The organism is Stenotrophomonas maltophilia, from assembly GCF_004920835.1.
GTDB lineage: Bacteria > Pseudomonadota > Gammaproteobacteria > Xanthomonadales > Xanthomonadaceae > Stenotrophomonas > Stenotrophomonas maltophilia_AQ.
Window position 1 is genome coordinate 113,397 of record NZ_QFHO01000005.1, and the last position, 57,052, is coordinate 170,448.

Here is a 57,052-nt window from a genome sequence, read left to right on the forward strand (position 1 = left end):
AGGTCGCCTCGCAGCAGCGCCTGGTCGAGGCTGCCGAGCAGGCCAACCGCCTGTCGCAGGCACGCTATGACGCCGGCCTGGACAGCTTCGTGACCCTGCTCGACGCACGTCGTACCGCCTACAACGCGCAGCAGACGCAGCTGCAGGCGCAGCTGGCCCAGCAATCCAACCGCATCACCCTGTACAAGGTGCTGGGCGGCGGCTGGCACGAGCGCGGATAAGCAGCGCTTCTGGTAGGTGCCAACCTTGTTTGGCACGGATGCGTCAGCGCAGGCGGCCGGCATTGTGCCAACCAAGGTTGGCACCTACCAGAGCAGGTAGCGCTACCTTCAGACCGCTTCATCATCCCGGCGCACGCCATGGCAGGCGCGCACGCGCGCCAGCGCGTCACCGGCCTCGCGGGCCATCTGCTCGTACTCGGCGCGGATCTCCTCCAGGCGCTCTTCATCCAGTTCTTCCAGGTCCAGAAGCTCGTTGTTGGCTTCGGCTGTCGCCCGGATCAGCTCGTCCAGCTTGATCTGCATCGCCGCGGTATCGGCGTTCTGCGTGTGCTGGATCAGGAACACCATCAGGAAGGTGATGATCGTGGTGCCGGTGTTGATCACCAGCTGCCAGGTGTCGTTGAAGCCAAACACGGGCCCGCTGATGCCCCATATCACCACGATCATCACCGCAGCCAGGAAGGTCCACGGCGAACCGGTGGCGGCCGCAGCCTTCTTGGCGATCGTATTGAACAGGTTTCTTGCTTTCATCGTCGTCGTCCCACTCAGGTGACGAGGATGATCGGCAGTGGCCCGTGCAGGGGCCGTGCAGCCGTAGTTCGGCTCAGGCGCGCAGGCGCGGAGCGTCCTGCAGCCGCACCGGGCTGGTCTGGTAGACATGCTGCCAGCAGCGGTCTACGAACTCGCGGGCCTGGGACTCGCTCAGCCTCGGCATGATCTGCAGCGCGTACTGGGTCTGGAACATCTCGTCGCGCTGGGCATTGCTTGCGCGCGGTTGGGTGATCAGCGAATCGCAGGCGAACTTGATCCACGGCACGTAGGAACCGAACGAGTTGTGCGGCAGTGCGCCGTCGGCATGCTGGCGGCGCCAGTGATCAAGCTCGGCATCGACATTGATGACCGGGGGAATGGTGGGGACTTCAGCGTGCATGTCGATCCAATCGGTTGAGGTGGATGGGAGTGGGGGTTCATCGCAGTGTGGCGTATGCGCCGGTGCATGCCGCGTCAGCGCGGCGTGCAGCCGGTGTTGCCATCGAGCAGCTGCGCGCGGGTCACGGCACCGAGGTCTTCGGCGATGTCGGCCATGGCATTGCACAGCCGCACATGATCACGCGGATGGGCGCGGATCACTTCCTGCTGCAGTCCCTGGTAAACGGTCCAGAACGGCGCGGTGCGTCGATGCAACGCGAACTGCTGCGTCAATCGGTCGCGGATGCCGGCAAGGGCCGGGTCTGATGCAGGGCGTAGGGCGAGCGCGCACATGGCTGGCTCCGCCGGGGAAAGGGGCCCCGGTCATTCCACCCTAGGTGCGATGGCGGGCTCGGGTGTTACCGGCGCGTGTGCATGCCAGGCAACTGACTGTGCACTGGTTCACGGTGATGGCTGCAAACGCTGCCGGCACAAGGATGTGCCGGCACTGAAGCGTTCATTAAGCGGGTTCAACAGGAGGCTGCGCGGTGTTCATTCACCGATGTCTTCGTTCCAGATCTCCGGGTGCTGCGCAATGAAGCCGCCCAGCAGGTCCACGCATTCCTGGCTGTCCAGGTCGATCACCTTGACGCCGTTTTCGCGCAGCCAGTCGATGCCGCCCTGGAAGGTGCGCGATTCGCCGACCACCACGGTGCCGATGTTGAACTGGCGCACCAGGCCCGAGCAGTACCAGCACGGCGCCAGGGTGGTGACCATGATGGTGTCCTGATAACGGCGCTGGCGGCCGGCCTTGCGGAAGGCATCGGTCTCGCCATGCACTGACGGGTCGCCTTCCTGCACGCGGCGGTTGTGGCCGCAGCCGAGCAGACGGCCGTCGTTGTGGTACAGCGCCGCGCCGATCGGCACGCCACCCTCGGCCAGGCCCTGGCGGGCTTCGGCGATGGCGGTCTGCAGCAGGGCCTGGTAGTCGGGCGTGGTGATCATGCGGGGCTCCGGTAAGTCATGGCCCGCCATGATACGGGCAGGGGGTGCCGATGGCCCCCGGCGGTGCGATAATCGGGGCATGAGCGAATCCCCCTACAAATCCGGTACCACCCATTTCGGGTTCCGCGACGTCGCCGCCAAGGACAAGCAGAAGCTGGTCGGCCAGGTGTTCACGTCGGTCGCGCGCAACTACGACCTGATGAACGACCTGATGAGCATGGGCGTGCACCGGGCGTGGAAGCGCTACTACGTCGCCACTGCGCAGGTGAAGCCGGGTGACCGCGTGCTCGATCTGGCCGGCGGCACAGGTGACATCGCCGCGCTGCTGAAAGAGCGCGTCGGCGCCGAAGGTTCGGTGGTGCTGGGCGACATCAACGCCGGCATGCTGTCGGTCGGCCGCGACCGCCTGACCAACCGCGGCCTGGTGCTCGGCCTGGACTACGTGCAGTGCAATGCCGAAGCCCTGCCGTTCCCGGACAACAGCTTCGACCTGGTGACCATTGCCTTTGGCCTGCGCAACGTGACCGACAAGGACGCCGGCCTGCGCGAGATGTACCGCGTGCTGAAGGTCGGCGGCCAGGCCCGCGTGCTGGAGTTCTCCGAAGTCACCGCCGACTGGTTCAAGCCGATCTACGACTTCCACTCGTTCAAGATCCTGCCGAAGCTGGGCAAGCTGTTCGCCAACGATTCGGACAGCTACCAGTACCTGGCCGAGAGCATCCGCAAGCACCCGCCGCAGGAAGAGCTGAAGGCGATGATGGGGCAGGCCGGTTTCGAGCGCTGCCACTACAAGAACCTGACCGGCGGCATCGTCTCGATCCATTCCGGCTACAAGCTGTAAGCCCCGCTTTGGTAGGTGCCAACTTTGGTTGGCACACGCCCGTCCGCGAGCGATGACAGATCCGTGCCAACCAAGGTTGGCACCTACCGGTAGAGGCCAACCTAGGTTGGCATGCGCCCGAGGCGCAGCGCAGCCCCGGCCGCCCGTACCGCGTCCGTCGCCATTCCGGTAGAGGCCAACCTCGGTCGGCATGCGCCGGAGGCGCAGGATCGGCCCCCCCGCCATTACCCCGCAGCGCGCAACGCCTGCGGGGCCGGACGGAGGTACCATTGGGGTTTGTTCCCCGTAACGGTCCCGATTCATGCGTAATCCGCTGATGCTCCTTCCGCTGGCCGTGGCCCTGGCCGCCGGCTGCTCCCAGGAGGCGGCCGCGCCCGCCGCCGCCCCGACTGCCGAAAAGGCTCCCGCCGCCCCCGTGAACGCCGAAAACCGCAGCCACGATGAAAGCTCGTACGCCGAGCCGGACAAGGTCGTCGTCAAGGACATCGCGCTGGACCTGAAGCTGGACTTCGACCAGAAGCAGATCGGCGGCACCGCCACCTACACCCTGGAATGGAAGCAGAAGGACGCCAAGCAGCTGGTGCTGGACACCCGCGAGCTGAGCATCGCCAAGGTCGAAGCGATCGCCGCTGACGGCGCGCGCAGCCCGCTGCAGTTCGTGCTGGCCCCGGCCGACAAGGTGTTCGGCAGCAAGCTGACCATCGAAACCCCGGAACAGCCGGCCAAGGTCGAAGTGACCTACCACACCGCACCGACCGCTTCGGGCCTGCAGTGGCTGGCGCCGTCGATGACCGAGGGCAAGCAGCTGCCCTTCATGTTCAGCCAGTCGCAGGCGATCCACGCCCGTTCCTGGGTACCGCTGCAGGACACCCCCAGCGTGCGCTTCACCTACAGCGCGCACGTGGTCTCGCGCCCGGACGTAATGGTGCTGATGAGCGCCGACAACGATCCCAAGGCCGCGCGTGACGGTGACTACACCTTCAAGATGCCGCAGCCGATTCCGTCCTACCTGCTGGCCATCGCCGCCGGCGACCTGGTGTTCGAGCCGATCTCCGGCCGCTCCGGCGTCTGGGCCGAGCCGACCATGGTCAACAAGGCCGCCAAGGAATTCGAAGACACCGAGAAGATGATCGGTGCCGCCGAGAAGCTGTACGGCGAATACCGCTGGGGCCGCTACGACATGCTGGTGCTGCCGCCGTCGTTCCCGTTCGGCGGCATGGAAAACCCGCGCCTGACCTTCGCCACGCCGACCGTGATCGTCGGCGACAAGTCGCTGGTCTCGCTGGTCGCCCATGAACTGGCACACAGCTGGTCGGGCAACCTGGTGACCAACGCCAGCTGGAAGGACATCTGGCTCAACGAAGGCTTCACCACCTACGTCCAGGGCCGCATCACCGAAGCCCTGTACGGCAAGGAGATGGCCGAGATGGAAAAGCAGATCGACCAGACCGATCTGCTGGCCGAAGTGAAGGACATGAGCCCGGCCGACCAGGCGCTGGCGCTGCCGCCGCTGAACGAGCGTGACCCGGACGAAGCCCTGAGCCAGGTGGCCTACGTCAAGGGTTCGTGGTTCCTGGAGTTCCTGGAACAGCGCTTCGGCCGCGAAACCTTCGACCCCTTCCTGCGCGGCTGGTTCGATGACCACGCCTTCCAGAGCGCCAACACCGACCAGTTCGTCGAGTACCTGAAGAAGAACCTGCTGCCGAAGAATCCGTCGGCGGTGACCGAGGCCGAACTGAAGGCGTGGCTGGACGAGCCGGGCATTCCGGCGTTCGCAGCCAAGGCGCAGTCGCGCAATTTCAGCAGCGTCGATACCGCGCGCATCGCCTTCGCCAGCGCCGGCACCGTGCCGAGCAGCCAGGTGATTGCTGAGTGGAGCACCCAGGAGTGGGTCCGCTTCATCGATGGCCTGGGCGCCACCCAGCCGCTGGACAAGCTGGCCACGCTGGACAAGGCGTTCCACTTCACCGGCACCCCGAATGGCGAGATCGCCATGCGCTGGTACCCGTTGGCGATCCGCAGTGGCTACGAGCAGGCCAATGAAGGCGCAGCCGCGTTCATCGAGCGCGTCGGTCGTCGCAAGCTGATCATGCCGATCTACGCCGAACTGGTGAAGACCCCGAAGGGTCTTGAGCTGGCCAAGCAGGCCTTCGAAAAGGCCAAGCCGGGCTACCACCCGATCACCACCGCCTCGGTGCAGGATCTGCTGGATAAGGCAAGCGCCGGCAAATAATCGTCGGCGTTGGTGCGAAACAAAAAAACGGCAGGGAAACCTGCCGTTTTTTGTGGTTGCAACCATCGGTCGCGGTGTCACGTTCATGATGGCGGAAGGAGGCGTTGGGTCTGCGTGATGGGTGTCTGCAAGGGTTTTTGAAGATTGTTGTATGGATTTCCCTGGACCTGAGCTTGAACATTCTCTCTTGCATCAACGGGGCTGGTTGCCAGCCGCTGGATGCAGTGCAGTCCATTGCATATCCGACAGGTATGCAATCTTCAATTCCATCAGGCCGGTTTCCGCAGCGTTGCGGGCGAGGGGCATTTCCATGAAAACGTCAATGCAAAGATACATGCGGCCCGCCACGTTTCCGGTTCTGAGCGGTCTGGCTCTCGCAGCTCTTCTCCTTGCCACACCCGCAGTCTCTACCGCATCGCCTGCAGAAGCGATGCTGTTCAAGTCCGCAAATCTCATCAAGTACTCCACTGGGGAGTCCATCCCCACTTTCAGTGGCAGTTTGCGTCTCTATCAAAATGGTGACCAGACGGCCTGGATTGGAGAAAGGGGGATTGTGGCCATCGTGCTTTGCGGGCAAGAGCCTTGGTTCAACCCGGTTAGGACGGGGTTGCCCAGTAGGGGCGACGACCCGGAGGCTTTGGCTGCCGTAACATGGATGTACGCCGAGCTGAGCCGCAGAATCTCGATGGTAGCCAGCGCAGCCGCTGAAGTGCGGGGTGATAACGGCGTTGGCAAGGTGCGTAAAACCGAAGTCGAGGTGCCATGGGCGTACGGCATCGAAAGATACGAGGTCTCCAGCGATCGGACCCCTGAAGGTCATGAGCGTATCCGACTCTGGAAACTGGGCACCATCCACTCGACCCCTTCAGCAGGAGGGGGCCCCACTGAGGTTACGTCTGCGGAGAAGAAGGCGCGCGAAGCCTCCCTGGAAAGTAATGGCACATGGCATGAACTGGTGATCATTCCGGGGATGCGACCCTTCCGGCTTCCTCCTGGGGTGTCCTTTCAAGGCTGGCGTTCAGCCAGTGGCTCCGGTTTCCGCACTGTGTCCGCTGCGCGGAAGGCAGGTCATGGTTGCGGCCTCCAGCGATGAGATGCTTGCCTGACGTCGCGATGGGCAGAAGCGGCAGGTGAATGTCACCGATGGGGAGGTGTTCGCAGAAAAGAGTGAGCTTGCACCGGTGGGTTCCTGGAACAGGATGGTGATCAGCGGGGATAGGCAACGTGCCTGGTTGTCGGCCACTCCCATTCACGGTCATGCGTCCATCCACCACGGGTTGCTAAAGTATCCCGGTCACGCCGGCAGGCGTCTTCACCGATTGGGAGCACGCAATGAAAAGACTGATCCTGGCCGCTGCATGTGCCTTCGCGCTGGCCGCCTGCAGCAACCCGGAAGAGGAACGCAAGGCGCAGGAAGCCGCCGCGGCCGCCGTGCAGGCGCAGAAGGAGGCCAAGGCCGAAGACGTGGCCAAGCAGTACGACATGGCCGTGGCCGCGCAGGACTGGGAGCGTGCGCGCCTGCATGGCGCCTCGCTGCTGGACCAGTACAAGGACACCGCCGCCGCCGAGCGCATCGCCGCCGGCTTCGACGAGGTCAAGGCCAAGGGCGATGCCGCGCGCGACCTGCGCCGCATGCAGGCGCTGTGGCAGTACAACCAGATTCCGGTTGGCAGCAAGGGCAACCAGGTGTCGGCGCAGATCTTCAGCAAGGAGCGGGTGGATGTGGATGGCAGCGGCGCCAAGCCGGTGCAGCTGGTGTTCCGCGACCACCCCGAATGGAAGCGTCATGCCTACCTGGTGCTGCAGGCCGGCGATTTCCGTTGCCCGCAGTGTACGGTGAAGGTCACGGTGGACGGCGGCAAGCCGGTGTCGATGGCCGCGTGGCGCCCGAAGACCGATGAAGCCATCGCCCTGTTCATCACCGACCAGAAGGCGCTGTGGAAGCTGGCAGCCAAGGGCAAGTCCATCAGCATCGAGTTCCCGGTCAAGGCCGGTGGCACCCGTACTGCGGTGTTCGAGACCGGCGGCGTCGATGCCAGCCGCATGCCAGCGTGGTGGCGATGACCCAGGCGGTACCCGTGGTGGCACCCGCGGCAGTACCGGCGTTGTCGGCAATCCGGCACTGGGTGTTCGACATGGATGGCACGTTGACCGTGGCGATGCATGATTTCGCGCGGATCAAGCGCGAACTGGCGATTCCGGCGCAGGACGACATCCTCACCCACCTGGCCGCTCTGCCCGCTGCAGAGGCCAGTGCCAAGCATGCTTGGCTGCTGGCCCACGAGCGTGAACTGGCCGCGGCCTCCGTGCCGGCGATGGGCGCGGTGGCGCTGGTGCGTGCGCTGCAGGGCGCCGGTTGCCGGCTGGGCATCCTCACCCGCAACGTGCGCAGCCTGGCCCAGGTCACGCTGCAGGCGATCGGGCTGGGCGATGTGTTTGCCGAAGAGGACATCATCGGCCGCGACGAAGCCGAGCCCAAGCCCTCGCCGGACGGCCTGCAGTACTTCCTGCGGCGCTGGCAGGTAGATCCAGCACAGGTGGTGATGGTGGGCGATTACCGCTTCGACCTGGAATGCGGCCGGGCCGCGGGCACGCGCACCCTGCTGGTCAATGCTCCGGACAACCCGTGGCCGGACATGGCCTGCTGGCACCTGGCCGATTGTGCGGCGGTGCTGGAGCATTGGCAGCGCTAGCGGGGCACCCTCTGCGCCCCATGGCGGGCAGGAGGAAAGAGTCCAGATGTCGAAAGCCGTCGAAGTAGACGGTCATCACAGTGTATTGTGCGCGGTCACCGCGCTGGACCTTGTCTGGCGGGATGGCCGGCCGGAGCTGAGGCCGGGGCGGTTGGGGAACCGCTGCCGACGACTGTCGTGGCCTGGTCGGGCGCTGGCGACGGTGTCAGGTAACACGTTGGTCGATGTGGCCCGCTGCCAGGGAGGTGGCAAGGGTCTCCGTTGTTCCATTCCTGGATTTCTTTCATGCCTCGAGCTGTGTTGCTGTCGCTGTGCCGGCGTCTGTGTCCGATCGCCGCCTTCTTCCTGTTTGGCCTGGTGGCCCTGTCGCTGTCGCGGCTGGGGTTGGCGCTGTGGCATGCCGCGCGGGTCAGTGCTGCCGACGGTTGGTCCACGATCTTCCTGCAGGGACTGCGTGTGGACGTGTCCACGCTGTGCCTGCTCTTTGGCATCCCTGCGGTGCTGGCGCTGCTGTTGCCGGTCGAAGGACGGTTGGGCCGCGCCTGGCGGCATGTCCTGCGCGGGTGGCTGATCGTGGCCAGCGTGCTGCTGGTGTTCATGGAGCTGGCTACGCCAAGCTTCATGGCCGAGTACGGCCTGCGGCCCAATCGTTTGTTCCTTGAATATCTGATCTACCCCGAAGAAGTTGGAATGACGCTGCTGCGGGGGCATCTGCTGGCGGTGGTGATCGAAGTGGTCGCCGTGATCGTGCTGTGCTGGGCGCTGCTGCGCGGCTCGCGTCGCTGGGTGGAAATCCGCCCGGCGACCGTGGTCGAAGCCGGGTGGCTGTGGCGATTGCCGCTGGCGGTGCTGGTGCTCCTGCTGGCGGCGATGGGTGTGCGTTCGAGCCTCGGCCATCGGCCGTTGAATCCGGCGCTGGTGGCGTTCTCCACCGACCCCACCATCAACGTGCTGCCACTCAACTCGCTGTACACCGTCGGCTATGCGGCGCGCCAGCTGGCTGCCCGCAGCGAGACCTCGCGCATCTATGGCGAGCTGCCGTTGGGGCAGGTGGTCGACGAGCTTCACGCGACCAGTGGCCTGCCTGCCACGGCGTACGTGTCCGAGGCGCTGCCGAGCCTGGCACTGCGTCCGCCGCTGCACCAGGGCAAGCCGCGCAACCTGGTGATCGTGCTGGAAGAAAGCCTCGGTGCACAGTTCATCGGCAGCCTCGGCGGGCGGCCGCTGTCGCCCAACTTCGACCGCCTGAGCAAGCAGGGCTGGGCGTTCGAGCGCCTGTATGCCACCGGTACGCGTTCGGTGCGCGGGATCGAGGCGGTACTGACAGGGTTCCCACCGACCCCGGCCGAAGCGGTGGTCAAGCTGCCCGCCAGCCGCCAACGCTTCTTCACCCTGGCCGATGTACTGGGCCGGCATGGCTACGACACCGGCTTCTACTACGGCGGTGAAAGCCATTTCGACAACATGCGCGAGTTCTTCCTCGCCAATGGCTTCACCCGCATCGTGGATCGCAAGGACTACCGCACGCCGACGTTCGTCGGATCATGGGGGGCATCGGACGAGGATCTGTTCAACCGCGCCGATGAGCAGTTCCAGCAGTTGAATGCGCAGGGCAAGCCGTTCTTCGGCCTGGTGTTCACCTCCAGCAACCATGATCCGTTCGAGTTCCCGGACGGCCGCATCGAGCTGTACGAGCAGCCCAAGCAGACCCGCGACAATGCCGCCAAGTATGCCGATCACGCGCTGGGAGAATTCTTCCGCAAGGCGATGGCCTCACCGTACTGGGAAAATACCGTGTTCCTGGTGGTGGCCGACCATGACTCGCGCGTGTTCGGCAAGGACATGGTGCCCATCGCCAACTTCCATATCCCGGGCTTGATCCTTGGCGGCGGCATCGAACCGCGGCGGGATACCCGCATCGTCAGCCAGATCGATCTGGCGCCGACGCTGCTGTCGCTGCTGGGCATCGCCGACCCCACGCCGCTGGTAGGCCAGGACCTGACCGACTTGCGGCGGCTGCAACCGGGTCGCGCGCTGATGCAGTACGACCGCAACCTGGCATGGATGGAGGGCAACGACGTCGCCATCCTGCAGCCGGACAAGCCGGCGCAGGGATTCCGCTACGACCCGGCGACCGATCAGCTGCAGCCACACCCACTACGGCCGGAGCTGGCACGGCGCGCACATGCCTATGCCATGTGGGGCACGTTGGCTTACGAGAAAGAGCTGTACCGGTTGCCGGAGAAACCCAAGCCCTGAGCCGGAAGGGCAGGGCGGCGTTGCGGTCCTGAGCCGGCCGCTGGCCGGCAGTGTCGACCAAGGTCGACACCTACCAGACGCATTCCCGATAGCGCGTCGGGTGGAAAGCCCCCTTGTTGTTCAAGGGGGCGCGCCAACGGCGCGGGGATAAGGCGGAATGCGCGGGCAATTCGCTTACGCGTTCAACGCGTAACCGAACTGCTGCTTGAACTGTTCGTTGAACTCTTCGAAGGTGAAGCGCTGGTTCTGGGTGCCCGGGTGCTCCACCTTCAGCGCGCCCATCAGGTTGCCCATGCGGCCGATGGTCAGCCAGTCGTAGCCCTTCTGGATGCCGTAGATCAGGCCGGCGCGGAAGGCGTCGCCACAACCGGTCGGGTCGACCACGCGGCGTTCGTGCGCCGGCGGGATGTCGTAGCTCTTTTCCGGGGTGTGGATGACCGCGCCCTTCGGGCCACGGGTGGTGATGTAGGCCTTGACCCGGCTGACGATCTCCTTCTCGTCCCAGCCGGTGCGTTCCTGCAGCAGGTTCGACTCGTAGTCGTTGACCACCACGTAGTCGGCCTGCTCGATGAACTCGCGCAGCTCCGGGCCGTTGAACAGCGGCATGGCCTGGCCCGGGTCGAAGATGAACGGGATGCCGTCTTCGTGGAATTCCTGCGCGTTCTGGATCATGCCTTCGCGACCGTCCGGGCCGACCAGGCCCAGGGTCACGCCCGGCACGCCACGCACGTGGTTCTCGTAGGAACGCATCATCGCGCCCGGGTGGAAGGCGGTGATCTGGTTGTTGTCGTGGTCGGTGGTGATGAACGCCTGCGGGGTGAACAGCTCATCGATCACGCGCACGCGGGTCAGGTCGATGCCCAGGCCTTCGAAATACTCGCGGTACGGGCCGAAGTCCGAACCGACGGTGCCCATCGGGATCGGCTGGCCGCCCAGCAGGTGCAGGTTGTAGGCGATGTTGCCGGCGCAGCCACCGAACTCGCGGCGCATGCGCGGCACCAGGAACGACACGTTCAGGATGTGCACCTTGTCCGGCAGGATGTGATTCTTGAACTGGTCCGGGAACACCATGATGGTGTCGAAGGCAAGAGAACCACAGATCAGAGCGGACATCGATGTAAGCCTATGCGGTGAATTTTGGGGTGGGCCGGCCCGGTTCAGCAGGCAAGCAAACGGCGCCCTTGGGCGCCCGACGGCGCAAAGGTTACCCGCTGGTGCCGCTCAGGGCCAGAACCGGGTGATGCCCGATCGGGCCGAAAGCCTGTCAAGGCGCGGGTTCAGCTAGTTTTTTCCTTGCTCGGCGGCAGGCGGGTTGCTAGGCTTGTCGGCCTCGATTTCTGCCCATTTTTTCGCCATCCCGCGGCGGGCACGACACCCCTCAGGACTCCTTCCTCAGATGTTCAAGAAACTCCGTGGCATGTTCTCCAACGACCTGTCCATCGACCTGGGCACGGCCAACACCCTCATCTACGTGCGCGGGCAGGGGATCGTGCTGAACGAGCCGTCGGTGGTCGCAGTGCGTCAGGATCGCGCCATCGGTGGTACCCGCTCGGTGGCAGCCGTCGGCGCCGAGGCCAAGCAGATGCTGGGCCGTACCCCGGGCCACATCACCACCATCCGCCCGATGAAGGACGGCGTTATCGCCGATTTCACCTACACCGAGGCGATGCTCAAGCACTTCATCAAGAAGGTGCACAAGTCGCGCGTGCTGCGCCCGAGCCCGCGCGTGCTGGTCTGCGTGCCGGCCGGCTCGACCCAGGTCGAGCGCCGTGCGATCAAGGAATCGGCCGAGGAAGCCGGCGCCCGTGACGTGTTCCTGATCGAAGAGCCGATGGCCGCCGCGATCGGCGCCGGCATGCCGGTCACCGAGGCCCGTGGCTCGATGGTCATCGACATCGGCGGCGGTACCACCGAAGTGGCGGTGATCTCGCTCAACGGCATCGTCTATTCGGCCTCGGTCCGTATCGGCGGCGACCGCTTCGACGAGTCGATCACCAACTACGTGCGCCGCAACCACGGCATGCTGATCGGTGAAGCCACCGCCGAACGCATCAAGGTCGAACTGGGCTGCGCCTATCCGCAGGCGGAAGTGATCGAGATGGAAATTTCCGGCCGCAACCTCGCCGAGGGCGTGCCGAAGATGATCAAGATCAGCTCCAATGAAGTGCTCGAGGCTCTGCACGAGCCCCTGTCGGGCATCGTCAGCGCGGTCAAGCTGGCGCTGGAGCAGACCCCGCCGGAACTGTGCGCCGACGTCGCCGAGCGCGGCATCGTGCTGACCGGTGGTGGTGCCCTGCTGCGTGACCTGGACCGCCTGATCTCCGAGGAAACCGGCCTGCACGTGCAGGTGGCCGATGACCCGCTGACCTGCGTGGCCCGCGGTGGTGGCCGTGCACTGGAGCTGGTCGACATGCACGGCAACGAGTTCTTTGCGCCGGAGTAAGCCGACCCGGCTGCCTGCGCCCGCAGCGCCCCTCCGGGGTGCGGCCCGCCATCATGGCGGGTCGGCACCGGCGGGGCGTCCGCGTGTTTCCCCTCCGCCTTCTGCCAGTTGAATCGTTGCCGTGCCGCCCTACGCCGGACCTCCCGTCGCTTCCCGATCCGGTGATGCCGCCAGCCCGCTGCGGCTGCTGGCTTACCTCGCACTGGCCATCACCCTGATCGTGCTTGACGACCAGGCCGGCTGGCTGGCGCGCCTGCGCGGGCAGGCCAACAGCCTGGTGCAGCCGGTGTGGGCACTGGCCGGCCTGCCAGGCAAGCTCGGCAACCAGGTCAAGGATTCTGCGGCCAGCCACAGCCAGCTGGTGACCGAGAACCGCGAACTGCGCAACCAGCTGCTGCTGGCCAACGCTCGCCTGACCCGGCTGCAGACCGCCGCGCTGGACAACGCACAGCTGCGCGAGCTGCTGAACGTGGCCGAGCGCAGTGGCCTGGACGTGCAGCTGGCGCCGATCCTGGACATCGACCTGGACCCGGTGAAGCAGCGCCTGGTGCTGGATGCCGGCAGCCGCGAGGGCGTGCACGTCGGCCAGGCAGTGATCGATGTCGGCGGTCTGATGGGCCAGGTGATCAGCGTCACCGGGAGCACCTCCACGGTGCTGCTGCTGACCGACCCTGACCACGCGGTGCCGGTCACCGTGGCCCGCAACGGCGTGCGCCTGATCGTCTATGGCCGCGGTGACAAACTGGAACTGCGCGACATCCCGCTCAGCGCCGGCGTGGAAGTGGGCGACGAGATAGTCACCTCCGGCCTCGGCGGTCGATTCCCGGCGGGCTTCCCGGTCGGCACCATCACCGGCCTGCGCCCGGACGACACCCATGCCTTCCTGGTCGGCGAACTGAAGCCGGCGGCCCAGCTCGACCGTGGCCGCGACGTGCTGCTGCTGCGCCCGGGTGCGGCGATCCGCATTCCGCCGGAACTGCGCCTGCAGCTGGAAGAGACCGCCCCGGGTGGCCCGGCCGCGGGCGGAACTGTGCCGGCGGCAACCGCACCGGCCACAGCCACCCCGACACCCGCACCTGCAACGCCCGCACCGGCTGTGGGCCGGTCGCCGGCTCCGTCTGCGACGCCGACGGTGGCCCCGGCGTCGTCGCTTGATCCTGCTGCTCCGGTAGTGCCGGCCGCTGGCCGGCAACCGCAACCCACCCAGCCGCAGCCGGAGGCCCAGCGATGAGCCGCCTGCGCGACAACCCCTGGGTGCTTCCGGCCAGCCTGGTAGTGGCCCTGCTGCTCGGCCTGTTGCCGTTGCCGACACTGCTGCAGCCGCTGCGCCCTTACTGGCTGGCGCTGGTGCTGGCCTACTGGGTGATCGAAGCGCCCGAGCGTGTCGGCCTGGGCATTGCCTTCGCCAGTGGCGTCATCGCCGATCTGCTGTACGGCGGCGTGCTGGGAGAACAGGCGCTGCGGCTGGTGATGCTGGCCTTCATCCTGCAGCGCTTCCGTGCCCGCATCCGCTTCTTCCCGATGTCGCAGCAGATGCTGGCCATCGGCGGCCTGCTGTTCAACGACCGCATCGTCAGTGCGCTGGTCCACATCCTGGTGGGTGAGCCGACCCTGCCGTGGTCGTACTGGTGGGCGCCGTTGCTGGGCATGGGCCTGTGGCCGCTGGTGTTCGTGCTGCTGGACGCGGTGCGCTTCGGCAAGCGCGGGCGCTGAGCCATGATCCCGCGCCGCCAGGTCAAGAATCCGCACGCCGAAGCCGAGCAGTTCCGCCGTCGCGCGGCGCTGGGTTTCCTCGGCGTGCTGGTCTGCCTGCTGGGCCTGGGCGGCTGGTATTTCAAGCTGCAGGTGCTGGACCACGACGTCTACGCCACCCGCTCGGAAGCCAACCGCATCAAGCCGCGGCCGGTGGTGCCCGGGCGCGGGATGATCTACGACCGCAACGGCCGCCTGCTGGCGGAGAACGTGCCAGCCTTCCGCCTGGACGTGACCCCGGACAAGGTCAAGGACATGGATGCCACCCTGGAAGGGCTGGCGAAGATCATCAGCATCAGCCCAGAAGAGCTGGAAGCGTTCGACAAGTCGCGCAAGGCGCGCCGCAAGTTCCTGCCGGTCACGCTGAAGCTGCGCATGAGCGACGAGGAGATGGCGCGCTTCGCGGTCGATCGCTGGCGTTTCCCCGGCGTCGAGCTGGAACCCTATCTGACCCGGCGCTACCCGTACGGTGACCTGTTCGCGCACATCATCGGCTACGTTGGCCGCGTCGATGAAAAGGATCTGGAGATCCTCGGCGAGGGCAATGCAGCCCTGACCCACATCGGCAAGTCCGGGCTGGAGCGCTATTACGAGCAGCAGCTGCGCGGCAAGGTCGGCTACGAACAGGTCGAGACCAACGTACAGGGCCGTGCGATCCGTACGATCGGCCGCGTCGCCGCGCAGTCCGGCGCCGACCTGCGGTTGTCGATCGATGCCGACCTGCAGCGCGCAATGGTGGCCGCCTTCGGCGAACAGGAAGGCTCGGCCGTGGCGATGGACCCGCGCACCGGAGAGGTGCTGGCAATGGTCAGCCTGCCGTCCTACGACCCCAACCTGTTCGTCAACGGTATTTCCCATGCCGACTTCAAGGCGCTGAACGACAACCCGTCGCGGCCGCAGTTCAACCGCCTGGTGCTCGGTGGCGTCGCGCCCGGTTCCACGCTGAAGCCGCTGATCGGGCTGGCCGGCCTCGATTCGGGCGTGCGCCGGCCGGAAGACAAAGTGCTTTCCACCGGCATGTTCTACCTGCCCGGCACCTCGCGTGGCTGGGGTGACTCGCATCGCGGCGGCCATGGCTGGACCGACCTGCGCAAATCCATCGCGCAGTCGGTCAACACCTACTACTACAAGCTCGCGCTGGACCTGGGCATCGAGCGCTTCGACCATTACATGGAGTACTACGGCTTCGGCCAGCCGACCGGCATCGACCTGACCGGCGAGATCGGCGGCATCCTGCCGTCGCCGGCCTACAAGCGGAAGAGCCGCAAGGAAGCCTGGTACCCCGGCGACACGGTCAACATCAGCATCGGCCAGGGCGACTGGAAGGTTACTCCGCTGCAGCTGGCGCGGGGTGTCAGTGGGCTGGCCAACGGGCAGCTGCGCACGCCGCACCTGGTGATCCAGCAACGTGCAGGTTTCGACCATGACTGGATGGCCACCGACCCGGGCGAGAGCAAGCCGGTCAGCCCGAACCCGAACAACCTGCAGGCGGTGCGCGAAGGCATGATGGCCACCATGCTGCCAGGCGGCAGCGCTGCGCGGATGGCGGCCGGCGCCCCCTATACGATGGCAGGCAAGACCGGTACCGCGCAGGTCGTCAGCCGCAAGGGCACCGCCGCAGTGAACCCGAAGAGTCTGCCGATGCACCTGCGCCACCGCGCGCTGTTCGTTGGCTTTGCGCCGGTCGATCAGCCGGTGATTGCGCTGGCGATCGCGGTGGAAGGCGGTGGTTACGGCGGTGCGGCCGCCGCACCGATCGCCCGCAAGGTGTTTGATGCCTACCTGCTGGGCAAGATGCCTGAAGGCATGCAGCCGCTGGACAGCGAGCGCGGTACCACCGCCATCGGCGCCACCGCGTTCGACAACGAAGACGTGGGGGCGCGTCAGGCGGGCGACCTCGCCGCCGGACAGATGGGTGAGCACCCGGTGCTGGTCGGCGTGCCTGCGCCGGAACCGGTACCTGCACCACAGCCGGGTACGCCGGCTGCCGCCGCACTGCCGGTCACACCACGCCCGACCGCCGCGGAGCCCGCGCGATGAAAGTATTCCTGCGCTGGGCCGGCGACATGCTGCGCCGCTTCTTCAGCACGCTGGACTGGGTGCTGTGCCTGGCGCTGGGCGCGTTGATGGTGATCGGTCTGGCGACACTCAAGAGCGCAGGCGGCGACAGCCTGGTGATGGCCCAGGGCGCGCGTTTCGCGGTGGGCATGGCCGCGCTGTGGGGCATCTCGCGGGTGCCGATCCTGCGCATCCGCTCGGCCACGCCGATGATCTATGCGATCTCGATGATTCCGCTGCTGGCAGTGTTCGTGCTTGGTACCGGCAAGTACGGTCGGCAGTGGCTGGACCTGAAATTCTTCTACCTGCAGCCGGCCGAACTGCTGAAGGTCAGCCTGCCGATGATGGTGGCCTGGTACCTGCACAAGATGCCGCTGCCGCCGCGCTTCAACACGGTGCTGGTTGCCCTGGTCATCATTGGTGTGCCGACCGGCCTGGTGATGCTGCAGCCCGACTTCGGCACCGGCGTGCTGATCGCTGCCAGTGGCGTGTTCGTGCTGCTGCTGGCCGGCTTGCCGTGGTGGTGGGTTGGCCTGGGCGTGGGTGGCGTGGCAGCGGTCGCACCGGTGGCCTGGTTCTGGCTGCTGCGGCCCTACCAGAAGGACCGCATCATGATGTTCCTGGATCCGGAGATGGATGCACTGGGCGCAGGCTGGAACATCATCCAGTCGAAGATCGCGATCGGCTCCGGCGGCTTCGATGGCAAGGGCTGGGGCGAAGGCTCGCAGTCGCACCTCAACTTCATTCCCGAGCAGACCACCGACTTCGCGTTCTCGGTACTGAGCGAGGAATTCGGCTGGATCGGCGTGGCCACCGTGCTGGCGCTGTACCTGGTGGTGATCGGTCGCTGCCTGTGGATTGCCAGCCAGTCACGCGACTCCTATTCGCGCCTGCTGGCCGGTGCCACCGGGCTGGCGTTCTTCGTCTACGTGCTGGTCAACGGCGGGATGATTTCCGGCCTGCTGCCGGTGGTGGGCGTGCCAATGCCGCTGATCAGCTACGGCGGCACCTCGGCGGTTTCGCTGCTGGCCGGCTTCGGGCTGGTGATGGCCGTGCGCAGTCACAACCCGGTGCACGGCGGCTACGGTTGAGTCCGGCTGTGGGGTCAGATCCCTTTTTCCACAAGAAAAAGGGATCTGACCCCACAGCTCGGAAGCAGTCGAGCATGGCTCGACGCTACAAACGCAGAAGCACCATGACAGCTTCACGCAAGCGCCCGTTGCTACCGTGGCCGCGTGGAATGGAAACGTATGCTTGGCGGCTGCCGTGAGGCGGTGCGCACGATCGATCTGCCGTTGCTGGTCGCGCTGTTGATCCTGATGGCCGCCGGCCTGGCGGTGCTGCACAGCGTGTCCGGTCCGGTGGCCGGGCAGGCGGCGCGCTTCGCCGGTGGTCTGTTGGCAATGTGGCTGCTGTCGCGTGTCTCGCTGCTGCGTCTGCGCGCATGGACGCCTGCGTTGTATGCACTGTCGATGCTGCCGCTGATGGCGGTGTATGTGATCGGCACCGGCAAGTACGGGCAGCGCTGGCTCAACCTGGGCGTGTTCTATCTGCAGCCGTCCGAACTGCTCAAGCTCAGCCTGCCGTTGATGATGGCCTGGTACCTGCATCGGCAGCCGTTGCCGCCGTCGCCACGCACGGTACTCACCGCAGTGGTGCTGATTGGCGTGCCAGCGGTTCTGATCCTGATGCAGCCCAACCTCGGCACCGCCACGCTGGTGACCGCCAGCGGCGTGTTTGCGTTGTTGCTGGCCGGCCTGCACTGGGGCTGGGTGGCGACGGGTGCGGCGGGGCTGGCGGTGGCCGCGCCACTGGCGTGGTTCGGACTGCTGCGGCAGTACCAGAAGGATCGCGTGCTGACCTTCCTTGACCCAGCGGCGGACCCGCTCGGCACCGGCTGGAACATCCTGCAGTCTCGCATCGCCATCGGCTCCGGAGGCTGGCAGGGCCGTGGCTGGGGGCAGGGTACGCAGGCGACACTGGATTTCCTGCCCGAGTACACGACCGACTTCGCATTTTCAGTGCTCGCCGAGGAGTTCGGTTGGATCGGCGTGGCGACAGTGTTCGCGCTCTACCTATTTGTGGTCGGGCGCTGCCTGTGGATCGCGGTGCAGGCACGCGACACCCATGCACGGTTGCTGGCCGGCAGCCTGGGGCTGGCGTTCTTCGTCTATGTACTGGTGAACGGTGGAATGATTTCCGGCCTGCTGCCGGTGGTGGGCATTCCGATGCCGTTGATCAGCTACGGCGGGACATCGGCGGTCTCGCTGCTGGCCGGTATCGGATTGGTGATGGCGGTACGTGGGCACCGGCCGGTGCACGGGGGATAGGGTTTCCAGCCAACGGCGCAGCCCCTCGTGGGTGGTCGCGTAACGCGGGTCATGTGTGGGGCGGGCGCGTTCACCCACGGAGAAGAAAAAGAAGATCAAAAGCAAAAAGCGGCCTGGCGGATCGCTTCATTGCCTCGCGTAGAGCCCAGCCATGCTCGGCTCACGAGCAAGCGCAGCGCGCGACCCGCTTTTGATCTTCTTTTTCTTCTCCGTGGGTGGCAGGCCTCCGAAATCTGTCAGAGGGCGGTCGGGTTGGGTACGCGGGGGTGTCAGCCGCATGGATGCGGCTGCCAAGCCTCCAGGGACGGATTCACGGCGTCCCCCGCGCACCCAGCCCGACCGGCCCACCCACGGCTTCTGCTTTCCACGACCCAAACACCACCCACGAGGGGCTGCGCCGTTGGATGGAAACTTCCTGACTCTGCGCAACGCCCGTTGTGGAAGCGTTCTCACGACGATGCACGGCAGCACGCCCGCCGACCAAAGTCCGTAAAAAACGTTATCTGGTTCACACTTTTACAGCGCGTTGATCCTGATCAATGGACTTGTCGTAATCGGCCTGCACAATGGCGGCCCGTTCGGCACGGCGCGCCGTCAATCGTTGCAGCGCGAGGGGGCGTCGGGCGGGAAGCAGTACTGGTCCAACGGGTACAGGGAGCGCGGGGTACTGCCACTGGGGAGCGGCAGCCGCGCAGGTACCGACCGGATCCGGTCGCCGGTTGCGTCTGCGGGGATGGGGACGCAACCGGCAACCTCTATCTGAATGGGGAAGCGGGATCACGAGGTCTTCACATTTCCCGCTGCTCGCAGGCAAATCGTTGTGATTCATGGTGTTAGGGGTTTTAATTCATCCATGACCTGCTAACCTGCGACGATGATTCGACGCACTCTGGCCTGCATGCTCACCCTCGGCCTGGTCGCCTGCGCGACCCAGCCGAAGTCCCCACCGTCTTCGCCCCAGGCCAGCAGTACGCCGCGCCAACCTGCCGCCAAGGCCCATGGCCCGGCCGAGGCCGCGCCTGAAGCCACCGCTGCCACCGCGCCGCCGGTCGACCTCACCCCGGTCCCGTTCGAGACTGCGCGGGCACGGTTCATTGCCGATACCGCCAAGCGCTACGGCCTGAAGCCGGAGCAGATCAGCAGCGTGCTCGACCAGGCGCAGGTGCGCCAGCCGATCATCGCCGCCATGTCGCGCCCGGCCGAACGGGTCAAGCCGTGGAACGAATACCGGCCGATGTTCATCAGCAAGGCACGCATCGATGGCGGTCGCGCGTTCCTGGCCCAGCACCGTGCCGAACTGGATCGCGTGCAGCAGCGCACCGGGGTGCCGGCTGAAGTGATCGTGGCGATCATCGGCGTGGAAACCAGTTACGGCAAGAACGCCGGCAGCCATCGCGTGCTCGATGCGCTGTACACGCTGGCGTTCTATTACCCGCGCAGTGGCGACCCGGCCAAGCTGGAGCGCGAAGTGCGCCGCGAACTGTTCTTCCGCGATGAGCTGGCCAAGCTGTTCGAGCTGGGCCGCGAAGAAAACCTGGACATCACTACGCTCAAGGGCAGCTATGCCGGTGCGATGGGCATGGGCCAGTTCATGCCGTCCAGCTATCTGGATTACGCCGTTGACGGCAACGGCGATGGTCGCCGCGACCTGTTCACCAGCTATGACGACGTGTTCTCGTCCATCGCCAATTACTTCGTGAAGAAGGGCGGCTGGGTACGTGGTGGCCAGGTCGCCGTGCCAGCAACGCTGGCTGCTGGCCGCGAGGAATTCAACCCGACCGAGTGGATGCCCACCTGGTCGCTGGCCGATCTGGCGCAGCGCGGCTACCAGCCGAACGCAGCGGTACAGCCGGGCGCCACCGCTACCCCGATCACCCTTGAAGGCAGCGCCGGCAAGCAGTACTGGCTGGGCTTCCAGAACTACTACGCGATCACCCGCTACAACCTCTCGAAGATGTACGCGATGGCCGTGTTCCAGTTGTCCCAGGCCATCGCCGGACAGGAGCTGCCCCCGGCATGAACATCAGATGGCTGGTCCCAGGCTTGATCGTCCTCGCGCTGGCTGCCTGCAGCAGCGCGCCGAAGAAGCCGGCCACGGCCGGCCATGGCGGCAAGTCCGGCGGTACGCTGGTGCAGGGCCGCGGCTCACGCCCGGCGCATTGCCCGGAGGGCTCGCCGTATGCGGCCGCTAAGGAAGACCTCAATACCCGCGGCAACTACACTGCCGGTGGCCTGTACAAGCCGGGCGTGCGTGACAGCACGCCAGACTACATTCCCAACGTGGCCTGCATCCCCGAGCCGGAAGTAACCGCGGAAGAACGCTCGGCGATCGGCAACAAGACCCCGTACGTGGTGCTGGGTAAGTCCTACAAGGTGCTCGACGACACCCGCAACTATGTCGAGCGCGGTACCGCGTCGTACTACGGTGCCAAGTTCCATGGCCGCCTGACCTCCAACCGCGAGGTCTACGACATGTACCAGTTCACCGCCGCGCACAAGACGCTGCCGCTGCCCAGCTTCGCCCGCGTGACAAACCTGGACAACGGCGAATCGGTGATCGTGCGCGTCAATGACCGTGGCCCGTTCCACGACGGCCGCGTGGTCGATCTCAGCTATGCGGCCGCCGTGCGCCTGGGCATTACCCAGCGCGGCACCGGCAACGTCGAAGTGCGCGCGCTGCAGCCGGGCGAAAGCAACCTGATGGCGCAGAAGCCGTCTCGTCGCGAACGCCGGGCTGCGGAAGCCGCCGCTGCGGCAACTGCGGTGGCCAGTGCGCGGCCGGTACCGGGCGCACGTGCCGCCGCCGACAGTGACATCGATCGCCTGGTCAAGGGCCTGCCTGCCGAGGGCATGCCGGCGCGCGGCCAGCCGGCCACCACCCAGGGCGTGGCCAGCACCGTGCCGGACGTGGCGGTCAGCAGCCTGCCGCCGAGTGCGCCGCCGGTACGCGGCACCGCGCCGGCACAGGCGGTCGTTGCCAGCACCACGCCGCGCGCTGTTGCGCCGGCGCCGGTCCGCACCACGCCAGCGGCACCCAGCCTGTCGCAGCAGGTAGTGGGCGCGGTGATGGTGCAGGTCGCCAGTTTCTCAAGCCGCGACAACGCCAACCGCGCGATGGGCCAGCTCAACGCCGCCGGTATCGTCGGCGCGACCATCAGCGACATCGCTGCCGGTGGCCGCACCCTGTTCCGCCTGCGCGTTCCCGCCAGCGACCATGCCAGTGCCGCGGAACTTGCCGGCCGCATCGCCGGTCTGGGCCTGGGTTCGCCGCAGATCGTCAAGGATTGATCCGCCCGGGCCGGTGCTGCCGGCCCATGCTCCCCCGGCCTTACAATGGCCGTTACGTTCCACCCTCCATTCCCGGCCGTCCCCTGGAGCCTGCTGTCCAATGAATTTCCGTTCCGCCGCCACCGCCCTGGCCGCCACCCTGGTGGTGGGCCTGGCCTCCGCCCAGACGCCGCTGCCGACCCCGGCCACGCCGGCGCCTGCCGCCGCTGCCCCGGCCACCGTCGCCACCCCGCCGGCACCCGCGCCCAGCGTGTCCAAAGCCTGGGTGCTGATGGATTACGCAACCGGCCAGGTGCTGGCTGGTGAAAACATCAACGAACAGCTGGCCCCGGCCAGCATTACCAAGGTGATGACGTCCTACGTGATCGCCGCCGAGGTCAAGAACGGCAAGGTCCGTCCGGACGACCAGGTGATGATGAGCGAGCGCGCCTGGCGCGAAGGTGGCGCGGGTACCGATGGCAGCTACAGCGGCTTCCCGGTCAACCAGACTGCACGCCTGGAAGACATGGAAAAGGGCATGGCGATCCAGTCCGGCAATGACGCCGCGATCGCCCTGGCCGAGCACGTGGCCGGCAGCGAAGAAGCCTTCGCTTCGCTGATGAACAGCTACGCTGCCAAGATCGGCATGAAGAACTCGCACTTCGTGAACGCCCACGGCCTGACCGCCCCGGGCCATCACAGCAGCGCCTACGACCTGGCCCTGCTGGGCCGCGCGATGGTGCGCGACTACCCGGAAACCTACGCGTACAACAAGATCAAGGAATTCCAGGTCGGCAACATCAAGCAGCCGAACCGCAACCTGCTGCTGTGGCGCGATGGCAGCGTGGACGGCATCAAGACCGGCCACACCTCGGAAGCCGGTTACTGCCTGATGAGCTCTGCCCAGCGCGGCGACCAGCGCCTGGTGGCCGTGGTGCTGGGTGGCGCTTCGGAAAAGCAGCGTGCCGACGACAGCCTGGCGCTGCTGAACTGGGGCTTCCGCTTCTTCGAGACCCACCGCCTGTATGAGCCGGGCAAGGCCGTGGCCGAGCACAAGGTCTGGAAGGGCACCACCGACAAGGTGCAGCTGGGCGTGGCCCAGCCGATGCTGGTGAGCGTGCCGCGCGGTCGCTACAACGACCTGAAGCCGAGCATCGACGTACCCAAGACCCTGGAAGCACCGTTCACCGCCGGCCAGCAGATCGGCACCGTGAAGGTGATGCTGGATGGCAAGCTGGTGGCCGAAGCGCCGCTGGTGGCGGTCGCTGCCGTTGAGCAGGCCGGCTTCTTCAAGCGCCTGTGGGACAGCTTCTGGATGTGGTGGGAATCGGAATGATCCACGCCTTGGCGTGGTGAACGGAAAAGGCCGGCGAATGCCGGCCTTTTTCGTTGGAATCGGTGTGCCGACCAACGGTCGGCAACTACCTTACAGCGACCGGCTGATGGTGAAGCTGCCGAACACGGGCGACTGGCGCTGGCCATCGAATTCGCGGGTGCTGTGGTAGCGCGCCACCGCGAACTTCCAACGGCCGCGCATCACTGCAATGCCATAACCGCCCTGTGCGACCACGTGGCGCTTGTCCACACTGTGGCTGCTGCGGAACGTGTTGCCGTCCAGCGTAATGTCGCGGATCACCCACGCCGCGTCGGTGGTCAAGAACATGTGCCACGACCAGCCGCTGGCACGTCCACCACGTGTCGGCGCGGTGTTTTCGCCGGCCGGGCGCAACGGCGTGCTGCCGAAGTCGTCGGGCAGCTTCCAGCCGAAGCGCACTTCGCCACCGGCGTTGGCCTTGGTTTCCAGGTTGCCGATCGCGCCGCCGTAGTGGCTGATCGCATCCCAGCCCCAGCCGCCGGCATTGACGCTGGCATCGGCCGGCCAGCGCCGCATGCGCTCGTGGGTCAGCATGAACACCGGCTCGTTGTGCAGCTGGTTGTCCCAGCCTTCGAACTTCTTGTCGTTGAGGATGTTGTGCACCGCATCCTGCACCTGCTTGCCCTGCGCCCACGGGCCGACCACGCCCAGCGCCAGCTGGGTGGTCTGCAGGCGGTCGCCGCTGCGCGCGTTGAAGCCGAAACTGGCCAGCAGCACACCGGCATACGGGCGGTCATCCTCGATCAGGTCGCGGCGCGTCGGGTCGGTCGGGGTGAAGATGCCCTGGCCGATGCTGAAGATCATGTTCTGTTGTTCGAACTTTCCCGGGTGCAGGCCTTCCAGGTACTGGTTCACCCAACGCGCCATACGCGGCAGGCACGGGTCATCGGTGTAGTCGACCAGATTCGGCGAGACCAGGGTCAGCTGCGCGCCGTTGGTATAGCCCTGGTCCTGGTGGCGGCCGCCAAACAGGTCGTTGTCGACGCGGAAGTTGATCTGCGGCGGATGGTCGCGCATCGCGTCCGGACCACATTGTTCAGCTGCCTGGGCAGCAAGGGGGAGGGCGGTGGCCAGCAGGCCAGACAGCCCGAAGGCTGCGAAACAGCGTTTGGAAGGGGGGCTCATGGGGGGCGGATTCTATTTGTCGTTTTCAGCCGCGACACGGTACCCCCAGGCGGTCCGTGAAACGACCACACGGCGCTCACTTGTCTGTTCCGAAAACAACATTGTCCATCCGACACGATGTGATACGGAATGTGGGGGACTGCGGGCAGGGACGGGTGCCGGTGGACCCGTGCTCGGGACCGGTCGCGCGCCCCGGCGGGGGCCAAACCGCACGTCCAGTCAGCTGCGGTTGTGGTTGGGGGCACCTTGCCCTATTCTCTGCGCCGACGCCTGGGGGGCGTCGCAAAGGATTCAGGTCCCAGACCCTTTCTCAACCCATGGATTGTGCTTCGCCGTCGGCGAGGTGCTGGATGACTCAAATGAACAAATCGAATTCGCTCGCCCATGCGCTGGCCTGCGCGCTGCTGGGTGTCGGTCTGGTGGCCATCAGTGCCCCGGCTTCGGCTGGCCTGCGTGACAGTTTTGCCAACAGCCGTACCTCTGCCCAGGAGCAGAGCAAGAAGGGCCAGGCCGAGATTCCGGTGTGCACCAAGCCGCTGGGCTCCATCTCGGTGATCGAGCCGGAAGACGTTGTGAACTGGTGGACCGGCCAGCAGCTGCCGGCGCCTTCGAAGCTGATCAAGGTGTTCGTCAACAAGTCCAAGTGCTTCACGCTGGTGGACCGTGGGGTCGGCATGGCGGCGGCCCAGGCTGAGCGCGCGCTGGCCAGCGAAGGCCAGTTGCGCGGCCGCTCCAACATCGGCAAGGGCCAGATCCGTGCCGCCGACTACGTGCTGGTGCCCGACCTGATCTCGCAGAACAGCAACTCCGGCGGCAACGCCATCGGTGGCCTGCTGGGTGGCCTGATCGGCGGCAAGGCCGGCGCCGTGGTCGGCGGGCTGAACTTCCGCAGCAAGACCGCCGACGTGACCCTGACCCTGACCGACGTGCGCTCCTCCGAGCAGGTGGCCATTGTCGAGGGCAACTCCAAGAAGACCGACCTGGGCTGGGGCGCTGGTGGCGGCCTGTTCGGCGGCGGCGGCATCGGGGCCATGGGCGTGGGCGGCTATGCCAATACCGAAATCGGCCAGGTGATCACCCTGGCCTACCTGCAGGCCTACACCAACATGGTGGCCGAGCTGGGTGGCCTTCCGGCCAATGCGTCGGCCGCCAACGCCGGCCAGGCCGTGACCATGCTCAAGGCCGGTCGCCTGCTGGCCAATGCCAAGGGCACCGGCGCGCCGGTACGCTCGCTGGAGCCGGGCATGCTGCTGTACCCCACCGGTGTCAAGGAAGGCACGATGTGGGAAGTGGAAGACGAAATGGGCAACAAGGGCTGGGTCAACTCCACCCTGATGGAAACGGCCAAGTAAGCGGCCTGCATACCGGCCGCGTGCGGTATGTGTCCTGCCAGGGGCCGGCCTTCACGGGCCGGCCTTTTCCATGTGTAGGCCCCCTTGCAACGCAGCGGCCCGCAGATGCCGCGTTTGACGTTGATGAATACTCTTGGGTTTGTTGCCCTGCGGCCCGATAATGGGGGCATGGAAATCAAGTCCGACAACCCCGACCACGGCTTCCAGTTCCCCGGCCAGTTCGAGCTCAGCGCGATGGGCCCGGCCAACCGCGGCCTGGAACATGAGCTTCCCCGCCTGCTGCTGGCTGCCGGTATCGATGTGGTCAATGAACGCATCAGCTGGAAGCACTCGACCAACGGCAAGTACGTGTCTGTGCGCATGGTGTTCAAGGCCGAGAGCCGCGAACAGTACGATCTGGCGCACCAGGCACTGCGTGACCATCCGGAAGTGAAGTGGACGCTGTAGCCGACAGCTGCCCGGCCGAAGCCGCCCCTGAGCACCGCGCGCCGCGTCCGGCGCTGGTCCGTGATCTCGGTCGCCAGGCCTATGAGCCGGTGTGGCGTGCCATGCAGCGCTTCACCGACCAGCGTGGCGACGCCGATGCCGACGAGCTGTGGGTGGTCGAGCACGATCCGGTGTTCACTCTCGGCCAGGCTGGCAAGGATGAGCACGTGCTGGCGCCGGGTGAGATCCCGGTGCTGCACGTGGATCGTGGTGGCCAGGTGACCTACCACGGCCCCGGCCAGATCGTGGTCTATCCGCTGCTGCGCCTGCCGCGGCTGGGTATCGGCGTGCGCGACTACGTGTGCCGCATCGAACAGGCGATCATCGACACGCTCGCCGAATGGAACATCGGCGCTGAGCGCCGCGAGGGCGCCCCCGGCGTCTATGTCGGTAACGCCAAGATCGCCGCGCTCGGCATCCGCGTGCGCCGTGGCTGCACCTTCCACGGCCTGGCCTTCAACGTGGCCATGGACCTGGAACCCTTCCACCGTATCAACCCCTGTGGCTATCAGGGGTTGCAGGTGACCTCGGTGGTAGACTTGGGTGGCCCCTCCGGGATGGATGCCGTCAAGCCGGTGCTGCTGGACCACCTGGCCCGCCAGTTCGGCCTGCTGCTGCAGCACACGCCCGAACTGCCTGATTTTTCTGCGGCCGCCTGACCGCCACCCGGAACTGCCATGACTGAATCCACCGCCCGTTCCATTCCCCTGCAGATCGTGCAGGGCGATTCTCCGTCCGCCGCGCCGTTGCAGGCCGGGGTCAAGCAGCTGGGCGGTGACAAGATCAACCGCTCGCCGGTGCAGTTCGCCGACGCGCCGGTGCTGCGCAAGCCGTCCTGGATCCGCGTGCGCATTCCCTCGGGCAATGCGGTGCAGAACCTGAAGGCCAAGCTGCGCGAGAACCGCCTGGTGACGGTGTGCGAGGAAGCCAGCTGCCCGAACATCCACGAGTGCTTCGGCCACGGCACGGCAACGTTCATGATCCTCGGCGAAGTCTGCACCCGCCGCTGCTCGTTCTGCGACGTCGCCCATGGCCGCCCGAAGCCACCGGATGCCAACGAGCCGGCCAGCCTCGGCCAGACCGTGGCCGACATGGGCTTGAAGTACGTGGTGGTGACCAGCGTCGACCGCGATGACCTGCGCGACGGCGGTGCCCAGCACTTCGTCGACTGCATCACCGCCATCCGCGAGAAGTCGCCGGGCACCCGCATCGAAGTGCTGACCCCGGACTTCCGTGGCAAGGGCCGCATGGAGCGCGCGCTGGAGATCCTGGCGCAGAACCCGCCCGATGTGTTCAACCACAACATCGAAACCGTGCCGGACCTGTACCGCAACGTGCGTCCGGGTGCGGACTACCAGTGGTCGCTGAACCTGCTGAAGAACTTCAAGGCGCAGCATCCGGAGGTGCCGACCAAGAGCGGCATCATGCTGGGCCTGGGCGAAGAGTTCGAACAGATCAAGGCCACCATGCGCGACCTGCGCGCGCATGACGTGGACATGATCACCATCGGCCAGTACCTGCAGCCGACCGCGCACCACCATCCGGTGCTGAAGTACTGGACGCCGGAAGACTACAAGGCGCTGGAAGACTACGGCTACGAGCTGGGCTTCAGCCACGTGGCCTCCGGCCCGATGGTGCGCTCGTCGTACCACGCCGACGTCCAGGCCAAGGGCGCAGGGGTCTCCTGAGGCCCCGGGCGGGCGCGGCCCGCCACCTTCGGTGGGTGCGAACCGTCCCGGTGGGTGCGAACCTTGGTTCGCACGCCTTTGCCTGCTATAGAGCCGAGCCCATGCTCGGCTGCTTGCTGGCGGCCTGCCGAGCAAGGGCTCGGCCGTGCCTTCGCCTGCATTCACAATTTGCTACACCGGCCCCGCTAGGCTGGTTTTCCACCGAGCGCGGCCGGGTGACAAACCCGGCAACTTTCGGCACTGTCGTGGTGTCTGAACACCCCGCAGTCTCCCCCTTGGCAAGGCGCCTTCGAGCACGTCAATGAAATTCAAAGCCCCCGCATTCCTGATGGCCCTGGCGCTGGTCGCGCCGCTGGCGCTGGCGGCCAAGGCCGACTCGCCTGCATTGCCCGCAGCGGCAACTGCCGATCAGGTGACCACCTCCAAGCTGGTGTACGGCCTGTTGTCCGACAGCCGCTACGCCTATCGGCCGCGCGCGCTGGACGAGGCAACTTCCAAGGACGTGTTCAAGCGTTACCTGGAAACGTTGGACGGCGGCAAGCAGTACTTCACCCAGGCCGACGTGGCGCGCTTCGCGCCGTTCGAGGCGAACATTTCCTCGGCCATCCGTGGTGGCGAGCTGGAGCCGGCGTTCCAGGTGTTTGCCGTGTACAAGCAGCGGGTCGGCGAACGCGTGGCGTATGCACGCAGGCTGCTCAAGCAGGAGCCGGACTTCACCGCCGACGAGCGCTTCGAATACGACCGCAAGAAGGTGCCGTGGGCGGCCAGCAGCGCCGAACTGGACGAGCTGTGGCGCAAGTCGGTCAAGAACGATTGGCTGCGACTGAAGCTGGCCGGCAAGAAGCCGGACGACATCCGCAAGACGCTGGACAAGCGCTATGCGACGCTGCAGAAATCGGTCAACGAACTGAAGGGCGAAGACGTCTTCCAGTTCTTCATGAATTCGTACACCAGCGCGGTCGATCCGCATACCGACTACTTCACCCCGCGCACCGCCGAGAACTTCAACCAGGCGATGTCGCTGTCGCTGGAAGGTATCGGCGCGCAGCTGCAGCGCCAGGACGACGTGGTGGTGATCCGCGAGATCATCGCCGGTGGTCCGGCGGCGGTGGACGGCACGCTGAAGCCGGGTGACCGCATTGTCGGCGTTGGCCAGGGCAAGTCCGGCCTGGTCGAGGACGTGATCGGCTGGCGCATCGACGATGTCGTGGCCAAGATCCGCGGCGCCAAGGACACCGAGGTCAAGCTGGAGTTCATTCCGGCGGCCGAAGGTGCCGACGGCAAGCACCACACCCTGGTGCTGACCCGGCAGAAGGTGCGCCTGGCCGAACAGGCCGCCAAGGGCGAGACCATGAGCATTCCGGCTGCCAACGGCGAGCCGGCACGCAAGATCGGCGTGATCAAGCTGCCGACCTTCTACCAGGACTTCGAAGGCCGTCGCCGTAATGCCGCCGACTACGCTTCGGCGACCCGCGACGTGGCCAAGCTGCTGGCCGGCTTCAAGAACGACAAGCTGGACGGCGTGGTGCTGGACCTGCGCAACAACGGCGGTGGTTCGCTGGATGAAGCCATTGAACTGACCGGTCTGTTCATCGAGCAGGGCCCGGTGGTGCAGGTGCGTGAATCCGGTGGTCGCATCACCGTCAACAGCGACCGCAACCAGGGCGTGGCCTGGGACGGCCCGCTGGCGGTGCTGATCAACCGCGGTTCGGCCTCTGCCTCCGAGATTTTCGCCGGCGCCATCCAGGACTACGGTCGTGGACTGGTGATCGGTGAGACCAGCTTCGGCAAGGGCACCGTGCAGAACATCGTCGACCTCGACCGTTGGCCGAGTGGCGAAACCCAGCGCTTCGGCCAGGTCAAGCTGACCATCGCCCAGTTCTTCCGCATCAGCGGCAGCAGCACCCAGCACAAGGGTGTGGTGCCGGACCTGGCGTTCCCGGCCAGCGTCGATGCAACCGAATTCGGCGAGAGCACCTACGACAACGCGCTGCCGTGGACCCGCATCGCCGCCGTGCCGCACACCCAGTACGGCAACTTCGCGCCGCTGCTGCCGAAGCTGGAAACCCGCCATGACGCGCGCATTGCCGCCGACAAGGAATTCCAGTGGTGGAACGAGGACGTGCAGCAGTTCCGCACCGAGGCCGCGAAGAAGTACATCTCGCTCAACGAGGCCACCCGTCGCGCAGAGCGTGAGCGCCAGGACACCCAGCGCAAGGAGCGCCAGGTGATGCGCAAGGAACTGGGCCTGGCCCTGGACCCGCTGGCCGATGACAGTAGCGATGACGGTCTGACCGGCAACGAGCGCGACATCGTCAAGGATGCCGCCCGCGAAAAGGCTGCCGAGAAGCGTCCGGACCCGCTGCTGCGCGAGTCCGCGTCGATCCTGTCCGATGCGGTGAACCTGCTGGCCAACGATCGCCCGCTGTCGGCGCAGGTGCTGCCGCAGTCCACTGGTGCCGGTCGCTGGGCTGACTGAGCCGGGGCGACGACGTTAGATACCCGAGGGGCCGGCATTGCCGGCCCCTTTGCGTTTGAGGACCTCATTCCAAGTGGCGCCCGGCCATGCCCGGCGAGCGAAGTGGATCGCGCGCTTCCGCCGGGCATGGCCCGGCGCTACCGGTGCATGAACAGGCCGCAACGACGGGGTCTGGTGGGCGTACTTTCGACCTGCCGCACACGGGCGCGGGACTACCCTTGGCCGTACTGTCCTCGCAGGAGTACCCATGCGGGCCTCCCGTTTTTCCAGTGCTGCCGTGGCGCTCGCCAGCGCCCTGATCCTGTCGGCCTGCGGTGGTCGTGCCGCCGACAGCACCGTGCTGCGCGAATCCTTTGATTCCGGCGATACCTTCTCGCGCACCGTCGATGGCCGCGCGGCTGACGCCTGCGAGGCTGCGCGGCGCACGCTGCTCAGCCAGGGCTACGCAATCGCCCGTTCCGACGACACACAGGTGGAAGGCAACAAGAACTTCCAGCCGCGCGAGGATGACCACGAACAGCTGGTGCTGCGCATCTCCTGCGCGCCGCGTGGCAGCCAGGCGCTGGTGTTCGTCAGCGCGGTGCAGGACCGCTACGCGCTGAAGAAGAGCCCGACCTCAGCCAGTGTCGGTGTCGGTGCGCTGGGCTCGGTGTCGCTGCCGTTCGGCAGCAATGACGACTCGCTGGTGAAAGTGGCCAGCAGCACGGTCACCGATGCCGAGTTCTATCGCCGCTTCTTCCAGCGCCTGCAGCAGTATCTGCCAGCGGCCGCAGCCCCGCCCGCGCCGCCTCCGACCGCACCACCGGAACCCGCACCGGCCAGCCTGGACCAGGGTTGAGCGTGCGCGGCAGGTTCATGTGCGTGGCCCTGTTGCTGGCCCCGCCGCTGGTCACGGCAGCTCCCATCGACTGCACGCAGGGCCTGCTGCAGCGGTTGGGCTGGCAATTCGACGAGGCGACGGTGGCCGCGCCACAGGTGCAGGGTGGTCCGGTGTGCACGCGTGCGTCGCTGGCTGAAGCGCAGGCGGCAGGTGATCTGCGCGTGCGCTGGCCGACGGCATTGCCGACCCAGGCTCGACAGGCGCTGCTGCAGCAACTGCTGGACGATCCGGCCACGGTCTGCGCCTATGCCTTCCAGTTGGGGGCAGCCACGCAACGTACGGCCTCGGCATTGCAGGACAACCCGGCCTTCCGCTTCTCCGGCCCGCAGCTGGGCTGGATCGGCTTCGGACTGGAGGGCGCGCAGGCACAGGGCTGGCAGCGCACGCGTAGTTTCGGCCGTGGCTTCGTGCCCAGCGCGGGCAACAGTCAGGCGCTGCAGGCGTTCTACAGCGGTGCCGTGCGTGCCGAATGCGGGGTCGGCCGCCAGGTCGCGCAGCTGGCCACGCAACGAGAGCTGTATGGCGATGCTGCGTTCGATACTGAGTTCGCAGCGGATGAACTGTCGATCGGCACCTTCCTCGCCCTGCACAAGACCGACAGCATCCTGCTTGGCGCGCATGCCGGCGATTTCTTCGCCGATGGCAAGGCGGTGCGCACGTCGGCGATGGGGCGGCAGGCCTTCGTTGGCGTGCCCGGTTTCATCGAGCATGTGTATGACAAGGGCACGCTGGATGACCTGAGCAACCAGGCCGAGAACTTCGTCGTGGTCGAGGTGGGCGAGGGCGCCGCGCAGGCACTGGCTGAGCATGGCGGCCTGGCCTGGTACGACCAGCGCAATGCCGAACTGTGGACGCTGGCGCAGCGTATTCCGCGCGTCGGCCGGCGCTACTTCGAGCGGCTGCTGTTCGAGCGCGACCCGGACCTTCGTGCACGGCTGGAACCGCGCTACCACGACACGCTCGCGCGAATGGACCAGCTGCTGGACGATCCGTTCTACCAGCAGTTCGTGATCTATGTGCACCCGCGCGGTATACGTCCCATCGGCTACCACATCGCCCGCCTGCTTGATCGCAACCCGCGAACGCCGTTTTCGATCGATCTGGCGGTGCACAATCTGCATACCACGCTCTACCGGCGTTGGCGCGAGGCGCAGCTGCGCCACTGCGCGGCTACCGGCAGGCCAGGCAGCCTGACCCTAGACCCCAACTGAAGGTGAAACAATGGACATTGCAATGATCGGCCTCGGCCGCATGGGCGCCAACATGGCCCAGCGCCTGCATCGCGGCGGCCACCGCGTGGTCGGCTACGACCCGGGCGAGGGCGCCCGCCAGCGCGCTGCCGAGGCCGGCCTGGAAGTGGTTGATTCGCTGGCCGCGGCCGTCGCCGCCCTGCCGGTACCGCGCGTGCTGTGGCTGATGGTGCCGGCCGGCGAAACCGTCGACCAGACCCTGGGCCAGCTGACCCCGCACCTGGCCGAGGGTGACATCGTCATCGATGGCGGCAACTCCAACTACCAGGACTCGATCCGCCGCGCCAAGGCGCTGGCCGAGGACGATCTGGGTTATGTCGACTGCGGCACCAGCGGTGGCGTGTGGGGCCTGCAGGAAGGCTACAGCCTGATGGTCGGTGGTGAAGCGTCGGTGGTGGAGCAGGTCGCACCGCTGCTGCGCACGCTGGCACCGGCCGAAGACCGCGGCTGGGCGCGTGTCGGCCCGTCCGGCGCCGGCCACTTCACCAAGATGGTCCACAACGGCATCGAGTACGGAATGATGCAGGCCTACGCCGAAGGCTTCGCACTGATGGAGCGCAAGCAGGAAATGGAGCTGGACCTGGCCCAGGTGGCCGAGGTGTGGCGCCACGGCAGCGTGGTGCGTTCGTGGCTGCTGGACCTTAGCACCGAGGCGCTCAAGCGCAATCCGTCGCTGGATGGCATTGCACCGTACGTGGAAGACTCCGGCGAAGGTCGCTGGACGGTTGCCGAAGCGATCGCACTGGATGTACCGGCGCCGGTGATCACCTTGTCGCTGCTGGAACGCCTGCGCTCGCGTGAATCGAATTCGTTCACCGACCGCCTGTTGTCGGCGATGCGCAACGAATTCGGCGGCCACGCCATCAAGAAGTCGTAATCACTGCGGTGGGGTCGGATCCCTTTCCGCAGGAAAGGGCTCTGACCCCATGAAGCCAGTCGAGCTGGCTCGACTCTACAAAAGCCGTCTCCGATCGTTCCCACGTCATCCACGCCTGGCGTGGATGTGTCGACCAAGGTCGACACCTACCGTCGGGCGCGGACAACTGTCGAAGGCGGAGTGGGTCCGGTTGCGGGGGCGTGAGCGGCCCCCCCGCCATCCCATGGATAGCCAGCTATTGCTTTGACGTTGACGTTGCCGTTGATTCGGCAGGTGCAGGGCGCAGCCCTGCCGGTCACCCCAACTGAACCCGCCGCCCTTCGCGCGCACTGACCATCCCCGCCTCCAGCAACCGCATCAGCTGCAGCGCCTGCATCGGGCTGACCGTCGCTTCGCCGTCACCATGCATCGCCGCCGCGAACTGCGCATACAACCGCCGGTAGTCACCGGGCAGGTTGTCGACAGTACTGCGCTGCACGTTGTCCTCCGCATCGCAGTGCACCCGCTCACCATGCCGTGGATCGATGCCCCAGCCTGGCGCCCCCGGCGCAACCCCACGCCGCAACTGCGCTTCCTGCACGTCCAGGCCGTGCTTGATCCAACTGGCCTTGCTGCCATGCACGCTGAAGTGTGGTGTCTGCGCCGCAACCAGCGAACCGGCATGCACGATCGCGCGATGCCGTGGGTAGTGCAGCACCGCATGGAAGTAATCGATGCCGCTGCCGCCTTCGCGCTGCACGGCCAGATCGGCATCGATCGACTGTGGCCAGCCGAACAGCTCCAGCATCTGGTCCAGCAGGTGCGGTGCCAGGTCGTACCACAGGCCGCTGCCGGGGCCATCCTGCTCGCGCCAGCGGTCGCGCACCTGCGGCCGGTAACGGTCGAAGTGCGCGTGGCATTCGGCAACATCACCCAGCACGCCTTGCGCCAGCAGTGCCTGCAGGGTGAGGAAGTCGGCGTCGAAGCGCCGGTTCTGGAACACCGTAGCGATGCGCCCGGCGTCGCGCGCCGCAGCCAATACCGTTTCCGCTTCGGCCACGTCCAGCGCGAACGGTTTGTCGACCAGCACGTGCTTGCCCGCGGCCAACGCCGCGATGGCCAGCGGAGCGTGTTGTTCGTTCGGTGTGGCAATCACTACCGCATCCACTGCAGGATCGCCGAACACGTCCTGCGGCGTGGCACGCACGTGCACGTCGCTGAACGCGCGCAGCAGCGTGTCGCGTTGCGAACTGACGATGCTGTGCAGCACCAGGCCGGGCGTGTGCTGGATCAGGGGCGCATGGAAGACGCGGCCGGCGAGGCCGTAGCCGATCAGGGCCAGTTGCAGGTCGGGGCGCATGGCAGAGCTCCGGCAGTGGGGAAGGGCAGGGTAAACGACGGGGGATGGCAGGCCAAAACTGAACCGTTGCCGTTGGAAACGCTTTGATTCACGGCGGCATGACCGTAACGCCACGCCTGCTCTACGCCGGTGTGTCCAGACTGGCAGCACATCCCGAAGGAGTACGACACGATGAGCAATACCACCCGCACGCTGATTGCTTCCGCCCTGACGCTGGGCCTGGCGCTGTCCTCCTCGGCCGCATTCGCCAAGGATCCGGCCGCGAAGAGCCCGCCGACCAGCACTCATCCGGCCACCCACGCCGACCGCCATGATTCCAACGAGCCGGTGACCGACAGCTGGATCACCACCAAGGTGAAGGCCGACCTGCTGGCCAGCAGCAACGTCCCGGGCACCGAAATCAAGGTGGAAACGGTGAATGGCGTGGTCAGCCTGAGCGGTGCCGTGGCCACCCAGGCCGAGAAAGACAAGGCGGTCACAACTGCCAAGGGCATCAAGGGCGTGACCCGCGTCGATGCCGCCGCATTGAAGGTCAGCGCGGCCGCCAAGCGCTGAACCCGGTGGGCGCCCCGCATGGGGCGCCCACTGCCCGGGTAGATTCGAGTTTCCTCGGCTCGCTCCACTGCAGATCAACCCCGAGTCAACCGCCCGAGCAGTCGAGCGACCTCGACTCTACGAAGCAGAGCCGACGGCCCCGCCCGGCCCTACCGTGGGTTTCCGGAGCCCGTTCAGCCAACCAGGCTGGAAACTCCAGAGTTGTGACCGCCTGCGCTATATTGCCCGTTCCGCCGCAGCCGGGCCGGTATCGGCCTACGCTCCGCGGCCGTGCTGACGAGGAACTATGGCGCAGGTTTTCAGTGATGACGTCTGGGATCGCTGGCGATTGCCGGCCCTGGCGCTGGCGGCTGCCGCGATCATCGTGGTGCCGTGGTTGACCCTGCGCAAACTGCAGCAGGACAACGAACAAGCGATGGCCTGGGTCAGCCACACCCAGGCCGTGGGCGTGGCCCTGCAACAGCTGCAGGCCGATGTCCGCGATGTCGAATCGGCTGCGCTGACGCTGTCCAAGGGTGTGGACGCGCCGGGCCTGCGTGAGCGCATGGCCAAAGCGAATGAAATACCGGGCCGGCTGGCCCAGCTCGGCCGCATGACCCGCGACAATCCCGAACAGCTGATCCGCATCGGCCGCATCGAGTCGATGCTGGACGGGCGCTTGGCGGTCGCGCGCGAGCTGGCCAAGTCCGAACCGAACAGCGACCAGCGTGAACTGGTGCAGGACCTGAGCACGCGTTACCCGATCCGTGGCCTGGTCGAGGAGCTGCAGGCCAGCGAGGAAAAGTTGCTGGCTCTGCGCGCCGAGCAGGCCGCACGCCAGCGCAGGCAGACCGAGTTTGTTTCCTGGAGCTCGCTGGTGGTGCAGCTGGCCCTGCTGGGCCTGGTGCTGTGGTTGTTGCAGCGGCAGATCGGCCGCCGCCTGCATGCGGAGCAGCAATCGCAGCGCTCGGCCGCGCGCGCGGCGTCGGTACTGCAGACTGTGCGTGAGCCGATCGTGCTGCTGGATCGTGAGTTGCGCGTACAGCTGCACAATCCTGCATTTGCTGAGCTGTACGGGTTGCAGGATGAGCGTGCCGATGGCCTGCTGCTGGAATCGGTCGGTGATGGCGCCTGGCGGGATCCGGTCATGCGCCAGCGACTGTCCGATGTGCTGCTGCGTGGCCGCGAACTATGGGACTTCGAGCACGAACAGCGCGCCGCCGACGGCATGGTGCGCTACATGCTGCTCAACGCCCGGCGCATGCCGCTGCCCGATACCGATGACGAGGTGGTGCTGATGACCGTCAGTGACGTCACCGTGCAGCGGGCCGTGCAGCTGCGCGTGGAAGAGCTGAACCGCCAGCTGGAGGGCAAGGTGGCGCAGGTATCGGAGGTCAACCGCGAATTGGAGGCGTTCAGCTATTCGGTCTCGCACGACCTGCGTGCGCCGCTGCGCCATGTTGCTGGTTTCTCCGACAAGCTGTCGCGCCATCTGGGCGAGCAGGCCGACGACAAGAGCCGCCATTACCTTGAAGTGATCTCCAGTTCGGCGCGGCGCATGGCAGCCCTGATCGACGACCTGCTGGTCTACTCGCGCCTGGGGCGCGTGGCGATGCGCCAGCAGGCGGTGGACATGCAGTCGCTGGTGGCCGATACCCGTGCCATGCTCGATTCCAACCTGCAGGCCGAGGCCGAAAACAACGGCCATGCGCATCAGGTGGAGTGGAGCATCGCACCGCTGCCGATCGTGGTCGGCGATGAAAACATGATCCGCCAGGTCTGGCTGAACCTGCTCGGCAACGCGGTGAAGTACTCGGGCAACCGCGAGCTGGCAAAGATCCGCGTGGACTACCAGCTGCAGCCCGACGGTGGTCATCAGTTCACGGTCAGCGACAATGGTGCAGGCTTTGACATGGCGTACGCCGCCAAACTGTTCGGTGTGTTCCAGCGCCTGCACAAGGCCAGCGACTACCCGGGTACCGGCATCGGCCTGGCCAGCGTGCGCCGCGTGCTGACCCGCCATGGCGGCCGTATCTGGGCAGAAGCCGAGCCTGACGTCGGCGCCACCTTCCACTTCTACCTGCCTCCCGCGATCGACGCGGACAAACAAGGTCCCTCTGCATGACGACTCTGCGCACCATTCTTCTCGCCGAAGACAGCCCGGCCGATGCCGAAATGGCAATCGACGCTCTGGAAGAGGCGCGTCTGGCCAATCCCATCGTGCACGTCGAAGACGGCGTGGAAGTGATGGACTACCTGCTGCGCCGCGGCGCCTTCGCCAACCGTGAGGAAGGCCTGCCGGCGGTGCTGCTGCTGGACATCAAGATGCCGCGCATGGATGGCCTGGAAGTGCTGCGGCAGATCCGCGAGCACGAAGAACTCAAGCGCCTGCCGGTGGTGATCCTGTCGTCCTCGCGCGAGGAAAGCGACCTCGCCCGCAGCTGGGACATGGGCGTGAACGCCTACGTGGTCAAGCCGGTGGACGTGGACCAGTTCTTTGGCGCGGTGCAGACCCTGGGCAAGTTCTGGGCGTTGATCAACCAGGCACCGGAACTCGAGTGAGCCCATGCCCCTGACCGGTCCCGCCCTGGGGGCGCTGCGCATCCTGCTGGTGGAAGATTCCCCGGAAGATGCCGAGCTGATGTCCGAACAGATGCTCGATGCGGGCCTGGAAGCCCGTTTCGAGCGTGTCGAGAGCGAGGTCGAGCTGCGCCAGGCGCTGGCTGCGTTCGTGCCGGACATCGTGCTGTCCGACCTGAGCATGCCGGGGTTCTCCGGTGACGATGCACTGCGCATCGTGCGTGAGACCTCACCGGAAGTGCCCTTCATCTTCGTCTCCGGCACCATGGGTGAGGAGAACGCAGTGGCGGCACTGCAGAAGGGTGCCAACGACTACATCATCAAGCACCTGCCGGCGCGCCTGCCGTCGGCGGTGGCGCGCGCGATCCGCGAGGCGCGCAGCGCTGTTGAACGCGCACGCGTGGAAACCGAGCTGATGCGCGCACAGCGGCTGGAAAGCCTGTCGCTGCTCGCCGCCGGCCTCAGCCATGACCTGCGCAACATCCTGCAGCCGCTGCTGATCATGCCGGACCTGCTGAAGGCCCGTACCGACGATCCACAGCTGCACCACCTGGCCGACGTCATCGCCGAGTGTGGTCGTCGTGGCCACGAGATGGCCGAATCGATGCTGTCGTTCGTGCGTGGCTCGCGCAAGCCGAGTGAACGCATCGAGATCGATGGCCTGTTCGATGCGGTGGCACTCCTGTTGCGCAGCAACGTGCCCGATGCCGTGCGCCTGGAACTGCAGGTGCAGGACCAGGGCCTGGTGGTCGATGCCAATTACACAGAGCTGCAGCAGGTGATGTTGAACCTGGCGCTCAACGCGATCCAGGCGATGCCCAACGGGGGCCGGCTGAGCCTGACCGCCAGCCATGCCGGCCAACGCGATGGCGTGGACTGGATGCAGATCCGTGTGGTCGATGAGGGCATCGGCATGGATGCGGACACGCTCTCGCACCTGTTCAACCCGTTCTTCACCACCAAGGCCGATGGCACCGGCCTGGGCCTGATTTCCTGCAAGCGCATCGTTGAAGGCGCCGGCGGCAGCATCCACGTCAGCAGCCAGCCGGGGCAGGGCACCTGCTTCGAACTGCGTCTGCCGATGCATGAGGCCATTGATGGCAGCGAGCCGATCGAGCAGCTGGTGGCGCTGGGCAGTGGCCAGTCGATCCTGGTGGTCGATGGCGAAGCCACCCGCCTGTCGCTGCTCGGCAATGCGCTGTCCAGCCAGGGCTATCAGCTGCAACTGGCGTCCGATGGTCCGGCGGCGCTGCGCTGGATGCAGCAGGAGGCGTTGCCGGCACTGGTGATCGCCGACGCCGGTTCCAAGCTGCTGCCGGCCAGCCAGCTGCTGGGCGAGATGGCTGTACTGGGCTATCGCGGCCCGGCGCTGGTGCTGGAAGACGCAACGGTGGATGTATCGGCCGATGCATTCCCCGCTGGCGTGGAAGTGCATGTGCTGCGCAAGCCGCTGCAGATGCAGCAGGTGTTCCGCGCGGTGGCCGAAGCGCTGGGCTGACGCCGCGGTAGTGCTGGCCGCTGGCCGGCGTCTGCGTGTGGTGGGATCATTGCGGTTGCCGGCCAGCGGCCGGCACTACCGTTCGGCGGTTTCCCACGGAAACCGCGGCAGGCTGTCCACCGCCTGTTCCAGCCGCCGCGACCAGTTCTGGTGGATGTCCGCATACAGCGCTGAATCCGCACCCAGCCGCAGCTGCTGGCCGATGCGCAGTTCGCCGTCGCGCAGCAGCGCCAGGTCGATCGGCAGGCCCACCGACAGGTTGGAGCGGATGGTGGAGTCCAGCGAGACGATGGCCGTGCGTGCGGCATCTTCCAGGCGTGTTGCCGGGCTGAGGATGCGGTCGAGGATCGGCTTGCCGTACTTGGATTCGCCGATCTGCAGGTAGGGCGTCTCCGGCGAGGCGGCGATGGCGTTGCCCAAGGGGTAGACCATGTACAGCCCTGGGCGTTCACCGGCAACCTGGCCGCCGAAGATCAGCGTGGCCTGGGTGTTGACCCCGTCATGGCCGTGCTCGCTGTGCTCGGTCTTGACCTGGCTGTCGACCAGCAACTGGCCGACGTAGGCCGCGGCCTCGAACAGGTGGGCCATGTCACGCAGGTTGGGCGTACGCCGCTCGTCGGCGTCGCGGACCAGGCGCGACACCAGCAGCTGGGTGGTGGCCAGGTTGCCAGCCGCCATCAGTACGTAGGCTGCCTGGCCGGGGTACTCGAACACGTGCAGCTTGCGGTGCACGCGCACATCGTCCAGCGAGGCATTGGTCCGGGTGTCGGCGGCGAAGACCAGGCCCTCGTCCACCTCGATTCCAACGCAATAGGTCATGTCGGTGCCCTATCATGTGCGTCCCGGATTGTAGGCAGGCCGCCGTGACGACGGCATGTCCACGCCCCCCCAAGTGCCGTCACCTGAACCGCATGACCACCGTGCTCCTGAGCCTGGGCAGCAACGTCCAGCCCCGCCGCTACCTCCACGCCGCGGTGACGGCCCTGCGCGAGCGCTTCGGCGCGCTGCAGGTGTCACCCGCCTACCGTACCGCTGCGGTCGGCTTCGATGGCCCGGCCTTCCTCAACAATGCGGTGGCGATCGAGACCGACCTGCCACTGCAGGAACTGGACGACTGGCTGCATGCGCTGGAAGACGCGCACGGGCGTGACCGCAGTGGCCCGCGCTTCTCCGACCGGACCCTGGACATCGATGTGGTGTTCTACGGCGACCTGGTGGTGGAGGGCCCTGGCCACCTGCGCATCCCTCGCCCGGAGCTGAAGCATGCCTTCGTACTGAAGCCGCTGGCGGACATTGCGCCGGGCTTCGTCGACCCGGTCAGCGGCCAGGACCTGGCCACGCTGTGGCGTGCGCACAGGCAGTTTGGCGAAGCGTTCGAGGTCGTGGAGCTCGAATGACGGGGTCAGATCCCTTTTCCCGCCGGGAAAAGGGATCTGACCCCATCGTGCATCCCGGCAACGCCTCAGCTGACCGTACGCCCGCCATCCACGCGCAGGGTATGGCCGGTGACGAAGCTGGCATCGGCCACCAGCCAGTACACCGCCTCGGCAATCTCTTCCACGGTGCCGATCCGTGCCAGCGGCGTGCGCGCCAGCAGCGCCTCGCGGGCGAAATCGTCCTTGCCCTGTTCCGGCCACAGGATCGCGCCGGGGGCGACCGCGTTGACCCGCACCTTCGGCGCCAGTTCCAGCGCCAGCGAGCGGGTGGCCATCTCCAGCGCGGCCTTGGCCATCGTGTAGGCGATGTGGTCGCGCATCGGGTCGGTGCCGTGCAGGTCGGTCAGGTTGACGATGCAGCCGTGCTGGCGGCGCAGGTACGGAGCTGCCGCCTGCGACAGCAGCAGGGGCGCCCGTGCATTGACCGCGTAAAGCTCGTCCATCGCCTCGGCGGTGACCTGGCCCAGCGGGGTAGGGAAGAAGTTGGAGGCGTTGTTGACCAGCGCATCCAGGCGGCCGAAGTGGGTCACGGCCTGTTCCACCAGATCGGTCAGCGCGTCGGCGTCACGCAGGTCGGCCTGCAGCGCCAGCACGCTGCCGGGGCGCACGTTGTCAAAATCGAACGCGGCCTGCTGCAGCTCGGCGCTGGAGGTGTTGGCATGCAGCACCACCGACCAGCCACAGGCATGGAACTGGCGGGCAATGGCCGCGCCGATCCGGCGCGCGCTGCCGGTGATCAGGACCACGGGGGTGGTGTCGCTCATCGAGGGTCCTCCAAGGCTCGGCTATCCTGTGCACCATTGTCACCGCATTCGAAGACGCCATGCAGCCCACCTTCCCTCTGCCCGAAGCCGATGCCCTGGCCCACAGCGACCAGCTGGCCGCCGCCCTGCGCGCTGAAATCCTTGCGCAGGGCGGGGCGATGCCGTTCTCGCGGTTCATGGAGCTGTGCCTGTATGCCCCCGGCTGGGGCTATTACAGCGCTGGCGCCAGCAAGTTCGGCGGCAGTGGCGACTTCACCACCGCGCCCGAGCTCGGCAGCCTGTTCGCCGGCAGCGTGGCCAATGCACTGGCCCCGGTGCTCGCCCAGTTGGGCGCGCAGGCGCGCATGCTGGAGCTGGGCGGCGGCACCGGCGCCTTCGCCGAAGCCGTGCTGCTGCGCCTGGCCGAGCTGGACGCACTGCCGGCGCGCTACGCCATCCTCGAACCCAGTGCGGACCTCCGCGAGCGCCAGCAGCAGCGTCTGCAGCAGAACCTGCCGGCCGAGCTGGCCGCGCGCGTCGACTGGGTCGACCGCCCGTTCGAAGAGGATTGGGAGGGCGTGGTGTTCGCCAACGAGGTGATCGATGCGCTGCCGACTCCGCGCTTCCTGATCAGGGACGGCGAGGTGTACGAGGAGACCGTCGAGCTCGATGGCGATGGCAACTTCATCCGCGGAGCGCAGCCGGCCGACATCCTGCTCAACGGTGCGGTGCGCCATCTGGAACGCTACCTGGAAAAGCCCTTTGCCGAGGGCTACCGCTCCGAAGTGCTGCCGCAGCTGCCGTATTGGCTGCAGGCGGTGGCCGGTGGCCTGCAGCGTGGTGCAATGCTGTTCGTCGACTACGGCTACAACCGTGGCGAGTTCTACATGGAAGATCGCGATGACGGCACCGTGCGCGCGTTCTATCGCCAGCACGTGCACAACGAGATCTACCGCTGGCCGGGCCTGCAGGACATCACTGCTTCGGTCGATTTCACCGCGCTGGCCGAAGCCGGCCTGCACGGTGGCTTCGAGCTGGCTGGCTACTGCAGCCAGGCCAGTTTCCTGCTCGGCAACGGCCTGGACCAGGTGCTGCTGCTGGCCGAGGAACGCACCGATGAGGTCGGCCGCATCCAGCTGCGTGACCAGGTGAAGAAGCTGACCCTGCCGACCGAGATGGGCGAGCGCTTCCAGGCTATCGGCCTGCAGCGTGGCGTCGACTTCGAACCGGCGTTCGAGCTGGGTGACCTGAGCTGGCGCCTGTGAGTGACGTGTTGCCGGTGATCAAGCCGCTGCAGCGGCCGCGGCTGTGGGCCGCGCTGTGGGCGCTGGCGGTGCTGTTGGTGATCGTGGTCTGCCTGATCCCGCCGCCGCCGATCCCGCTGCCGGAAAACAGCGACAAGGGCGAGCACTTCCTCGCCTATTTCATCCTCGCCGGCAGCGCGGTGCAGCTGTTCCGTCGCGGCCGCCCGCTGCTGTGGGTGGGCATGGGCCTGGTGCTGATGGGCATCGGCATCGAGTTCGCGCAGGGCGCACTGACCAGCAACCGCATGGCCGACCCGATGGATGCGCTGGCCAACACGATTGGCGTGCTGGCCGGCATGGCCACCGCGCTGACCCCGCTGCGCGACCTGCTGCTGCGCTGGCGGGGGTAAAGGCGTGCCAACCACGGTTGGCACCTACCAGTAGATCCACGCCAAGCGTGGATGGAATTTCAGTAGATCCACGCCAAGCGTGGATGGACTGCCCGAGGTGCCGACCAAGGTCGGCACCCACCAGGACAGACCTGCCGTTACTTGCCCAGCGTGACCTCATCCAGTACCCACATCGCCGGGCGCGTGTCGCCGGTGAAGTTGATGCACAGGTCACCGGTGCCCTGGGTACCCTTCGGCAGCGTCGCACGCAGCGTCACGAAGCCATCGGCATCCGGCTTGGCCGGCAGCGGCACTTCAGCCAGCACCTTGCCGCTGCAGTCGCCGCGACGCACCAGCATCTCGCCATGCGCACGCTTGGCCTTCTCGAAGCGGCGCTTGGGTTCGTCATGGGCCAGCTGGAAGTAGTACGGAATGCGGCCAGCACGTACCTCCACGCTGCCGACGCCCTCCAGCTGCGCCTGCGGCCAGCGCCAGCACGGCTGGAAGATGTCCACGTTGAACACTGCACGCGTTCCCTCGCGCGGGCCATCGTCTTCCAGGCGCAGCACCAGCCCCTTCTTGCCTACGCAGCTGAGCAGTTCATCACTGCGGCGGCTGAGCAGTGACTGCGCGGTGAACGTGGCGATGGTCGGTTTCGCGGCCAGCATCTGGCCCTGGTAGAACGCGGCGGCCTGTACGTTGGCGGGCAGCGGCGTGGTCAGCGGCTGCTGGTACAGCGGCGACTGCGCGGTCACCGGCTGGCCATCGGTGCTGTAACGCACTTCATAGCCCAGCGGATTGGCCAGCGACACGGTCACGGTGTTCCTCGCGCGATCATCGGTGTAGTCCACGCCCACCTCGAACGGGGTCTGCGCGTAGGCCAGGCCCCAGGCGCGGTAACGCTGCAACTGTGCGGGCAGGCGTGCGAGAAAATCGCGGAAGTCACGATGCTCCGGCGTGCTCCAACCGGTCTCGGCCACCGCAGCCAGGCGCGGGAACAGGTTGTGCTGCAGGCGCGCATAGCTGCGCGTGTGCTCGGTGAACATGTTGGCCTGCAAACCGAGGATGTGCCCGCGCTTGTCGGCCGCCAGCTCGGCTGGCACCGGCTCGAAGTTGTAGAGCTTGCCGAGGTTGACCTGGGTCGGTCGGCCCGGCGGTTCGTTCGGCGAGGCGGTCTGCAGGTAGTCCAGGTACAGGTAGCCGACCGGCGACATGATCACGTCATGGCCGGCACTGGCTGCAGCCAGCCCACCTTCGGTGCCCTGCCACGACATCACCGTGGCCTGTGGCGGCAGCCCACCTTCGAGGATCTCGTCCCAGCCGATCAGGCGCCGGTCGTGTTCCTCCAGGAAGGTCTCCAGGCGCTTGATGATGTGGCTCTGCATGGCCATCTCATCTTTGATGCCCAGCGCACGCATGCGCTGCTGCACCTGCTTCGAAGCTTCCCACTGGTCCTTCACTGCCTCGTCGCCACCCACGTGCACGTACTTGGCCGGGAACAGCGCGATCACTTCTTCCAGCACGTTCTCCAGGAAGGTGACGGTACTGTCTTCCACGTTGAACAGGTTCGGGAACACGCCCCATTCGCTGATCGGCTTCAGCGGCGTGCTGATCGAACCCAGCTCCGGATACGCGGCGATCGCGGCGGTGGCATGGCCGGGCACGTCGATTTCCGGAATCACCTGGATATGCAGCTTGGCGGCGTAGGCGATCACTTCGCGGATCTGCTCCTGCGTGTAGAAGCCGCAGTAGGGATGTTCCTGGCCAGTGACCGGATCGATGCCACCGTCGCCGGCCGGCAGGCGGCAACTGCCCACTTCGGTCAGCTTCGGGTAGCGCTTGATCTCCATGCGCCAGCCCTGGTCATCGGTCAGGTGCCAATGGAACGTGTTGAGCTTGTGTGCGGCCATCGCGTCGAGCACGCGCTTGATCTCGTCCAGGCTCTGGAAATGCCGCGCCGAGTCGAGCATGAAGCCGCGCCAGCTGAAGCGCGGCGCGTCCTGGATCTGCACCGCTGGCAGCACCCCATTGCTGCCGCCGGTGGCGAGCTGGGCGAGGGTGGTCGCGCCGTAGAACAGGCCGGTCTCGTTGCCAGCCTGCACCAGCACGCCCGTCGCCGTACTTTCCAGCGTGTAGCCCTCACCGCTGTCGCGGAAGGTCGGGATGATCTGGAAACGGATGCCGCCGTCCTGGGCGGCCGACTTGCCCTTGGCCAGCGCAAGGCGCGGGCCTCCGCTGCGCGCCAGCAGGTCGGCGAACTGGCTGGCGACCCGCTGCGCGGCCTCGCCTTCGGCATGCAGCGGAGTGCCAGCGCGTACGCTGATGCCGCTGCCCTGGCCGGCTTGCACTTGGGTGGGTGCGGGAATCAGCATCAGGCTGCCGGCGCGCAGCTGCGGGCCAGGAGCTTCAGCGACGGGCGTGGGATCGGCGGCGAGTGCCGGCATCGCCGGCAGCATCGCGAACAGGCTGCCCAGCAGCAGTGCGCTGCGCATCCGGGCGCGGGAAGGCTTGACCATCGGAACGACTCCTTGGAACGGTGCGATGAACGCTATACATGAAAAACGCCGGGCCCGGAATGACCCAGGCCCGGCGTGCGTGCACGACTCGGCGATGTTGCCGCCGCTGGATCAGTACTTGAAGCGGAAGTTGAGGTAGTACTGGCGACCGTTGCTGTAGAACGAGGTCGGAATGGCCGCGGTCTGGTAGTACTTGTAGGTCGGGTTGTTGAGGTTCAGCGCATCGAAGCTGATGCTCAGCCAGTCGGTGGCCTTGTAGCTCAGCGATGCCGACAGCGTGCCGAAGTCATCCTGGTAGTAAGGGTTGGCACCGGACAGGCCGATCAGGAACGACGAACGGCGGGTGTAGCTGACGCGTGCACCGAAGGTGTCGTTCTCGAAGTAGGCACCCACGTTGTAGGTGTTCTTCGAGGTGCCCAGCAGGTTGTCGGTGCCATCGGCCCAGGTGTGCTCGGTGCTGCCATCGGCGTAGGTGTAGTTGGCGTTGACGCCGAAGTACTCGCCGATCGGCTGCTCATAGGCCACTTCGATACCGCGTACCTTGCCGTCGGCGTTCTTTGGACGCGAGATGTCGTACTCCTCGAGCCGGTTGGTCAGCTCGCTGAACAGCATCTGCTTCTCGGTGCTGAAGGCCACGTAGTCCTTCAGGCGCATCGAGTACGCACCGACCGACAGCATGCCGCGCGGCATGAAGTACCACTCCAGGTTGGCGTCGAAGTTGGTCGAGATCACCGGCTTCAGCTTCGGGTTGCCGCCGCCGCCCTTGCGGTTCAGATCCGAGCCGTACGAAGACGCACCCAGTGCGGAGTAGTCAGGCAGGGTCTGGGTCTGGGAGGCGGCGAGGCGCAGCACCAGGTCGTCGCGCAGGTCGTACTTGAAGTTGGCGCTCGGCAGCACGCGGTTGTGCTTGTTCTCGAAGGCTTCGCGGGTCCACGCACCGAACAGGCTCTTCACGTCCGGCACGGTCGAGCCCGTGGCGGTGGCGTAGGTATCGATGTCCTGCTTGATGTTGACGTAGCGCAGGCCGACGTTGCCGCTCCAGCGGTCGCCGCTGAAATTGCCCTGCACGTAGGCAGCGAAGTTCTTTTCGGTCACCTTCCATTCGGCGCCGTAGTTGTGGCGGCCATCCGGACCATCATTGCCCGACAGCCATTCGGAATTGTTGGTCACCGCATTGCGCAGCGCTGCCGGGGTGTAGTACCAGATGTTGCGCGGGAAGTTGCCGCCGATGTCGCCGGCGAAGCCACCCGGGTAGTTGGCGGTGGGGCTGCCGCGCAAGGCGTCCCAGATGTTGCCCGGGGTGGCGCCTTCCGGCGACTTCGCTTCACGCGTGTGGTCGGCGTAGCGGGCGCCGAAATCGATCGAGCTCAATACGCCAGCATTGAAGTACTGGCTGAAATCGACGTTGGCCCACTTTTCCTTGTCGATCGCAGTGACCTGCTGGTTACCCCAGGTACCGCCCCAGCTGGCGCCGGCAGGGCTGATATCGCCCCCCACATTCCAGTCCACGGGCGAGCCGTTGCCATGGGTGGTCCAGCTGGCGCCACCACCGTTGGCGGTCAACAGCTCTGCGATGTACTGGCGCGGCGTTTCGCCAGTGCCCTTGGTGGTACCGGCCTGGAACTTCGCAGTCAGGTTTTCGCTGACCTGCCAGTCGGCATCCAGGGTGATGTAGTTGGTCTTGGCCGTCGACTCGCGGTAGATCATGTCGTACACCGCGTAGTTCGTGCCTGGCTTGCCGACGTAGCTGGCCTGGGTCAGCACCCCATCCTTGACCACGTAGCCCGGATCAGGCGCCTGCGACTTGCCGAAGCTGTTGCCGAACATCATGAAGTTGCGGTTGTAGTTGTTCGCTTCCAGCTTGGAGCTGAAGCCGCTGAGTACGAAGCTCAGATCGTCGGTCGGCTTGAACTGCAGCGAAACCAGGCCGCCGGTACGCTTGCGGGTCTGTTCAAACAAGGTCGAACCCAGCAGGCCCGGAACCTGTACGCCGACCAGATCCGGGTTGGTCTTGGCCACCGGATCGTTGGCTTCGATAGTGAAGAAGCCACCCGGAATTTCCTGCGCTTCACGGCGCAGCTCGCGCTTCTGGCTGAAGGCCTGCAGCATCACGCCGAAGGTGCCTTCATCGTTCTTGTAGTTGAACAGGGCAGACAGCTGCGGGTCGTTCGACTTGGCCTGGTCCGAGCGCACCGCGCCGATCGAGCCTTCAGCGGTGAACTGCTTGGAGAATTCCAGCGGCTTGCGGGTGATGATGTTGACGGTACCGGTGGTGCCGCCGTCCTGCAGCTTGGCCTGCGAGGACTTGTTCACTTCCACCGAGCTGACCAGTTCCGACGGCAGCAGCGAGTAGCTGACGCTGCGGCCGACGTTGTTGCCCTGGCTGAGCACGAACCAGTCGGCGGAGCCGACGGTGTGGCCGTTGATCAGGGTCTGGGTCAGGCTCGGGCTGGTGCCGCGAAGGCTGACACGGTCGGCTTCGTCGAAGCCGCCTTCATCGGCGCTGGACGAACTGATGTTGACGCCCGGCAGGCGCTGCAGGGTGTCGGCGACGTTGTGCGCGGGCAGTTTGCCCACGTCTTCGGCAGTGACCACTTCCACGCGCGCATTGGCTTCGCGCTTGGTGTCCAGCGACTTTTCCATCGAACCGCGGATGCCGGTGACGGTGACGGTGTCCAGATCGGTGGCGGTCTGGGGGGCCTGCTGCGCGTGCGCACTGAAGGCGATGCAGCTGACGATGGCGGCCGAAAGCAGGGTCTTGCGGGTGTTCATGATGTCTCTCCTCATCACTCGAATGGATGCCGGCGGCGGTGTTCGATTACGGTTGCGATGACATGCGCGGGGCGGCGGCGAAGTCCCGTGCGTTGGCGTGCCACGTACTGCGTGCTGCGATTGCGTTGAAGCCTGTTGCGGTGTCAGGCGGCGGACTGCTGCTGCAGGTACCAGCTGGCAGCGCCGACCACGCCCAGCTGGCCGTGTTCGACCACCTTCACCGGGATGCGTGCCAGCGCTTCGCCCATCGGACCCTTCTGCAGGTAGCGTTCGACGAAGGTGCTGCCGCGCAGGTATTCGCGGATCTGCGGCAGGATGCCGCCGGCCAGGTAGACGCCGCCATGGGCGCCGTAGAACAGGGCCATGTCGCCGATGGTGCTGCCGAGCAGGCCGCAGAACACATCCAGCGCCTGGCGCGCATGCGCATCGGTATCGGCCATGGCCGCTGCGGTGACCGCGTCGGGGCTGGCCAAGGTCGGTGCCTGGTCCTGCAGCGCACACACTGCGCGGTACAGGTTCATCAGGCCCGGGCCGGAGATTGCGTGTTCGATCGACACGTGGGCGCGGTCACGCTGCATGTGGCGGACAATGGCCATTTCCAGTTCGGTGCTGGCCGCCAGGGTCGGCTGGCCGGCTTCGGTCGGCAGCACCACCGGGCCGTGCGCGGTGGGAATCCACAGCGCCGCGCCAAGCCCGGTGCCGGGGCCGACCACCAGGGTCGGGCCACGGGCAGCGGTGTCCGGCCCGCACAGGTGCAGCACGCCACTGGCGTCAACCTGCGCGGCTGCGTAGGCCACTGCTTCGAAGTCGTTGACGATGTAGACCCGCTGCAGGCCGACGTCGGCTTCCACCTGGCGGGCTGACAGCGGCCACGGCAGGTTGGCGGTGATCACCGTGCCGTCTTCGCGGGCATAGCCGGCGCTGGCGACCACGCAATGGGTAGGACGCACGCCTTCACCCAGGAAATCGGACAGGATCGCGCTGAGGCCAGCATGGTCGGCATTGCGGTACTTGCGGTATTCCAGCACCTGCACCGGATGGGCAGCATCACCGCTGGCCTGGACCCGGGCAACGCGCACATGGGTGCCACCGACGTCGGCGGCCAGGAACGAGGGCGCGACTCGGGACAGGACATGGGCCGGGGCGGGGTGGCTGGCGGTCACGCGGGCTCCTGCTGCAGGTGGGGCCGGCCCCGGGATCGGGGGCGGCGATTGGGGCGGAGTCTGTAACCCCGCTGACAACGATGTCAACGAGTTCGTGACACTTTCGTTGCTGCATCGCAACGAATGCGATAGGCAGTAAACGTTTACATGGCGTGAGTGCGGGTTTCACGTTGGAACCATTGCCGCACATGGCCCAAGGCCTCCGGCGCATTCAGCACGAGGCGCCGCGATCGGGTTGCGCAGTGCAGCACGAGGTTCACAGGGCTGCGCGTGGAAGTTGACAAACCGCAGCTGTCCATCGAAAGAATGTGACAACGTTGTTCCCAGCCACTCTCCGACGCCGCGTTCTGCGGCCGTCGCCGCAGGAGCCCTCCTGATGTCCGCCGTCCCCGCTGCAAGCGCGCGCCCGAACGTGGCCACCTCCATCGCCATCGTTGGCGTGTTGTTCTTCCTGATCGGCTTCTTCACCTGGCTCAACGGTCCGCTGATCACCTTCGTCAAGTTGGCCTTCGAACTCAGCGAGGTCGGCGCCTTCCTGGTGCTGATGGTGTTCTACCTGTCCTACTTCTTCCTGGCCTTGCCGGCGTCGTGGATCCTGCGCCGCACCGGCATGAAGAAGGGCCTGAGCCTGAGCCTGCTGGTGATGGCCGGTGGTGCCGCGTTGTTCGGCGAATTCGCCACCCAGCGCTGGTACCCGGGCGCGCTCGGTGGCCTGTTCGTGATCGGCAGCGGCCTGGCGCTGCTGCAGACCGCGATCAACCCCTACATCTCCATCCTCGGCCCGATCGAGACCGCGGCACGCCGCATCGCACTGATGGGCATCTGCAACAAGATCGCCGGCATGCTCGCTCCGGTGTTGATCGGTACCGTGGTGCTGCATGGCATCGGTGACCTGTCGGCCACGGTGGCCGCTGCGGACGAAGCCACCAAGGCGCAGCTGCTCAACGAATTCGCCGCCAAGATCCACGCGCCGTACCTGGCCATGGCCGGCCTGCTGGTGGTGCTGGCGGTGGCCGTGCTGTTCTCGCCGCTGCCGGAAATCAAGTCCTCCGAGGCCAACGCCACGCCGGTGGCTGCCGGTGCCGCCGAGCGCCGCAGCATCTTCCAGTTCCCGCACCTGTGGCTGGGCGTGCTGTGCCTGTTCGTCTACGTGGGCGTTGAGGTGATGGCCGGTGATGCGATCGGCACCTACGGCCATGGTTTCGACCTGCCGCTGGACCAGACCAAGATGTTCACCTCGCTCACCCTCGGCGCGATGCTGGTGGGCTACGTGGTCGGCCTGCTGCTGATCCCCAAGGTCGTGTCGCAGTCGCGCTACCTGACCATTTCGGCGGTGCTGGGCGTGGTGTTCTGCCTCGGTGCCTGGGCCACCCACGGCTATGTGTCGGTGGCCTTCGTGGCCCTGCTGGGCTTCGCCAACGCGATGATGTGGCCGGCGATCTTCCCGCTGGCGATCCGCGGCCTGGGCCGTTTCACCGAGACCGGCTCGGCGCTGCTGGTAATGGGCATTGCCGGTGGCGCGATCATTCCGCAGCTGTTCGCCGTGCTCAAGCAGCACATCGACTTCCAGCTGGTGTTCGTGCTGCTGATGGTGCCCTGCTACCTGTACATCCTGTTCTATTCGGTGATCGGCCATCGCGCCGGCCTGCCGCAGGACAAGGTCTGATCGGCGATGATGGACGGCAGCCAACCCCAGGGGAAACCGATGCGCAGAGCGACCATCAAGGACGTTGCGGAGAAGGCCAAGGTCTCGCTGAAGACGGTCTCGCGGGTGATCAACAACGAGCCTTCGGTGATGCAGGCCACCCGTGCACGGGTGCTGCGTGCCATCGCCGAACTCGATTACGAGCCCGATCCGTCCGCGCGCAACCTGCGCAGTGGCACCACCTTCGTGATCGGGCTGGTCTACGACAACCCGAACCCGTACCACATCATCGGCGTGCAGAACGGCGTGCTGGCCGCGTGCCGCGAGACCGGCTTCGGCCTGCAGATCCATCCCTGCGATTCCAGCTCGCCGCTGCTGGCCGACGAGCTGGCCGATTGGGTGCAGCGTTCGCGCCTGGCCGGTCTGGTACTGACCGCGCCGATGTCCGAGCGTCGTGACCTGATCCAGGCGCTGACCGCGCGCGGCATCAAGCTGGTACGCATCATCGCCGCCACCGAAGACCCGGCCGACGGCGCCTGCGTGTTCGTCGACGACCGTGAGGCCGCCTATGAGATCACCGAGCACCTGATCCAGCTGGGCCACCAGCGCATCGGCTTCCTCTGGGGGGGCATCTCGCACCGTTCCTCGGGCGAGCGCTACGCCGGTTACGAAGCCGCGCTGAAGGACTACGGCATGACCGTGGACAAGCACCTGGTGGTGCAGGGCGACTACACCTTCGACGATGGTTTCCGTGGTGCGCGCCGCCTGCTGGCGCTGCGCGAACCGCCCACGGCCATCTTCGGTTCCAACGACGAAATCGCCGCCGGTGTGCTGGCCGCAGCGAAGTCGGCCGGCATGAACGTGCCGTACGACCTGTCCATCGCCGGCTTCGAGGACAGCCCGTTCTCGCGCCAGTCATGGCCGCCGCTGACCACCGCCAAGCAGGCCACCGAAGACATCGCCCGCCATGCCGCGCGCCTGCTGATCGCACAGCTGCGCAGCGACGCCTACGACGACGCGCCGGCACCGCTGCACAACCAGGGCTTCGTGCCGCAGCTGGTGGTGCGCGGTTCGACCGCGCCGATGCGCCCGGCCGGCGCACGCCCCCTTCCTTCCGATCCTGCCTGAGCCTGCCATGTCGCTGTCAGACCCCACTTCCACCCTGATGTTCGCCGAAGCCGCTGAAGCGGCCGACGTGGTCGCCCGCCAGTTCTCGCGCAACCACGCCACCATGGAGACCCTGGCCGCCAGCCTGCGCGCGGCGCCGCCGCCGTTCGTGGTCACCTGTGCCCGTGGCAGCTCCGACCATGCCGCCACCTACGGCAAGTACCTGCTGGAAACCCAGCTGGGCCTGGTGGTGGCCTCGGCCTCGCCGTCGGTGGGGTCGGTCTATGCCGCACCGCTGCAGCTGCGCGGCGCGCTGTTCATCGTCATCTCGCAGTCGGGCAAGAGCCCGGACCTGCTGCGCAACGCCGAGGCCGCCAAGGCGGCCGGCGCGCGCGTGATCGCGCTGGTCAATGTCGAGGATTCGCCGTTGGCGCAGCTGGCCGACACGGTCATTCCGCTGCATGCCGGTGGCGAGAAGAGCGTGGCAGCGACCAAGAGCTACCTTGCTTCGCTGGCCGCATTGCTGCAGCTGGCCGCGTACTGGAAGCAGGACAGCAGCCTGCGCAATGCGCTGGATCTGCTGCCGGATGCGATGCGCGAGGCCTGGCAGTGCGATTGGACGCCGGTGACCGAGGGCCTGGTCGAGGCGACCAATCTGTTCGTGCTGGGGCGCGGCTTGGGGCTCGGCGCGGCGCAGGAAGCTGCATTGAAGTTCAAGGAAACCTGCAGCCTGCATGCCGAGGCCTACAGCTCGGCCGAAGTGAAGCACGGCCCGATGGCGCTGGTCGATCGCGGTTTCCCGGTGCTGGCTTTTGCCCAGCCCGACGAAACCGGCGCCGGCACTCGTGCTGTCGTCGAAGAATTCACTTCGCGTGGCGCGCAAGTGTGGATGGCCGGTGCCGGTGGCAACCTGCCGGTGGCCGCCGCGCCGCACCCGCTGTGCGCACCGCTGCTGACCGTGCAGAGCTTCTACCGCGCGATCAACGCGCTGGCACTGCGTCGTGGCTTCAACCCGGACCTGCCGCCGCACTTGAACAAGGTCACGGAGACGGTGTGATGGCAACGGTCCTGCGCAACGCTCGCGTCCTTGCCGGCGACGAGTTCCGTGATGATCTGGCGGTGGTGATCGAGCACGGACGCATCAGCGCGCTGCTGCCCGATGCAGCGCCGCAACTGGGCCAGGCTGCCGAGCAGTTTGATCTGGGCGGTGGCTGGCTGCTGCCCGGTTTCATCGATGTGCAGGTCAATGGCGGTGGTGGTGCGCTGTTCAACAACACGCCGGACGTGGCGGCACTGCGCACCATCGCGCAGGCGCACCGCCGCTTCGGTACCACCGCGATGCTGCCGACGCTGATCAGCGATGACGTGGGCGTGATGCGTGAAGCCATCGATGCGATGCGCGAGGCGATCGCGCAGGGTGTGCCAGGCGTGATCGGCATCCATCTGGAAGGACCGTACATCGCGCCGGCGCGCAAGGGCACGCACGATGCCAGCAAGTTCCGCGTACCGGACGAAGATGAGATCGCGCTGGCCGCCTCGCTGGACAACGGCGTGACCCTGCTGACGCTGGCACCGGAACGCGTGCCGCTGGAAACCATTCGTGCGTTGGTCGAGCGCGGTGTGATCGTTGCCGCTGGGCACACCGCAGGCACCTACGAAGAGATCCGTGCCGGCCTGGATGCCGGCGTGCGTGGCTTCACCCATCTGTACAACGCGATGTCGCCGCTGCAGGGGCGTGAGCCCGGCGCGGTTGGCGCTGCGCTGGAAGACCGCGACAGCTGGATCGGCATCATCGTCGATGGCGTGCATGTACATCCGGCCAGCCTGCGCGTGGCGCTGGCAGCCAAGCCGCGCGGCCGCCTGTTGCTGGTCACCGATGCGATGCCACCGGTGGGTGCCGATGAACCCAGCTATGTGCTGTATGGCGAAACCATCACCGCCATCGATGGCGTGGTGCGCAATGCCGCCGGTTCGCTGGCCGGCTCGGCGCTGGACATGGCCACTGCCGTGCGAAACACCGTGCAACTGCTCGGCCAGCCGTTGGCAGAAGCCGCGCGCATGGCCTCGACCTATCCGGCGCAGTTCCTCAACGTTGACGATCGTCTGGGTCACATCGCCGAGGGCTACCAGGCTGACCTGGTGCTGCTGGATGATGCCCTGCAGGTGCGTGGTACCTGGATTGCCGGACAGTACGAGGCTGCCTGATGAACAGTACGCCGCCACGCCGGCTGGGCTCGATCGATGCCCTGCGCGGCATCACCGTGGCGGCGATGCTGCTGGTCAACAACCCGGGTGACTGGAGCGCGGTGTTTGCGCCGCTGCGTCATTCGGAATGGCATGGCTGCACGCCCACCGATCTGGTGTTCCCGTTCTTCCTGTTCCTGGTCGGCGTGTCGATGGCCTTCAGCGTGGCGCCACGCGCGCTGGACACGGCGGCGCGACCCGCGTTGGCGCGCGGCGTTCTGGAGCGCGCACTGCGCATCCTGGTGGCCGGTGCGCTGCTGCATCTGCTGATCTGGTGGGCGCTGCATACCCATCACTTCCGCATCTGGGGCGTGCTGCAACGGATCGCGGTGTGCGCAGCCTTGGTGGGTGTACTGGCGGTGTATGCACGGCCGCGCGTGCAGTCCGGCGTGCTGGTCGCGCTGCTGGTGGGCTATACCGTGTTGCTGCTGGGCATCGGTGATCTGGCGCCATGGACCAACCCGGCCAGCCGCCTGGATACCACGCTGTTCGCACCGTGGATCTACCAGTGGCATGCCGATACCGGGCTCGGACATGACCCGGAAGGATTGCTGAGTACGCTGGGCGCGCTTGCCAGCACGGTGCTCGGCCTGCTTGCCGGTGGCCTGCTGCGCAACGGGCGTTCGGCGGCGTTGGCCGGGCTGGGCGTGGCGACAGCTGTGCTCGGCCTGCTGCTGGCCATCGTGTTGCCGCTGAACAAACAGCTGTGGACGCCCAGCTACGTGCTGTGGGCCGGCGGCCTGGCCGCGCTGGCGCTGTGGCTGGGCCACGTGTTGATCGACCAGAAGGGCTGGCCGGCGCTGGGCCGTCGCTTCGGCGTCAATGCGATCACCGCGTATCTCGGGGCATCGGTGATGTCGGTGGCATTGATGGCGACCGGTGCCTGGGGCTGGATCTGGCAGCAGCTGGCCACCGCGATGCCGCAGGCGCTCGAGCTGGCATCGATGCTGCAGGCGCTGGCGTTCGTCGCAGTGTGGTGGGGCGTGGCGTGGTGGCTGGACCGGCGGAAGATCTATCTGAAGATCTGATGGCACTTCATCCACGCATGGCGTGGATCCACCACATGGGACGGTAGATCCACACCACGCGTGGATGCTCTCCGCCTGGCTCGCTCCCGCCGCCATGATGAACAGTTTCAGCCAGGTAGAGGTGAGGTGATGCCCGATCAAGTTCGCATCTGAACTGTGATGGCTGGCACGTAATTTCACCTATCGGAACCGTTCACCACACGGCAGACTGCCTGCGCAGTAACGCATGTCCGCAGTTCCTGATCCCCTGTCCAGGAGTGCTGTATGACCCATGCCGTCCCGCGCGCATTCCGTCCGCGCCGCCTCACCGTTTCCGTGCTGCAGGCCCTGGCCGTCCCGTCCGTCATGCTGATGACCGCCAGCAGCGCCTGGGCCGGCTGCAACAACTCGGCACCGACCGCCGGCCAGACAGTCACCTGCGATGCCAATGCGCCGAATCCACAGACCGTTCCCATCACCGCCAGTGGCGCGGCCGGCATCATCGTCAACGTCGCCAATGCCGCACAGCTGCAACAGAGCGGCGGCGGAAGTGCGATTTCGCTCGTCGGTGCAGGTGGTCACCTGCTGTCCAATCTGGGGGCGATCAGTTCGACGGGGGGTGTAGCCGTCCAACTTGGTGGCGGTAGCCGCGTCGAGAACAGCGGCAGCATCAGCACGGGCAACAACGTGGCCCTGCAGTTCGTCGGCACTGGTGACAGCGTTCTGGTCAACCGCGGAACGATCAGTGGCCGCACTGGCGTGCAGTTCGGTGCCGGCAACGATCGCCTCGAGATGCAGGCCGGCAGCATTACCGGCGGCGTCCTGCAAGGGGATGGCAACGACGTGTTGCTGCTCAACGACGGAACGATCGACAGTGTCGACCAGGGCGCCGGTGATGATCAGATGACGATCAACGGTGGCACCGTTACTGGCCTGGTGACGCAGGGCAGCGGCCGCGACGATTTCGTCATGACCGGCGGCACCGTCGGGGCCCTGCAGCAGGGTGACAACATCGATACCTTCCGCATGAGTGGCGGCCGCATCGTCGGCGCGTTCGAGGATGGCGATCAGGCCTGGATGACCGGTGGCCGCATCGGCCGGGTCAACATGAAGCTGGACAAGAACCTGTGGGACCAGTCCGGCGGCACGGTGGACGGCAACGTGGTCACCGGCTTCGACACCGATACCATCATCATCTCGGGTACGGCCTACATCGGCGGCAATATCAGCGTCAGCGGCGGCAATGACAGCGTGACCATCACCGATGGCACCGTGCGTGGCCAGGTGCTGCTCAGTACCGGCAATGACACGT

At 66.3% G+C, this 57,052-nt stretch carries 49 protein-coding genes (2 of these 49 only partly in view); 37 read left to right on the forward strand and 12 right to left on the reverse strand.

The features are described 5' to 3' along the window. Window positions 1-221 carry the 3' end of a multidrug efflux RND transporter outer membrane subunit SmeF gene (smeF, locus tag DI041_RS05940; protein ID WP_046985012.1) on the forward strand. 1,165 nt of this gene lie to the left of the window's left edge, so only the last 221 of its 1,386 coding nucleotides appear in the window; its start codon lies beyond the left edge, outside the window; its stop codon occupies window positions 219-221. Window positions 222-329: 108 nt separating this feature from the next. Here smeF and DI041_RS05945 read toward each other — a convergent pair whose 3' ends face one another. The 4 genes from DI041_RS05945 to DI041_RS05960 all read right to left on the reverse strand — a co-directional run bounded on the left by DI041_RS05945 (window position 330) and on the right by DI041_RS05960 (window position 2,135). Then, window positions 330-752 carry a low affinity iron permease family protein gene (locus DI041_RS05945; RefSeq protein ID WP_012512139.1) on the reverse strand — a complete coding sequence of 141 codons (423 nt, stop codon included), beginning with the start codon at window positions 750-752 and terminating at the stop codon, window positions 330-332. A 73-nt stretch (window positions 753-825) separates the two neighbouring features. Then, window positions 826-1,152 (reverse strand): hypothetical protein, encoded by a 327-nt coding sequence (locus tag DI041_RS05950; protein WP_006393104.1) that lies wholly within the window; start codon window positions 1,150-1,152, stop codon window positions 826-828. Window positions 1,153-1,226: 74 nt separating this feature from the next. Next, the gene (locus tag DI041_RS05955) at window positions 1,227-1,484 is read right to left on the reverse strand and encodes a hypothetical protein (protein WP_046985013.1); all 258 of its coding nucleotides are present in this window, start codon (window positions 1,482-1,484) and stop codon (window positions 1,227-1,229) included. Between the two features lie 198 nt (window positions 1,485-1,682). Then, window positions 1,683-2,135, reverse strand: a complete 453-nt coding sequence (locus tag DI041_RS05960) for a nucleoside deaminase (protein WP_046985014.1) — start codon at window positions 2,133-2,135, stop codon at window positions 1,683-1,685. 79 nt (window positions 2,136-2,214) lie between these two features. Between DI041_RS05960 and ubiE the strand changes: the two genes are divergently transcribed. The 6 genes from ubiE to DI041_RS05990 all read left to right on the forward strand — a co-directional run bounded on the left by ubiE (window position 2,215) and on the right by DI041_RS05990 (window position 10,161). Further along, window positions 2,215-2,976, forward strand: coding sequence for a bifunctional demethylmenaquinone methyltransferase/2-methoxy-6-polyprenyl-1,4-benzoquinol methylase UbiE (gene ubiE, locus DI041_RS05965; protein ID WP_136639030.1), 762 nt, complete (start codon window positions 2,215-2,217; stop codon window positions 2,974-2,976). Between the two features lie 301 nt (window positions 2,977-3,277). After that, a complete protein-coding gene (locus tag DI041_RS05970; protein WP_136639029.1) occupies window positions 3,278-5,209 on the forward strand; it encodes a M1 family metallopeptidase in 1,932 nt (643 codons plus the stop codon). A gap of 430 nt (window positions 5,210-5,639) precedes the next feature. Further along, window positions 5,640-6,302 (forward strand): hypothetical protein, encoded by a 663-nt coding sequence (locus DI041_RS05975; RefSeq protein WP_136639028.1) that lies wholly within the window; start codon window positions 5,640-5,642, stop codon window positions 6,300-6,302. A gap of 239 nt (window positions 6,303-6,541) precedes the next feature. Further along, window positions 6,542-7,273 carry a hypothetical protein gene (locus DI041_RS05980; protein ID WP_127564798.1) on the forward strand — a complete coding sequence of 244 codons (732 nt, stop codon included), beginning with the start codon at window positions 6,542-6,544 and terminating at the stop codon, window positions 7,271-7,273. Further along, window positions 7,270-7,902: an HAD family hydrolase gene (locus DI041_RS05985; RefSeq protein ID WP_136639058.1), complete on the forward strand. Its 633-nt coding sequence runs from the start codon at window positions 7,270-7,272 to the stop codon at window positions 7,900-7,902. Before DI041_RS05980 ends, DI041_RS05985 begins: the two co-directional genes overlap by 4 nt. 285 nt (window positions 7,903-8,187) lie before the next feature. Further along, window positions 8,188-10,161 (forward strand): LTA synthase family protein, encoded by a 1,974-nt coding sequence (locus DI041_RS05990; protein WP_136639027.1) that lies wholly within the window; start codon window positions 8,188-8,190, stop codon window positions 10,159-10,161. A 174-nt stretch (window positions 10,162-10,335) separates the two neighbouring features. Here DI041_RS05990 and DI041_RS05995 read toward each other — a convergent pair whose 3' ends face one another. After that, window positions 10,336-11,274 (reverse strand): carbohydrate kinase family protein, encoded by a 939-nt coding sequence (locus DI041_RS05995; protein WP_046985021.1) that lies wholly within the window; start codon window positions 11,272-11,274, stop codon window positions 10,336-10,338. A gap of 283 nt (window positions 11,275-11,557) precedes the next feature. Here DI041_RS05995 and DI041_RS06000 point away from each other — a divergent pair, with 283 nt between their 5' ends. The 9 genes from DI041_RS06000 (at window position 11,558) to DI041_RS06040 (ending at window position 23,347) form a co-directional block, all read left to right on the forward strand. Next, on the forward strand, window positions 11,558-12,604 hold the full coding sequence (locus DI041_RS06000; RefSeq protein ID WP_005419402.1) for a rod shape-determining protein: 1,047 nt from the start codon (window positions 11,558-11,560) through the stop codon (window positions 12,602-12,604). 121 nt (window positions 12,605-12,725) lie between these two features. Next, window positions 12,726-13,835: a rod shape-determining protein MreC gene (gene mreC, locus DI041_RS06005; RefSeq protein WP_136639026.1), complete on the forward strand. Its 1,110-nt coding sequence runs from the start codon at window positions 12,726-12,728 to the stop codon at window positions 13,833-13,835. After that, window positions 13,832-14,317, forward strand: a complete 486-nt coding sequence (mreD, locus tag DI041_RS06010) for a rod shape-determining protein MreD (RefSeq protein ID WP_046985023.1) — start codon at window positions 13,832-13,834, stop codon at window positions 14,315-14,317. Before mreC ends, mreD begins: the two co-directional genes overlap by 4 nt. Window positions 14,318-14,320: 3 nt before the next feature. Beyond that, a complete protein-coding gene (gene mrdA, locus DI041_RS06015) occupies window positions 14,321-16,396 on the forward strand; it encodes a penicillin-binding protein 2 (RefSeq protein WP_136639025.1) in 2,076 nt (691 codons plus the stop codon). Continuing rightward, window positions 16,393-17,505, forward strand: coding sequence for a rod shape-determining protein RodA (gene rodA / locus DI041_RS06020; RefSeq protein WP_046985025.1), 1,113 nt, complete (start codon window positions 16,393-16,395; stop codon window positions 17,503-17,505). The genes mrdA and rodA (DI041_RS06020) overlap by 4 nt, the downstream gene beginning before the upstream one ends. A gap of 159 nt (window positions 17,506-17,664) precedes the next feature. Further along, window positions 17,665-18,744 (forward strand): rod shape-determining protein RodA, encoded by a 1,080-nt coding sequence (gene rodA / locus DI041_RS06025; RefSeq protein WP_136639057.1) that lies wholly within the window; start codon window positions 17,665-17,667, stop codon window positions 18,742-18,744. 874 nt (window positions 18,745-19,618) lie between these two features. After that, a complete protein-coding gene (mltB, locus tag DI041_RS06030; protein ID WP_046985795.1) occupies window positions 19,619-20,764 on the forward strand; it encodes a lytic murein transglycosylase B in 1,146 nt (381 codons plus the stop codon). Next, window positions 20,761-22,032, forward strand: coding sequence for a septal ring lytic transglycosylase RlpA family protein (locus DI041_RS06035; protein WP_136638948.1), 1,272 nt, complete (start codon window positions 20,761-20,763; stop codon window positions 22,030-22,032). The genes mltB and DI041_RS06035 overlap by 4 nt, the downstream gene beginning before the upstream one ends. 100 nt (window positions 22,033-22,132) lie before the next feature. After that, window positions 22,133-23,347: a D-alanyl-D-alanine carboxypeptidase family protein gene (locus tag DI041_RS06040; RefSeq protein WP_136638949.1), complete on the forward strand. Its 1,215-nt coding sequence runs from the start codon at window positions 22,133-22,135 to the stop codon at window positions 23,345-23,347. Window positions 23,348-23,437: 90 nt separating this feature from the next. Here DI041_RS06040 and DI041_RS06045 read toward each other — a convergent pair whose 3' ends face one another. Beyond that, a complete protein-coding gene (locus DI041_RS06045; RefSeq protein ID WP_136638950.1) occupies window positions 23,438-24,511 on the reverse strand; it encodes a lipid A deacylase LpxR family protein in 1,074 nt (357 codons plus the stop codon). Between the two features lie 359 nt (window positions 24,512-24,870). On the opposite strand from DI041_RS06045, the gene DI041_RS06050 reads away from it, so the two are divergent. From DI041_RS06050 to gnd, 8 genes are all read left to right on the forward strand, one after another. Continuing rightward, on the forward strand, window positions 24,871-25,863 hold the full coding sequence (locus DI041_RS06050) for a CsgG/HfaB family protein (RefSeq protein WP_136638951.1): 993 nt from the start codon (window positions 24,871-24,873) through the stop codon (window positions 25,861-25,863). Window positions 25,864-26,031: 168 nt separating this feature from the next. Further along, complete coding sequence (locus DI041_RS06055; protein WP_012512125.1) at window positions 26,032-26,310, forward strand: YbeD family protein; 279 nt, start codon at window positions 26,032-26,034, stop codon at window positions 26,308-26,310. Further along, window positions 26,298-27,008, forward strand: coding sequence for a lipoyl(octanoyl) transferase LipB (lipB, locus tag DI041_RS06060; protein ID WP_046986305.1), 711 nt, complete (start codon window positions 26,298-26,300; stop codon window positions 27,006-27,008). Before DI041_RS06055 ends, lipB begins: the two co-directional genes overlap by 13 nt. A gap of 18 nt (window positions 27,009-27,026) precedes the next feature. Beyond that, window positions 27,027-28,037 (forward strand): lipoyl synthase, encoded by a 1,011-nt coding sequence (gene lipA, locus DI041_RS06065; protein ID WP_136638952.1) that lies wholly within the window; start codon window positions 27,027-27,029, stop codon window positions 28,035-28,037. A gap of 301 nt (window positions 28,038-28,338) precedes the next feature. Further along, window positions 28,339-30,516 (forward strand): carboxy terminal-processing peptidase, encoded by a 2,178-nt coding sequence (locus tag DI041_RS06070; protein ID WP_046986307.1) that lies wholly within the window; start codon window positions 28,339-28,341, stop codon window positions 30,514-30,516. A 247-nt stretch (window positions 30,517-30,763) separates the two neighbouring features. Continuing rightward, window positions 30,764-31,354, forward strand: a complete 591-nt coding sequence (locus DI041_RS06075) for a DUF2242 domain-containing protein (protein ID WP_136638953.1) — start codon at window positions 30,764-30,766, stop codon at window positions 31,352-31,354. A 17-nt stretch (window positions 31,355-31,371) separates the two neighbouring features. Further along, window positions 31,372-32,607 carry a hypothetical protein gene (locus DI041_RS06080; protein WP_136638983.1) on the forward strand — a complete coding sequence of 412 codons (1,236 nt, stop codon included), beginning with the start codon at window positions 31,372-31,374 and terminating at the stop codon, window positions 32,605-32,607. Window positions 32,608-32,617: 10 nt separating this feature from the next. Beyond that, window positions 32,618-33,523: a phosphogluconate dehydrogenase (NAD(+)-dependent, decarboxylating) gene (gene gnd / locus DI041_RS06085; protein WP_046986309.1), complete on the forward strand. Its 906-nt coding sequence runs from the start codon at window positions 32,618-32,620 to the stop codon at window positions 33,521-33,523. Between the two features lie 295 nt (window positions 33,524-33,818). Here the strand turns inward: gnd and DI041_RS06090 are convergent, their stop codons facing one another. Further along, window positions 33,819-34,862 carry an oxidoreductase gene (locus DI041_RS06090; RefSeq protein ID WP_136638954.1) on the reverse strand — a complete coding sequence of 348 codons (1,044 nt, stop codon included), beginning with the start codon at window positions 34,860-34,862 and terminating at the stop codon, window positions 33,819-33,821. Between the two features lie 171 nt (window positions 34,863-35,033). On the opposite strand from DI041_RS06090, the gene DI041_RS06095 reads away from it, so the two are divergent. The 4 genes from DI041_RS06095 (at window position 35,034) to DI041_RS06110 (ending at window position 39,474) form a co-directional block, all read left to right on the forward strand. Beyond that, window positions 35,034-35,417, forward strand: coding sequence for a BON domain-containing protein (locus tag DI041_RS06095; protein ID WP_012512120.1), 384 nt, complete (start codon window positions 35,034-35,036; stop codon window positions 35,415-35,417). A 286-nt stretch (window positions 35,418-35,703) separates the two neighbouring features. After that, entirely contained in the window at window positions 35,704-37,521 is a 1,818-nt protein-coding gene (locus DI041_RS06100) for a sensor histidine kinase (RefSeq protein WP_136638955.1), read from the forward strand. Next, window positions 37,518-37,958 (forward strand): response regulator, encoded by a 441-nt coding sequence (locus DI041_RS06105; RefSeq protein WP_005411057.1) that lies wholly within the window; start codon window positions 37,518-37,520, stop codon window positions 37,956-37,958. The genes DI041_RS06100 and DI041_RS06105 overlap by 4 nt, the downstream gene beginning before the upstream one ends. A 4-nt stretch (window positions 37,959-37,962) precedes the next feature. Beyond that, window positions 37,963-39,474 (forward strand): ATP-binding response regulator, encoded by a 1,512-nt coding sequence (locus tag DI041_RS06110; protein WP_012512119.1) that lies wholly within the window; start codon window positions 37,963-37,965, stop codon window positions 39,472-39,474. Between the two features lie 75 nt (window positions 39,475-39,549). On the opposite strand, the gene DI041_RS06115 is transcribed toward DI041_RS06110, so the two are convergent. Next, entirely contained in the window at window positions 39,550-40,293 is a 744-nt protein-coding gene (locus DI041_RS06115; protein ID WP_046986314.1) for a proteasome-type protease, read from the reverse strand. A gap of 92 nt (window positions 40,294-40,385) precedes the next feature. On the opposite strand from DI041_RS06115, the gene folK reads away from it, so the two are divergent. After that, complete coding sequence (gene folK, locus DI041_RS06120) at window positions 40,386-40,871, forward strand: 2-amino-4-hydroxy-6-hydroxymethyldihydropteridine diphosphokinase (protein ID WP_136638956.1); 486 nt, start codon at window positions 40,386-40,388, stop codon at window positions 40,869-40,871. 65 nt (window positions 40,872-40,936) lie between these two features. On the opposite strand, the gene DI041_RS06125 is transcribed toward folK, so the two are convergent. Continuing rightward, the gene (locus tag DI041_RS06125; protein ID WP_006391894.1) at window positions 40,937-41,674 is read right to left on the reverse strand and encodes a pteridine reductase; all 738 of its coding nucleotides are present in this window, start codon (window positions 41,672-41,674) and stop codon (window positions 40,937-40,939) included. A 59-nt stretch (window positions 41,675-41,733) separates the two neighbouring features. Between DI041_RS06125 and DI041_RS06130 the strand changes: the two genes are divergently transcribed. Together DI041_RS06130 and DI041_RS06135 are read left to right on the forward strand one after the other, a co-directional pair. Continuing rightward, window positions 41,734-42,918 carry a class I SAM-dependent methyltransferase gene (locus DI041_RS06130; protein WP_046986316.1) on the forward strand — a complete coding sequence of 395 codons (1,185 nt, stop codon included), beginning with the start codon at window positions 41,734-41,736 and terminating at the stop codon, window positions 42,916-42,918. Continuing rightward, window positions 42,915-43,307: a VanZ family protein gene (locus DI041_RS06135; RefSeq protein ID WP_136638957.1), complete on the forward strand. Its 393-nt coding sequence runs from the start codon at window positions 42,915-42,917 to the stop codon at window positions 43,305-43,307. Before DI041_RS06130 ends, DI041_RS06135 begins: the two co-directional genes overlap by 4 nt. 137 nt (window positions 43,308-43,444) lie before the next feature. On the opposite strand, the gene DI041_RS06140 is transcribed toward DI041_RS06135, so the two are convergent. From DI041_RS06140 to DI041_RS06150, 3 genes are all read right to left on the reverse strand, one after another. After that, window positions 43,445-45,802: a beta-N-acetylhexosaminidase gene (locus DI041_RS06140; RefSeq protein ID WP_136638958.1), complete on the reverse strand. Its 2,358-nt coding sequence runs from the start codon at window positions 45,800-45,802 to the stop codon at window positions 43,445-43,447. Between the two features lie 111 nt (window positions 45,803-45,913). Next, window positions 45,914-48,574 carry a TonB-dependent receptor gene (locus DI041_RS06145; protein ID WP_136638959.1) on the reverse strand — a complete coding sequence of 887 codons (2,661 nt, stop codon included), beginning with the start codon at window positions 48,572-48,574 and terminating at the stop codon, window positions 45,914-45,916. Window positions 48,575-48,717: 143 nt separating this feature from the next. Beyond that, the gene (locus DI041_RS06150) at window positions 48,718-49,737 is read right to left on the reverse strand and encodes a glucokinase family protein (RefSeq protein ID WP_136638960.1); all 1,020 of its coding nucleotides are present in this window, start codon (window positions 49,735-49,737) and stop codon (window positions 48,718-48,720) included. Window positions 49,738-50,113: 376 nt separating this feature from the next. Here DI041_RS06150 and DI041_RS06155 point away from each other — a divergent pair, with 376 nt between their 5' ends. From DI041_RS06155 to DI041_RS06180, 6 genes are all read left to right on the forward strand, one after another. Next, window positions 50,114-51,403: a sugar MFS transporter gene (locus DI041_RS06155; protein WP_006391721.1), complete on the forward strand. Its 1,290-nt coding sequence runs from the start codon at window positions 50,114-50,116 to the stop codon at window positions 51,401-51,403. A gap of 39 nt (window positions 51,404-51,442) precedes the next feature. Continuing rightward, window positions 51,443-52,510 carry a LacI family DNA-binding transcriptional regulator gene (locus DI041_RS06160; protein ID WP_006391719.1) on the forward strand — a complete coding sequence of 356 codons (1,068 nt, stop codon included), beginning with the start codon at window positions 51,443-51,445 and terminating at the stop codon, window positions 52,508-52,510. Window positions 52,511-52,517: 7 nt separating this feature from the next. After that, window positions 52,518-53,546: an SIS domain-containing protein gene (locus tag DI041_RS06165; RefSeq protein WP_136638961.1), complete on the forward strand. Its 1,029-nt coding sequence runs from the start codon at window positions 52,518-52,520 to the stop codon at window positions 53,544-53,546. Further along, a complete protein-coding gene (nagA, locus tag DI041_RS06170) occupies window positions 53,546-54,694 on the forward strand; it encodes an N-acetylglucosamine-6-phosphate deacetylase (protein ID WP_136638962.1) in 1,149 nt (382 codons plus the stop codon). Before DI041_RS06165 ends, nagA begins: the two co-directional genes overlap by 1 nt. Then, window positions 54,694-55,761, forward strand: a complete 1,068-nt coding sequence (locus DI041_RS06175; RefSeq protein ID WP_136638963.1) for an acyltransferase family protein — start codon at window positions 54,694-54,696, stop codon at window positions 55,759-55,761. The genes nagA and DI041_RS06175 overlap by 1 nt, the downstream gene beginning before the upstream one ends. A gap of 264 nt (window positions 55,762-56,025) precedes the next feature. After that, a protein-coding gene (locus DI041_RS06180) for an autotransporter family protein (RefSeq protein ID WP_136638964.1) crosses the window boundary here: on the forward strand, window positions 56,026-57,052 show its start. The gene runs 2,000 nt beyond the window's last position; 1,027 of the gene's 3,027 nt are visible here — the first part of the coding sequence; it begins with the start codon at window positions 56,026-56,028; its stop codon lies beyond the right edge, outside the window.

What these genes read in the sequence shown, in the direction of transcription:
- DI041_RS05945 (WP_012512139.1), bottom strand. Translation starts at nt 752, where the DNA reads ATGAAAGCAAGAAACCTGTTCAATACGATCGCCAAGAAGGCTGCGGCC.
- DI041_RS05950 (WP_006393104.1), bottom strand. Translation starts at nt 1,152, where the DNA reads ATGCACGCTGAAGTCCCCACCATTCCCCCGGTCATCAATGTCGATGCC.
- DI041_RS05955 (WP_046985013.1), bottom strand. Translation starts at nt 1,484, where the DNA reads ATGTGCGCGCTCGCCCTACGCCCTGCATCAGACCCGGCCCTTGCCGGC.
- DI041_RS05960 (WP_046985014.1), bottom strand. Translation starts at nt 2,135, where the DNA reads ATGATCACCACGCCCGACTACCAGGCCCTGCTGCAGACCGCCATCGCC.
- ubiE (WP_136639030.1), top strand. Translation starts at nt 2,215, where the DNA reads ATGAGCGAATCCCCCTACAAATCCGGTACCACCCATTTCGGGTTCCGC.
- DI041_RS05970 (WP_136639029.1), top strand. Translation starts at nt 3,278, where the DNA reads ATGCGTAATCCGCTGATGCTCCTTCCGCTGGCCGTGGCCCTGGCCGCC.
- DI041_RS05975 (WP_136639028.1), top strand. Translation starts at nt 5,640, where the DNA reads ATGCTGTTCAAGTCCGCAAATCTCATCAAGTACTCCACTGGGGAGTCC.
- DI041_RS05980 (WP_127564798.1), top strand. Translation starts at nt 6,542, where the DNA reads ATGAAAAGACTGATCCTGGCCGCTGCATGTGCCTTCGCGCTGGCCGCC.
- DI041_RS05985 (WP_136639058.1), top strand. Translation starts at nt 7,270, where the DNA reads ATGACCCAGGCGGTACCCGTGGTGGCACCCGCGGCAGTACCGGCGTTG.
- DI041_RS05990 (WP_136639027.1), top strand. Translation starts at nt 8,188, where the DNA reads ATGCCTCGAGCTGTGTTGCTGTCGCTGTGCCGGCGTCTGTGTCCGATC.
- DI041_RS05995 (WP_046985021.1), bottom strand. Translation starts at nt 11,274, where the DNA reads ATGTCCGCTCTGATCTGTGGTTCTCTTGCCTTCGACACCATCATGGTG.
- DI041_RS06000 (WP_005419402.1), top strand. Translation starts at nt 11,558, where the DNA reads ATGTTCAAGAAACTCCGTGGCATGTTCTCCAACGACCTGTCCATCGAC.
- mreD (WP_046985023.1), top strand. Translation starts at nt 13,832, where the DNA reads ATGAGCCGCCTGCGCGACAACCCCTGGGTGCTTCCGGCCAGCCTGGTA.
- mrdA (WP_136639025.1), top strand. Translation starts at nt 14,321, where the DNA reads ATGATCCCGCGCCGCCAGGTCAAGAATCCGCACGCCGAAGCCGAGCAG.
- rodA (WP_046985025.1), top strand. Translation starts at nt 16,393, where the DNA reads ATGAAAGTATTCCTGCGCTGGGCCGGCGACATGCTGCGCCGCTTCTTC.
- rodA (WP_136639057.1), top strand. Translation starts at nt 17,665, where the DNA reads ATGCTTGGCGGCTGCCGTGAGGCGGTGCGCACGATCGATCTGCCGTTG.
- mltB (WP_046985795.1), top strand. Translation starts at nt 19,619, where the DNA reads ATGATTCGACGCACTCTGGCCTGCATGCTCACCCTCGGCCTGGTCGCC.
- DI041_RS06035 (WP_136638948.1), top strand. Translation starts at nt 20,761, where the DNA reads ATGAACATCAGATGGCTGGTCCCAGGCTTGATCGTCCTCGCGCTGGCT.
- DI041_RS06040 (WP_136638949.1), top strand. Translation starts at nt 22,133, where the DNA reads ATGAATTTCCGTTCCGCCGCCACCGCCCTGGCCGCCACCCTGGTGGTG.
- DI041_RS06045 (WP_136638950.1), bottom strand. Translation starts at nt 24,511, where the DNA reads ATGAGCCCCCCTTCCAAACGCTGTTTCGCAGCCTTCGGGCTGTCTGGC.
- DI041_RS06050 (WP_136638951.1), top strand. Translation starts at nt 24,871, where the DNA reads ATGAACAAATCGAATTCGCTCGCCCATGCGCTGGCCTGCGCGCTGCTG.
- DI041_RS06055 (WP_012512125.1), top strand. Translation starts at nt 26,032, where the DNA reads ATGGAAATCAAGTCCGACAACCCCGACCACGGCTTCCAGTTCCCCGGC.
- lipA (WP_136638952.1), top strand. Translation starts at nt 27,027, where the DNA reads ATGACTGAATCCACCGCCCGTTCCATTCCCCTGCAGATCGTGCAGGGC.
- DI041_RS06070 (WP_046986307.1), top strand. Translation starts at nt 28,339, where the DNA reads ATGAAATTCAAAGCCCCCGCATTCCTGATGGCCCTGGCGCTGGTCGCG.
- DI041_RS06075 (WP_136638953.1), top strand. Translation starts at nt 30,764, where the DNA reads ATGCGGGCCTCCCGTTTTTCCAGTGCTGCCGTGGCGCTCGCCAGCGCC.
- DI041_RS06080 (WP_136638983.1), top strand. Translation starts at nt 31,372, where the DNA reads ATGTGCGTGGCCCTGTTGCTGGCCCCGCCGCTGGTCACGGCAGCTCCC.
- gnd (WP_046986309.1), top strand. Translation starts at nt 32,618, where the DNA reads ATGGACATTGCAATGATCGGCCTCGGCCGCATGGGCGCCAACATGGCC.
- DI041_RS06090 (WP_136638954.1), bottom strand. Translation starts at nt 34,862, where the DNA reads ATGCGCCCCGACCTGCAACTGGCCCTGATCGGCTACGGCCTCGCCGGC.
- DI041_RS06095 (WP_012512120.1), top strand. Translation starts at nt 35,034, where the DNA reads ATGAGCAATACCACCCGCACGCTGATTGCTTCCGCCCTGACGCTGGGC.
- DI041_RS06100 (WP_136638955.1), top strand. Translation starts at nt 35,704, where the DNA reads ATGGCGCAGGTTTTCAGTGATGACGTCTGGGATCGCTGGCGATTGCCG.
- DI041_RS06105 (WP_005411057.1), top strand. Translation starts at nt 37,518, where the DNA reads ATGACGACTCTGCGCACCATTCTTCTCGCCGAAGACAGCCCGGCCGAT.
- DI041_RS06110 (WP_012512119.1), top strand. Translation starts at nt 37,963, where the DNA reads ATGCCCCTGACCGGTCCCGCCCTGGGGGCGCTGCGCATCCTGCTGGTG.
- DI041_RS06115 (WP_046986314.1), bottom strand. Translation starts at nt 40,293, where the DNA reads ATGACCTATTGCGTTGGAATCGAGGTGGACGAGGGCCTGGTCTTCGCC.
- folK (WP_136638956.1), top strand. Translation starts at nt 40,386, where the DNA reads ATGACCACCGTGCTCCTGAGCCTGGGCAGCAACGTCCAGCCCCGCCGC.
- DI041_RS06125 (WP_006391894.1), bottom strand. Translation starts at nt 41,674, where the DNA reads ATGAGCGACACCACCCCCGTGGTCCTGATCACCGGCAGCGCGCGCCGG.
- DI041_RS06130 (WP_046986316.1), top strand. Translation starts at nt 41,734, where the DNA reads ATGCAGCCCACCTTCCCTCTGCCCGAAGCCGATGCCCTGGCCCACAGC.
- DI041_RS06140 (WP_136638958.1), bottom strand. Translation starts at nt 45,802, where the DNA reads ATGGTCAAGCCTTCCCGCGCCCGGATGCGCAGCGCACTGCTGCTGGGC.
- DI041_RS06145 (WP_136638959.1), bottom strand. Translation starts at nt 48,574, where the DNA reads ATGAACACCCGCAAGACCCTGCTTTCGGCCGCCATCGTCAGCTGCATC.
- DI041_RS06155 (WP_006391721.1), top strand. Translation starts at nt 50,114, where the DNA reads ATGTCCGCCGTCCCCGCTGCAAGCGCGCGCCCGAACGTGGCCACCTCC.
- DI041_RS06160 (WP_006391719.1), top strand. Translation starts at nt 51,443, where the DNA reads ATGCGCAGAGCGACCATCAAGGACGTTGCGGAGAAGGCCAAGGTCTCG.
- DI041_RS06165 (WP_136638961.1), top strand. Translation starts at nt 52,518, where the DNA reads ATGTCGCTGTCAGACCCCACTTCCACCCTGATGTTCGCCGAAGCCGCT.
- nagA (WP_136638962.1), top strand. Translation starts at nt 53,546, where the DNA reads ATGGCAACGGTCCTGCGCAACGCTCGCGTCCTTGCCGGCGACGAGTTC.
- DI041_RS06175 (WP_136638963.1), top strand. Translation starts at nt 54,694, where the DNA reads ATGAACAGTACGCCGCCACGCCGGCTGGGCTCGATCGATGCCCTGCGC.